The organism is Yoonia litorea (genome assembly GCF_900114675.1).
GTDB classification, from domain to species: Bacteria; Pseudomonadota; Alphaproteobacteria; order Rhodobacterales; family Rhodobacteraceae; genus Yoonia; species Yoonia litorea.
Genome location: NZ_FOZM01000005.1, coordinates 55,125 through 100,387 on the forward strand (window position 1 = coordinate 55,125; position 45,263 = coordinate 100,387).

The following is a 45,263-nucleotide window of genomic DNA, read 5'->3' on the forward strand; positions in this document are numbered from 1 at the left end:
ACACCGGCAGCGACAGCCGTCTCGCCCTCATACGTGACGACCAGGGTTCCATCGTGGTCGATGCTAATCTGAGCGCCCTCGGGCCAAATCTCACCATCCTCGGCGGCATGGAAAAAGGCGAAGCGCTCGTCGGCGCCGATTACCGCGACCGCCCTGACTTCTGGAGGCTTTCATGATCCGTACCCTGTTTCTTCTCGCAGCGCTCGGCGCTTTGGCCTCCTGCGCCCAGTACCAGGAGCCGCAGGCCAATTGCTTCACCTTCCTGGCCTCGACGGCACCCACAGCACCTGATTGCACCTTCACGCCCCTTGGCGCGCCGGAGGGCGGCATTGAAGTCTAAACTGCCCCATATCCTCGTGCTTTGCCTGCTGCCCGGCATCGCCCTTTCCCAAGGCGTGCCGACCAATGACAGCGGGCTGACCGCGCGCGATATCGTCGAGACCGGAGATCGCGAGACCGACCTTGCGATCCAGGCGGACAAGCTGTCCGTGCGCGAACTCATCGCCGAGATCGAGCGGGAGCAACTGGAAACCTTGCAACGCATCCTCGATGCCCAAACCAGCTTCGGCGGTCAGGGACTGCCGGCGATGGTCTCGGGCCTGGAAAGCGGCAGCGGCGATCCGGACCGTTCCGTGGAAGCCGTCTATGGCACGGGCGAGATCGATCCCAATCCCGGCGGCGCGCAGATGTTCGGGGATGCGGCAGAAAACATCGAGCAGCTCATCATCCGGGTGGCCCAGGAAACCAGCGGTTTCGCGGGCGTGGGCCGCGCGGGCCTCTCCCCCGTTCAATGGCGCGCGTTGTTGCAGGCGCTCATCTGGCAGGAAAGCCGCTTCACCATCGGTGCGCGCTCGCCTGTCGGGGCCTTTGGCCTCACCCAGATCATGCCCGGCACGGCCAGCGATCTCGGCATCAACCCGGAATATTATGACAGCCCCTACCTGCAGGTGCATGGCGGCGCGCGGTACCTGGCGGCCCAGCTCAACACCTTTGACGGCAATATCATCAACGCCCTCGCGGCCTACAACGCCGGACCCGGTCGCGTGTTCGAATATGGGGGCGTACCGCCCTTCCGCGAGACGCAGCACTACGTCCAGGTCATCCCCGAACGCTACAATCTCTATCTGGGCCGCATCGGCGGGATCGAAGCGCTCGGCACAATCGACCCCGCGTTACTGGCCAATGCCAACCTCTCGCTGACCGGGCACGGCGCGGCCTTCTATGGCAACAACGCGCCCGCCGCGATCCGACGGGCCGCCCTGCGAATCCAAGACATCGTGCAGCGAATTTCCGAAACCGAAGACGTGCAGGAAAGCATCGCGCTCAACACCTATGCCCGCGCCGAACTCGTGCGTCTCGTCGCGGCCCGTATTCGGCTTCAAGCGGCGCGAACCCGCGTTCTCTCCGCCGAAGAGCTGGCCCAGGCCAGCGCCCGTATTGCCGAAGGCGCGTTCATGGACTTCACGATCAGGGAGATAGACTGATGAGAGATTTACTCGTGAGGATGGCATTGGCCACGACGCTTGGGATCGGTCTGCATCTCGGCACCCTGTCCGCTGCCGTGGCGCAAGGTGTGCCGGTCGTCGATACCCAGAACATCGCACAAAACATCCAGCAGCTCCGGCAGATGATCGAGGACGAGATCCTGCAAAACGAGCAGCTGACGCAGCTCCGCGAACAGCTTGCCACACTCACGGATCAACTCGCGGAGCTGCAACGAACCTATGAAGCCCTGACCCGCCTTGCCGAACTTCCCGAGATTATCCGCACCGAGATGGAGGACGAGCTCAATGGCCTGCTCGACCAAGAGTTCGGCGACATCCTTGCGACGATTGAGGCCATCAAGACGGGGGATTTCTCTGGCCTGTCGGGCTCCGGCGCGGGCGAGATCGAAACACAGATGGACCGGGTCCTGGCCGATCTCGGCTTTGACGATGACACGCTCTCGGAAATGGCCACCAGCGGCAATCCCGGCGCCAACCGCGTGGCGACACAAGCCACAACCGGCGCTCTCGTCTCGGCCGCGGCTCAAAACAGCTATGAGGATGCCGGCCAGTCGCTGGAACGCGTCGACCGGCTGGTCGGGCTGATCGATGACATGGATGAACTGAAGGAAAGCGTCGATCTCAACACACGCGTGACGGCGGAACTGGCGATCGCGCTCGTCGCCATGTGGCAGCTCGAAGCCGTACAAACGGTGGGTGATGGCACGGGCGGCGTAATTGATGCCGCCACCATTGCCGAAGAACAGCGGTTCATGGATTTCACCTTGCCGGACCTGCGGGCTGATTAGGGCGTTTCGAAATTGACCCAGAATATCAAATATCGGTTTTCGCGTTCGAGCGCAGCGAGAGGCAGCGAAGAACCGATGCCGCTTGTTTCGAAACGCCGAGCGGGGGCATGACGGGTGGCAACTGAACAAGAGATCATCGAAGAAGAGTTGGTCTATGGGGCGCTGCGCCGCGAACGGCTCTGGCAGCGCCTTGGGCTCATCGGCCTCATCTTCGGCATCCTCGGATGCCTGAGCGCGGCGGCTGTTGCGATCCTCGATGTCGATCCGCCGCCTGTGGTCGTGCCCTATGATCCCGCCACCGGCTTTGCCCTGCCCGAGGCTTCAGTGGGCGCGACGTCGGTCACTGCCAACCAAGCCATTATTGAGGCCGAAGTCTTCCGCTACGTGACCGACCGCGAGGTCTACAACCAGCTCGACAACGATCTGCGCATCCGCAACGTCCTGCGCCGCTCGGACGGAGCTGCCGAGAGCGGGCTGCGCCAGATCTGGAACAGCGCCAATGAGAACTACCCGCCGACGGTCTATGGCCCCAATGCGCGGCTCGACGTGGAGATCCTCAGCATCAACCGGATCGGAACCAACCGCGCGACGGTCCGCCTGCGCAAGCGCCTGACATCTATCAACGGCGTCCAAACCGGGCTTTTCACCGCCACGCTTCTCTTCGAGTTCCGCCCCGAAACCCGCCGCTCCATCGATGAGGTCTGGACCAACCCTTTCGGCTTCACGGTCCTCGAATATTCCATCCGCTCCGACAGATTGGAGAATTGAATTTGTACCCAGTTCGACTTGTCATACTCCTAATTGCCCTTTTGCCCGGCCTTGCCATCGCAGAAGCCATCCCGCGTGGCGGTCCCAATGACAATCGGGTGCGGCTGGCAACATATCAAGAAGGTCAGGTCTACCGGCTCAGCGTGTCGCTCACCCATGTGACCACCGTCGAGTTTGGCGAGGGCGAAAGCATCCGCTCGATCATTGCAGGCGACACGGAGGGCTTCGAGATTGACGGCGTACCCGGCGGTCAGGCCTTCGCGATCAAGCCTGTCGCGCGCGGGGTGCATACCAATGTGACCGTCTACACGAACAGGCGCAGTTATTACTTCAACGTCGAGGAGACCCGCAGTCCGACCTTTTACGTGGTCCAGTTCCGCTACCCCGAAGACAATACGCGGCCCACACGTGCCATCGCGGCCCAAGCGCCGAACTATAATTACGGTGCCAGCGCGCGGACCGAGTTCACCCCCACCCGTGTCTGGGATGACGGGACGTTTACGTATTTCGAATTTTCGCGGAACGCGCCGGTGCCTGCTATCTTCCGCTACGCCAATGGCCGTGAGCGCACGGTCAACACGCAAGCCACCGAGGACGGCGTGATTCGGGTTTCAGGCGTGAACCGACAATGGGTGCTGCGGATCGGGGAGGAGGTGGTCTGCATCGAGGCCACCCCACCTGCGGGGGTAGGCTCATGAGCGATACTGGAAACGCAGACCTCGAGAAACGCCTCGCTGCCCTCGAGCAAGGCAAAGGCGCGAGCTCACCCCCTGCCCCACGGCGCTCACCACTGCTCGCTTTGGTCGTCGTCCTCGCGATTGGCGCGGGAGGTGCATTGCTCTATCTCCTGTCCCAACCCGAGGAAGAGGTAGCCCTGCCTACGGCCACGCCGGACGTGTTCCAGAACGAAGGCGACGGCTTCGGCGCCATCGAAACCCTCCCCCCGCCTGAGCCAGAGGTGGTTCTGGTCTCGCCCGAGCCTGTGGATCCGAATGCAGAGCTTCTGGCTCAGCTCGAAGCCCTGCAGGCCCAGATCGAGGAATTGCGCAATGCGCCCGAGCCAGTGGTGGAAGAAGATACCGCAGCCGCCGAAGCCATCGATGCGCTGACAGCGCAAATCGCCGCCCTGCAGTCCGCCTCGGAAGCCGCACAGCAGCAGTTTCGTGATGAACTCACGGCGCGCGATCGCGAGCTCGAGCAACTCCGCATGGACCTCGAACTCGCGCAGCTCGAGGCCAACCGACCGCTGCCCGCACCCATTGGGCCCACTGAGGACGAGTTGCGGGCGCGGGAAGAAGAACGGCTCCGCCGCGAGGAAGAAGCACGACGGCTCGCGGAACTTGAACGCCGCGCGGCCGAGGAGCGTGCGTTTCAGGAACGACGCATCACCTCGCCTACCATCGCCTTTGGCGGCACGTCAGGTGCTAATGAGACGGCGCTGACCGAGCGCACCTTCGGCGAGGTGACGGATTTCGTGCTGAACGGCGCGCTGCCCACTTCGGTGACGCAAGCTGAGGTCATCGCCAATCCGTCCAACACCATCATCCAGGGCACGATGATCCAAGCCGTCATGGAAACCGCCCTCGACAGCTCCCTGCCCGGCCAGACCCGCGCCGTCGTCTCAGAAGATGTCTTCAGTTTCGATGGCTCCCGCCTCTTGATCCCGCGCGGGTCCCGTCTGATCGGGCGCTATCGCTCTGGCGTCGATATCGCGCAGCGCCGGGTCACCATCGCCTGGGACCGGATCATTCTGCCCGACAACCAGACGATCCAGATCAGTTCCTTCGGGGGCGATGAACTTGGCCGCTCCGGCGTCACCGGCTTTGTCGACACGCGCTTTGATGAGCGCTTTGGCTCGGCGGCGTTGATTTCACTGATCTCCGCCGCGCCAAGCGCCGCCGCTGCAAATGTGCAGGATGAAACCGCCGCGGATGTGCTCGAAGACGTGGGCGATGATCTGGCAGATGCCACGGACAGCGTGATTGGTGACTACCTTTCGATCGGTCCCGTCATCTATGTCGACCAGGGCGCGCGCGTCACAGTGATGGTCGACCGCGATCTGGAGATCTTCTGAGCCCATGTCGCTGAGCTATCTCCAGACCTCGCTTGATCGGATCGATGCCGCCGCCCGCGACGATGTCATCGAGATCTGTATCAATCCCGATGGCAGCTGCTGGGGAGAATTCCAGGGCGATCACTTCATGCGGAGACTGGACCAAGCGTTGACCGCAACCGAAGTGAAGGACCTTGGCAACCAGATCGCCTCCTCCGCCAACACCACCATGAGCAAAGACCGCCCCATTGTCTCGGTCTCGATCACCTACAAGGGGCGGCCAATCCGGGCGCAGGTCATCACTCCGCCCGCCGTGCTCTCGGCCATGTCGATCAGCCTGCGGTTTTTCTCAAGCCTGCCGCTCGACGGGATCGCGCTTGATTTCCTCTATGGCAAAGAGCGCAAGCTGGAAGAACTCCGCCTCGAGAAAACCCGCGAACTGCGCGAGGTGGTGGCCGCGGGTGTGATCGACGATGCGCTGGCCTTTTGCGTCGACAACAAGCTTAACATGATTGTCTCGGGCGGCACCTCCACCGGCAAGACCGTGGCCGCGCGCAAGATCCTCTCGCACGTGCCGACCGAAGAACGCATCGTCACCATCGAGGAAGCCGCCGAGCTTCTGCCGACCCAGCCAAATGCCGTCACCCTCATCGCCAATCGCGACGCGGAATTCCAGACCGCCGATGTTTTGCTCACCGCAACGTTGCGCATGCGCCCGGATCGCATCATCCTCGGCGAGGTGCGCGGCAAGGAGGCCATGACCTTCCTCGAAGCGATCAATACTGGCCATGGCGGGTCCATGACCACGCTGCACGCCGAAACACCGCAACTCGCCGTGCAGCGGCTCGCGATCGCGGCACTCAAGACCGAAATCCCTATGACCTATGCCGACATGATCCAGTACATCGAAAATTCCATCGATGTGATCATCCAGGCCGGTCGCCACGACGGCCGGCGCGGCATCACCGAATTTTACCTCCCCGGCGCAGACCAGATCGGAGCTTCCCAATGAAGACCTTTGAATACGATATCTTGTCCTTTCCCATGACCCGTAAGACCAGCCTTGCCGACATGCAGGCCAGCCTGAATGCCAAAGGTGCAGAAGGCTGGGAGGTCGTCTCGATCAGCTCCTCAGAATTCGCCAACGTGGGACACACAGTCTTCCTGAAGCGTGAGACCACACCCGTCGGAGCGACAGCATGAGGCAGGCGGGCTGTACCCTCGTAGTGACTGCGCTGGTTCTGGGCCTGACATCGGCACCCGGCTTCGCTGAGCGCAATCTGGTGCCGACCCTCGATCGCAGCTTCAACGTCTGTCCGGACCGGCCCGCCGAGCCCGTCTGGATGCAAGAAATCCCCCTGCGCCAAGCCTATCAGCGCGTATTGGTCCAGGACATCTACCGCGCCCAAAACCTCGAGCGCGTCGTTGAGAGCGGCAACTGCGATTGCGAGACCCGCTTCCCATCTTGGGACGCAGCCGAGGCGGTGTTTCGCGAGGTGCACGCGAGTGACGAACGATGGGAAATGCTGGAAGCATCCGACGCCTACAATCGGCGCGCCAACGAAGTTCGCCTCGAAGCCAAAGCCATCTGCGAAGCCGCGGGCAATTGGTGAGGCAGCCCCGGTATGAGCGTCGTCACCTATTTCGTTGAAACCTCCCAGGGCTATCTCGACACCGCCGCAGAAACCCAGTTCGGATCGGTTGCGGCAACGGTGGGCACACTTCTGGTGCTGGGAACAACGCTCGTGGTGATCCTCGTCTTCCTGAACATGATCTACCAGTACAAGGCGATGGACGGACGCACGGCCTTCTGGCTCGCGGTCAAGATCGGACTGATCGGGATATTCGCGACCAACTGGGTGCAGTTCAACGCGCTTTCCGCCGCAATCCTGGCGGGGATCGACAGCATTGCGGGTGCGCTTGTCGCCTCGGTCGGTGGCGGTACCCCGGGGCCCTCTGGCACGTTCGCGGAAGAATTCGACCGGTTGATCGCCGAGTTGGGGGACTATTTGAACGCCGCTGGTTCCGAGTTGAACTGGATGGCCGGCGCCATGCTCGACATCGTCGGTGTGCTTCTGCTCTCGATCCTCGGCGGGCTGGCCGCCTTCATCCTCGTGGCTTCTCGACTGATGATCGCTCTTCTGATCGGGATTGCCCCGGTCATGATCTTCCTAACCCTCTTCGAGGTGACCAAGGACTATTTTGCACGCTGGCTGTCCGCCCTGGTCTCCTTCGCGCTTTACCCGATCGTCGTGGCCGGCGTGTTCGCGACAATCACCGGCGTTTCCGCCGCACTCATCGGCGAGCTTGGCGACCCGGAAGGCGCCTCAAACATCGGCGCGCTCATCCCCTTCTTCATGATGGTGCTCATGGCCAAGGGCTTCATCATCGCCACACCCTTCATCGTCCGTGCGATCTCGGGAAATATCATGATGCCCGCCCTCTCCGGTGGCCTTGGTGGCGGCTACAGCTTCGCCCGCGCTGCAATGGGCAGCCAACAGGCCTACAATCGCTACTTGATCGGCGGGGCGAGTGGCGCGGAGTATGCAGCCCTTAGAGCGCGGCAGTTCTTTGGTGTGCAGCCGATGCCCGTAAGGCAGGGGATGGGTCAGACAGGTCAAACAAGCGGCACAGGGTCACCGGGGGCCGGGTCCCAGATGCTTGCGCAACTGGCACGTCTTGGAAGGCTGGGGCGGCGGTGACGATCCAAAATTGCCGCTCAGCCGATGTCGGAGATGCTGCTCCTAGTTATTTCGGAACGAGCCATCGGCAGTCGCAATAGTTTTGTATTCGTCTACGCTCAAAGCGTGCTGATTTGATCCGTCTCTAGCTTCTCACGAACGCCCGAGGCGATGATATGTGCCAATTGGCAGGGCACCGCGTTGCCAAGCTGCCTCATCGTTTCCGTCCAAGAACCATGGAACACCATGTCGTCAGGAAAGGTCTGCAACCGCGCACTCTCGCGCACTGTGAAATAGCGGACAGAGCCGTCCGGCCGGCGTAGCATGTTTTCGCCGCCCGGTACCCCGTGTACGCCCGCCTTAAGCGTTTTGGCGGGCTCATCTAGGGGGCTGCCCGTGTGTCCCGTATAGGAGCGTGCACCGGGCTGGAACCGGTGGTCATGAAAGCCCGATGCCGTGCCGGCCGCGTGTTCAGGGTCAGGAAGATCGGAAATCGCGTCGCGCACGGTCAGCCAAGGCTCTTCCAAAGGCCGGTCAGGTATCTTCAAGGCCCGAAGCCTTGCCGCGCCTCCATCCGGCCGATTCTTGGTAGCGACGCGATGTAGATCCCAGTAGACGCCGTCGCGCCACTGCGACCATAGCAATGCATCGCGTGAGTGGGTCGGCTGCGGAAAGTGCCACTCTATCTCAGTGTCCGCTCGGAAGCCGACAAGGAAAATACGCTCGCGACGCTGTGGCACACCATAGTTGGCTGAATTCATAACTCGCATGACCACGCGATAGTGCAGGTCCTTCTCAGTTCCCTTGGTGTGGTAGTCCTCGAGGCGAGCCAGGTGGGTCAACCATTCCTCATCCCGCTTGGCGACAAGGTTAGGATAGGTCAGCTGAAGTCTGATGTACTCTAGGTAGTTTGCGAAGCTACTGCGTGTGAGCCCCTTCACGTTTTCAAAGATGAAAGCTCTTGGTCGAAGCTCGCGTACCGCGCGGATCGCCTGCGGGAACATATCCCTGCTGTCGAGGAAGGCGCGGTGGCGTCCACCCATCGAAAATGGCTGGCAGGGCGGACCGCCCGTCACCAAGTCGATGCGGTCGTTCACCCCCCCGAAATCATACTGCCGCACATCACCCTCATGGATCGGCCAATGCACGATTGGGTCTAGACCGCGATCCTTGTTCTCGCGGAGGGTGTCACACGCCCATCTGTCCCAGTCCATGACTGCGGCAGGTCGGAAGCCCGCCTGACTAACGCCGATCCCAAGCCCGCCAGCACCAACGAAGAGCTCGACCGATCGCATCATCCCAAAAACTCCCCGACCCTTGTCTGCAAATCCTCCCGGTTCTTTGTCTGGCATTCCCAGACTTCCAGGATTTTCCATCCAAGTTCCGCGAGCAGGGCGAGATTACTCTCGTCCCGTTTCCTATTTGTTTCCAGCTTCGGACCCCAAAAGTCCAGCTTGGATTTCGGGAGTCTCGCCAGCGAGCACGTCGGGTCTGGATGTCGGTGCCAAAAACAGCCGTGTACGAAGATTACCTTTCTTCGAGCTGGAAAGACGAGATCGGGCTTACCGGGCAGCTCACTGCGATGAAGCCTGTAGCGATAGCCCATACCATGCACTAGACGGCGCACCAGCAGCTCCGGCTTGGTGTCACGGTTGCGGACACGGCTCATGCGCTCGCTCCGTTGTTCTGGCGTTAGCGTATCCATTGTTATCTCTATGCTGCCCAAATCAGAGGGCCGCAACTCTGAACTGCCGAGATCAAATTGACTAGTCCAACCAAACCAGACGTTTGATCCCGATTTTTTCGGCCGCACACTCGACAACAGCACGCTGAGTTTCCATTCCGAATTTTGCTGAAGATTCAGTCAGCACAGCTGCAAAAGGCTCACTATTCCCGAAAGCACGCTCATGAAGGGCCATCAACGTTACCTTCCAGTCAGCTGCCTTGCTCCAAGCGATCTGGCGCCCGTCGGGGAGAAGGCAGCCGTGCGGTTTAATAAAGGTCGCGCTGACCTCTGCACCCTCGTCAATCCCGAGCACCCGGAACACGCGCGCTGGGTTGGCAGAGGACTCTCTAGTGTAGGATTTAAGGAGCGTATCCTTGATATAAACGCGAACTTTTCGCGGATCCATATACTGACCCAACCTTCCGCCAACACTCTCCGTCTCGGTCCACACCGAATAGTAACGCGACTTATCGGAAGCCGAGAGCGCCGACCAGTTGAGCCGATCAGCTTCCGCCCAAAGGTGTTCCTTGATCTCGTTTCGAACGCTCACTGGTACCCTCATTGCACACCCCCCGGCTGAGGCGCGGGTGGAAACTCAAACTGCGGAACTTCCAGTTGTGCGTCACCCTCGCGTAAGATCAAATCGGCCTGATCCTTCATCCATTCGAGCATGAAATTTCCTGCCGAAGCATCGCGAAAATTGATGAGATTGTGTCCGAGAGGCAACCGTTCGATTGGACCCGCAGCCGCCTTCTCTAATTCGATAACTTCCGCCACTCGACGCAGATCCGTCACGAAATCCATCACGATTACCTTGTCTTTGCCATGACTCAGGCGGAGCCCTCGGCCAAGCTGCTGAACAAAGATCCGACGGCTATGTGTCGCGCGCATGAAGACGATTAGATCGACATCGGGAACGTCGACACCTTCGTTGAACAAGTCGACGCTGGAGAGTACATCAATGTCCCCTCGTCGGAACATCGCCATGAGCCGATCGCGCTCGCGGGCTTCTTGCCTTGACGAAATAGACTCAGCGCGCAATCCGTAACCACGAAGCGTGCCCGCGAAACTCTCCGCGTGATCAACCGTTGGAGAGAATACGATCCCACCCCGCCGCTTCTCGCTGCGGAAAGCCTCGACGATGTGCCTGGCCGCCTCATCGTCGCGAGTTGGCATCAGAAGCTTCTTGTTCAGTTGGTTTAGAGAATAGTTGTGTGAAGAGATTTCCTGTACGAACTCCCAGTCGACGTTGTCTGCTAGCAGTCGATAATCGACCTCGCAAAGGTATTTCTGCCTCAAGCCGTCTGAGATACCGAGCCGAACAAGCGGCTTGCCCAACAGCTCATCAATGTCGAAACCGTCGCCGCGCCACGGCGTTGCCGTTGCTCCACCGACCATAGGTGGCTCAAGAGCAGCGAGCGCACGCCGAAAACTAGCGGATCCGATATGATGTGCCTCATCGACAAGCACCAAGCCAAAACTTGGTAGATCATCGACACGTCCAATGATGCTTTGCACCGTCGCGAAAGTGATTCCGTCGTAAAAAGATGGTGTCTCATCGCCCGATAGCATATGCGTTGGAACCCACTTAGGCAGCTGATGCCAAAATCCGAATTGTAGCTGTCTAATGAGCTCACGTTTATCGGCGAGAACGAGCACCCGGTTTTCGCGAATGAGGCCATCACGATAGAGATCCGCGACAACTTCCGCCATTACCACGGTCTTGCCTAAACCAGTTGCAAGCACGACTTGAGCGCGACCTGTGTCCGTGAGGCCTTCTCGAAATCTATCGGCTGCCTCTTGCTGATATGGCCTTAGATCCCTTCTCGATTTAGCGTACTCAGAGACTTCTTGAGCAAGGTGAGCAAGACGAGCTGGATCTAGTAATTCGACCTTGATCCCTATCCGGCGGAAACGTTCTATTTCGGCTAAGACTCCACCACCAACCGCCCGTGAAGTCGCCAGTAGCATACGGTTGGCACCATAGTATGTTCCGGCGTCGACAACTTCTTGGACCGCATGCTTTGTCGGCGGGGCGGTCGTAGTGTGTTTGCACTGCACAACCCATATCTCGCCGTTTTTCACGCCAATGACATCTGCGCCTTTGTCACCCGAACCGCCAACCACGCGCACATCATCGAAGCCTGCATGCATCAAAATTCTTGCAACATCGCGCTCAAACGCTTGCCAAGGACCACGTAAGAGCCGCCTGTCGTCAAGAAAATGCTTCATACAGAGATCTCAACATCTGGCTTCAATAGCTCCAGAGACATTACAGCCCTTATGACCTCACTACGTGAACTGCTGGCGAGATCTCCGCTGTCTTGCTTGGAGAGCCAAACAGCGTCGTCAATCAAGGCAAGATAACGCGACAAGACACCAGCGCGTGCTTCGGCGGTGATTTGCGAGTCTCCGTAATCAAGGTCAGCGTAAGGGGAATCCCAGAGCTTGCCGTCGAAGCAGAGGTCCGGTCGCTTCTCAACGGCAATCCGAACAATTTCGAGTGGCCCAGAAAGAAGGAAACTACCATTCACCGTGGCCTCGGAAGGTTTGATTTTTTTTGCTGCCAAAGAGCGCATAACCGCAGTCTGCTCATCCACGCCTAAGTCGTTGAAGAGAGAAGCGCGTTCCTCCTCGGGACAAACCGAAACAAGACAACGAGCCACATCAACTAAAACCGACGTGGCACTATTGGGCAATGCCTTTAGGTCAAGAGCCGTTTCTTCGCCGTATGCATCCCGGAAATCCGCGAACAATTGAGCAAAGTCGGGCTCTTGGCTAGAATTGCGAGTCTGGTCCGCAGTCATATAAGCGAGATGCGCAAGGAGCGCGTCCCTTGGCGTCATTGTGATTGACTCAAAGGCTTTGTGTGCAGGGTTAAAAAGAAAATGATGGGTCTTGGTCGTCACGTCACCCATAATCATGGCCCACGGAGCATCTGCCGCTAAATCGGGGTCCTTGGAGTCGACCTCATATGCTACGACATTCCATCTCATACCAGTACCGCCATGTTGATACCGGCGACTTAGGAGCGGCGCTTCGCGACGCTCCGGTGCCGCGGGTTTCTCTGGCTCGGGAGGCGTTGCCGGATCCGGATCAGGCGTATCGCCGCCGGATGTTGCGCCGCCGAGGAGGCCTGGCGGAAGTTGTCCATCGCCACCAGTTGACGGTTCCTTGCCCCCAGTTGCTCGACCGCCGGCGCCGTAGAGTAACTCACGGTCAGCGGCCTCAACTAGCTCCCACCATTTGCTGTCGTCCTGATAGTCAGGATTGCCATCGTGGAAGGCATTGACCATTTCGACGGCGCGAGCGTTGTCCTTGACGATTAAAATTCGACCGTAGGCGCCTGCGGTCTTGGAATGAGGACTCGTCCGTCGGAAAGCTTTGAAAAGTCGAAAGAGAGGTGACTCATTTGGGCCATAGCCAAGATCTTTAGCTTTTTCAGGGCGGAGCGGCCCCTCTCCTCGGATGACTCTATACATTTCATCCCATGTCGGGTCAGCGCGATCAAAACGATCCTTAGCATAGCTGACCCGGCAATGATCAATGTGAACCTCACCAACTATGCGACCACGGTTTCGCTGATCATCAATCGGGTACTCCCGTTCTTCATTTTCCCCATCGCTCCAGGAAAAAAGGTCCTTGTTCCCAATCTCAATTTTTCGCCCATTGCGAACAAAGTCGATACCAAACTCGGACTGGTCGAGATACCTCTGAATTCCCAGCCACCCCGTAACCTTGCGTTTACGTTCGACTACAGACTCCGCAGTCTCGCAATTCGGACATGTACCGCCCACCTCGGCATCTACGAGCCAACTCATGCAATTGATGCAGTACAATCGGGCTGCGAGTTCATGATTGATGCTGATAACCGCTGGAATATTCGTTCCGCCTGGCCCGGGAACAGTACGATCTTCATTCCACAGGCAGTGACGTCGCGCCTCGACGCGCTTGTGGTTCACATAAAGCTCGAAACTTATTGGAATTCCGTTCGGCCGAAGCATCGAAGAGTACGCTTGCGAGAGCCGTTTGCGAATTGCCGTTTGATTCGCGTTTTTTGCGAGCCATTTTCTTTGCTCCGGCTTGAGTTGCTTGATCGTAATCTCGGTACCATGTTGATCGGGATCGGCCTTTGCGCGTGACAAACGCGGCGTCCGAAAGTGACGCTGAAGACGCAACTTGTCGAAATCGATCAGGAGGCCGTGCCACTCTCGCTCGCCCTTACGCGTAGTCCAAACTTCGGTGACCGAACCAAGACGGGCCGTGGCAATGTTGAACCCCATGCCAAACAACCCAAGGCTATCGATTGGATTATTGCCTGACCAACCGGCGCGTACGGCGCGCTCCAGCATATCTGGTGTCATGCCGGGACCATTATCGATGATCCGAAGTGTCGCTCCCGATGAGTCCGCCTGCGGCAAGTGGACATCGACCTTCGCACCAGCGACCGAGTTTCCAGCCCGCCCTTCTTTCAAAAAGCCGTCAACTGCGTTGTCGACTAGTTCCGCAACGCAGCGCCACTGATCGATGTTGATCTCGCCAAGCATCGGCAATACGCGCGGATCGGGCTCGAGATTGAATTCGCTCGCTGACCGCGGATCGTTCGCATCGATGCTCGCCATTACACTGATTCCCCATTAATCTCAGGATATTCTGTCAATATCTCCGTACGATATGGAGGCCTCAGGTTGAACACAAGCGAAGGAAGAAGACTTGACTGCAGGCACTCCAGCTCCCTCGACTTCGGAACTCGAAGACTACCTCGAGCGCATGCGCCCGACAGTAGACGAAACAATTGACAGGCTAGGTGCAACCCGCTTCCGGGAAGATCCCATCGCAGGTAGGAAGTACTCCCGTGCGACCTCGATCATCAGCTCAGCTTACAAGAGACATGGCACCATCCTTCAAAGGGCCCTGCTTGAGCGGCTTAAGGACTGCGCCAGATTGCGCGTTTGGACAGAGGACGACTTCAAGCTTTCACATGACACACTCCGGGAGGTCCGCATCGCCGAACGGCTAGACTCCTTGTTAGAGGTGCACCTTCCGTATGGAGATCGCGAACGCTCCGTGCGCGTTGACATCTTGGTATTCGACGATGCAAGTCGCTCCCTTAACGCCTACAATGTCAAACGCGGCAACGGTTCATACGACGGCGGAAAGCGGCGCCTTATTCACGAAGAGCTCGTTCGTACCCAAATGCTTCTCACCGATTACGGCCGCGGGATCGGGCTCTCGTCGGAGACAAGCAATGCTCACGTCATCTTTTACTACGGCCTTCTTTCATTACCACCGCCACTTGCTATCTCTGGTGACTATCTCGACGAGCATTTCCAATTCTCTGTCCACGAGGCAATCGAACTCGTGAACGCTTATTTCGTTACACGGTTATCAGCGCTCATTGAGCAGGAAGAGTAGCTCCACCAATCATTTAAGTGGCACAGCTCGAGGAGGCCGAAACATGACCGCTTTCCGCCGTTCCCTTTAGAACATCTCGCCCGAAGAAACGTCAAACCGCTTCAGTGGCCATCGTTCAAGGTCGTCTGTAGCTCGTCCAAACCATCCACAGCGGAGCGCATCCGCGCCTCATCGCCTACGCCCGCCGCCTCGGCATCCGCGACCTGGTCCCCAAAATCCATCTCAATCTGGCGCTGTGCCTCGGCGACGACGGCCTGAACGACGGGCGCGGTCTTCTTTGAGGCGACATGGGTTTGCTCTGACGATTGGCCATCGGCAGCCTGGCGTGCGGCCACCACATCGGCTTCAGATCCACGGGGCCCGTCCGGCGGCGGCGTCATCGGCATGGCGCGCATACTCAACGGCAGGTTTCCTTGCGACCCCCCTCCCCCCGGCTCCGGAAACGGCAACTCCCCTGTCTGAGCCGCGTGGATCGCCTTGAAGAGCCGATCGTCAAAATACTGGATCCGTTTTGCGCGGACCGGCATTTGCGCATCGATCACCATGACGATCTCATCGAGCGGCAGGCGGCGCGCCTCGTCTTCAGGGAGCAAGGAGCTTTCTTCGGTCCGTGTGGATTGGCTACGGCCCTCGAAGGGGTTCTTGCCGATGGACTGCGAGCGCGTAACCACGGTCTTCGTGGTCTTGCCAACCGCCTTGCTCAGCTCCTCGACGGTTTTTTCGTCAGAGGGCGTGAGGTAGAGCTTCACGCCCGCATTCCCCTGCAAGGCGCGGCGGGTGTTCTCGCCATAGATTTCATCGAGGGCGGGGATCGTTTGCGTGACCACGGCCAAATGACCGCGATAGGTGCGCAGGGTCTCGATACTCTCGACCACGATGGGCATCTTGCCCAAACGGTTGAACTCGTCGAGCATGATCATCACGGGCCAGGGTTCATCCGGCCCGGGGTCCTTTTCCTGCATGGCCGACAGAAGATCGGAGAAGAAGAGGCGGATCAGCGGCGCGAGCGGCTTCACCATCAGCGGCTGGACCACGAGATAGACCGAGAAGGGTTTCTTGCGGATCGTCCGGAAATCAAAATCCGAGACAGCCGTCGCCTCATCGATTGCGGGGTTCTGCCATTGATCGAGCCCCGAGGTCATCAGAAGCGAGACGTAGGAGGTCAGCGTGTCATTATTGGTCGAGGCCAGCCGCGTGAAGATCAGCTTGGCCGCCCTATTGTTCACTTCGTGACCTCGCGCGAAGTATTCCTTCTGCTTATTCCCGCCTGACGCGGCGATGCGATAGATCTCGCCCAACGTCGGGCGCCCCCTTTGGAATGCGAGAAGGCCTGCCGCAACGAAAAGGTCGATCCCGCCTTTTAGAAGCCCCTGCACCCGGTCATTGTCATTTTGCAGGAAGAGCGTCGCAAGGAGCTGCAATTCCATCTGCTGGCGCGCGGGGTCGTCCAGTTCGGAGATACGCAAGAGCGGGTTGTAGCGATGGGTACGCCTGCCTTCCCAATCGGTGGGGGCGAAGCGATAGACTTTGTCGCCCTGGGCTGCGCGGTGCCGAGCCGTGGCCTCGAAACACTCGCCCTTTACATCGAGCGTCACAGCGGAGCCTTGCCAGGTCAGCAGGTTCGGGATGACGAAGCCCGTGGTCTTGCCCCGACCGGTGGGCGCCACGATCAGCGCGTGCGGAAAAACCTTCGAGCAGATGTATTTCGCGCGGGATTTTGGAGCGCCGAGTTTGCCGAGGATGAACCCGGTCCCAGGCGCCCCGAAAAACCCGTTGGCTTTCATCTCCCCCGCGCTCTGCCAATGGGTCTTGCCAAAGCGTGTCAGGGCGGACCCTGACAGGGCGAGGCTCAGCATCAGGCCGGCGGCGGCAAAGCTGCCGATGATCAGGTGAATAAGTTGCGCGTCCTCCGGGCGGCGATCGAGGATCGCCATGTAGTTCTGCGCGATATAGGCAAAGTCGATCTCGGCCCCGAAGCCGAGATCCTGGTAGGTCAGCACCGCCGAGGCGATGGTGTAGCCTATGGCGGCGGTAACCAGCGTTACCAGAAAAACGCCGGTGGCGATCCGGGCTTTGCCCATGGCGGCGCTCAATGGACCTGACCCCGCTCAGTTTCGCCATCCATGTCAGCGGTGCGGTGTTTTTCATATTCAGTGTCGGCAAGTTCATCGACCACCTGGCGCAAGGCGTCCGTGTTGGCCGTCGCGGCATCCGATTGCAGATAGACCTTGGCGACATAGAGCCGGTCGAGGCGGTCCTCGAGAACCTTGTCCAGCGCATCGGCATCGCCGGATGTGAGCCGCTCAAGTTGACGGTCATCAAGCACCCGCGCGATCTCGTCGCGAAATGCGTCCCGCTCCGCCTCGGTGTCGAAGGGCGCGGACAACTCCCCCGCCCGCTCATGTTCCAGAGCACGCGTAATCTCGTCTGCAAGGCGGTCGGCACGGTCAGACTGCGGCGCAGTTTCACCGCGGGTGGCTAGACGTTCGTCACGCGTGCCAACCCCAAGCCCCTCGCGCAACTCGTTGTCGCGGCGAACCTGATTGATGGCCTCCGTGTCACGTATCTCGACGACGGCCGCATAGGTCGCGCCAAGCCCGTGGGCGAGGTGGGACGGCATGTCCGGATAGCGCGCGCGCAAGTCATCCGCGACAGCATCTGCAACAGGCGTGCGGACACCGCGTGCCTCCATGATCCGGTCGACCTCGCGGGTGATCTCACTGGCGCGGGCCGCATCGGTTATGGTCTCCCTATAGGGCTCGGACCGGTCGATCACATCGCCGGGGCGTGCGAGCAGGTCCGGGTGTGCCTCGAGATACGCGCGCTGCTCCGCCTCGATCCGGCGCTCTGCCCGCGAGACAACCTCCCAGTCCCGGTCCTCGATCTGCTGCGCTGTCAGGCCCTCGGCCCGCATCTCCTGACGGATTGTCCCTTCCATCGCCTGGACCGCGTCCCGGTGATAATGGAACCGCTCGCTGACCGCTTCCGCTTCCATGACACCATCCCGGCGCAGCACGTTCTCCCGCTCCAAGAGCGTGCCAAGTTCGACATGCACATCGTTGAGAATGTCGCGCGCCTGTTCCAGATCGGCGCGGCGTTCGAGGTTCAGATCGCGTGCCTCTGCCACCTTGGAGAGATCATCAGCGATCCATTGATGCTCGAGTGCTGCATTGGAGGCCCCGGTCTCGATCCGGGCGACCACTTCCGATGCGCTGATCCCGGTGCCGCGCAGCGCCGCGTCGATCCGCGACCGCAAGCGCGGCTCGGAAAGACGCTCCAACTGGCTCTCTTGGATGTTCGCCTCGGAATATACTCCACCTTCCGACGGTGCCGCAGACAGCGTGCTCGAACGCAATCCGAGCGGCTGCATGTGCTGGACCTGCGCCTGGATCTCGATGAGGCGCTTTTCCAGCACGGGACGTTCCGCGTCGGACTTCTCGGCAATCATGCCCTGCACCCGTGCGAGCTTCTCCGCATAGAGGCTTCTGAGATCCTCAAAGCTCTGATCCTCGGCCATGTACACATCTCCTGTTCGGTCCACCTGCCCGCCGCGTGCCAGCACCTCGCCCGCGCGGAAGAGCGCCGCCGCGATATCTTCGCGGGCTTCTCGCGAAGCCTCCGCGGCAAGCGCGTGGTAGACAGTTCTGGTGTTGGCGATCTCCGCTAGCGTCCGCGTCAGGTCGGCCCCCACGCGCTCGCGCTCGCAGGGCGCGCGCCCCTCTTCTTTCGCCGCGTAGACCTCGCTGGTCCGGGCCGGGTAATGCACAACCCCGCGATCCACCCGGCACGTGGCTTCCAGGCGCACGCCATACTTCTCGGCCTCCTCGACCATGGCGAGGCGGAAGTCGTCATAGTTGAAGCGGTGGTTGCGCCCCAGAAAGAAGAACTCGCCTTCCTGCGAGCGGCGGTTCAGCACCAGATGCGCATGGGGATGATCGCGGTCCTCATGCACCGCGATGATGTAGTCGAAATGCCCCGCGTCGGTCTGGAAGAACCGCTCGGCCACATCCGTTGCGATATCGCGCACATCCTCACCGCGCGTGCCGATGGGGAAAGACATGAGCATGTGGGTGGTCTGCCCGAGCTTGGGCTTGAAGCCCGCATCCCACCGCTTGGCAAAGCGCTCGGTGAGGTCCTTGATGTCACCCGCCTCGAGCTTAGCCTTGCCGTCCAGAAACCCGCTCGAATCCACGATATGGGTGGACTTGGTGGTGAGATAATCGAGCTGATTCATCAGCTGCGATTTGGTGTGCGTGCCACCGCCCCTGATCGCCTTGAAGACCGCCGGCCGATGCCCGGCTGCAGCGCGCACAAGCTGGCTCTGCTTGGCCACATGCAGCCCTTGCATCGAGCCCCGGATCCGGCTCCATCCGTCCCGGAAGACCTCGCCTGTAACGGCATCAACAGCATCATTCAGCCGCATGGGCAAACTCCCTCAGAGCGGCCGTGGCCTCGAGCTGCATCGCGTCGCGACGGCGGCGCAGGAGCAGATCGATCTCGTCGGCGGAGTCCAGGATGAACCGCGCCAGCCCGCGCATCTGCGCGAGGCGCAATTCGGAGAACTCGGCACCCGTGCCCCCCACGGCCCCCTGCCCCATCCGGTTGGCCCGCGTCATCTGCTTCGCGATCTGCGCGACCCCATTGCCGACCTCATGCAGCGAGGCCCTGTAGCGCGCCATCTCAGTTGCCATCTGCGCGTCCGGAACGAACACCCCGCCTGCCGCTTGAATGAGCCGCCGCAGCCCCTCTGCCCGGCTCTCGATCCCCGCCTTCGCCAACACCGCGTCGAGCGCCTCAAGCTCCGCAGCCGTGACCTTCACACTGACCGCGGAGACCGGGATCGCGGCATCTGTCTGGCGCTCGGCATCGGCTTTGAGCGTGTACTGAATTGCCCGCACCGAAACGCCGTACCGCTCCGCCAGGGTCGATGTGGTCACACCTTCCGCAGCCTCGCGAACGATCTCCATGCGGTCCGCATCGGTGAGACGTTTTGAGCGCGACATGCGAAGAAAGACCCCCTATTTCCTGCCACCTTCCACCAAGGCTGCCCCTACCTTACGATAATATACCACGCTGTCAATTATATACTTACGTCGCGCTCAGGCTCAGGCAGCCTTGGTGTCCGCTTCCCCCCGCGGCCCGCAGGGACGCGGCTCTGCCGCCCTCACCACCGGGCGACCCACCTGTCCAATGGGTCCCCTTCCCCAGCACCGCCCGAGGGTCTGGCCGAACACGCATGTGTTCGGACGGAACCGCGGGCGGGCGCAAACCCCACCGACAGGGCGGACAGGCAGGGTCAAGGAAGGCCAGATTTGGCCTGCCAAATCTCTGCCGCAAAAACCGGGAGGCCCTGGCCTGCCTGTTTTTGTGGATGGCCCCCTTGAAGCTGACTGGCCGGTCTGTCGCGGCCTGATCATACCGGGGGGCGTGCGCCCCTTGACCGCGCAGCGCCCGGCACCAAGAGGAGGTCGCTGTAGGCGATCACCCGCGCCGGTGACGGCATACCTGGAACAGGGATCGGGCCGCCCCAAGATCGTCCCGGGGCGGCCCGTCCTCGTCAGAGGATTTAGTCCTGGGGATCTTTCGCGCTCGGTGGGAACATCACCAGCTCCGAGACCGCGACCGGGAAGTCGAGCTTGAGGCTGAAGAACTCCGAGCCGTCCCCGTTGCGGATGTTGCGGAACATCGCGCCAACGCGCTGAAAATGGGTGCGCTCCTGGCCATCGGTGTCGGTGAACTTGACGGGGACGGTGGCGACGTAGTGGTTGGTCATTTGGGTTACTCCTTGTTGCGATGGGGATCACCCGGCACGGGGGCAAGAGGCCCGGTCGCAAGCGCAAATGCGGAGGGTCCGCGGCCCCGCAGTGGAAGCCGTATTTGTGCTTGCCAAAGCGAAGCGCAGGGCACGATTGGGCCGACCCCGTGCGATCCACATCTATGAGCAAAAAGGAGTGATCCGGATGACCCTTGCCATCACACAGCCGCCACCATCCGCGTCCGCGTCCCGCCGAGCCTGGCCGGGGTGCTGACGGAGCCCGCCCGCGTGGATGCGATGTTCCGAAACACGCCCCGAGGGAAGTGCAGGTCTTCAGCCTCATGTGCGACGTCTCGATCTCTCGCGTCTTGTGCTGTTAAGGATGTGCGTGAGGTGCGCACCATCCCGAGCCCATACCGATGCGGATGGACCGCACTCTGACGGACCGGGTAGAGGGATAACGGTACTGGACGCCGTAAGCTGCTGATCAAGTGTGACCGATAGCACGCGCCGTGAGACATGACGAAAGGGCCGCGCCAAGCGCGACCCGGTTATGGCCATCACGCGCCCAAGCTGTCGAGCATCCCCCTGGTATCAGGCATTCGCTTCAGCGAGTTGCCGATGTGTTCCCGCCAGCGCGGCCCAACCTCCATTGCGGTGGCATAGGCCCGAGCCAGATCATCGGGCCGGTCCTCGGCCATCGCTTCGATAAGGAAAGCCGCCTGCTCGCGGTCCTTCGCGGATTTCAGGCTCCCTGCCCCATCGCGGCGCCGGTCGGCAATGATCAGTTTGTGGATCGCATAGCGTTCCGGGCGGGGCACCTGCACCAGAACGCCGGATCTATAGATCGCCGCCGCGTGGATCGGCTCAGCGATCAGGAAGTTGAGATAGTTCAATCCTTGGGCGCTCACGCCCAAGGCTGGCAGATCACGGATGGTCTCATCTCCGAACGCCGGTGTGAGAAACTCGACCAACTGGCCGCTGCCACCCTGGGCCCATCGCCATGTCCGACCTTGGTCAAGAGCTGGCAGAGGATCGAATTTGAGCGCTGAGAACGTCTCGGCCAGACCCGGGTCGACCTGATCCTGCAACGCAACGCTGAGCTTCTCGAACTGCGCGATGTCGATGTCGCCAGTATTGGCCATACCGCCAATTGGCAGACGGATACCAAGCTCGCCTTCATAGAGGCGAAATGCATTGGTTCCAACGATGGTGCCACCCAAACGGAAGGTTCCGGCTGCGGCCATGGCCGACAGGATGGAACCGGTCGCCCGGTCGATGGGCGTCATGCCTTCCGCACGCAAGAGCCGAACAAGCCGCGACCGTTCCGCCTGCCGATCCTTGGCCGTTGCGCGCAGCTCTTCGATCCGGTCGATGCGCGCGCGCGTCTCGTCGCTGTCTTCGCCGATATAGATGAACCGCATCTCCGTCCCGACACGGCGCGCGGCATACCAATAGGCCTTATCCCCACGCTCCTTGAGCGTGGGCTTGCCTTCGACACCGGACAAGGCGTCATCCTTCAGAAGACGCACCAGGTCGGTATAGGCGCTCATCGCGATGCTGCTGAGTGGAGTCATGCCAATCATTTCCAAGTTTTGCTTGGCACACATATACCTATCAAAACAGGAAAATGCTAGGCAAAGCAATTTGGGCCCCGCCACGCGCATGAGAAACAACGAAAGGGCCGCCCGAAGGCGACCCTCTCAACTCACGTCTCCGCAGTTTTCTTTGCCGGGTCCGCAACCCGCATGACCGTCAAGCCTTTCGCTTCGGCCTTCTGCCCGAGGTTCAGCGCGACCCCGTTGCCGCCGAAGAGAACAACCCCCGTCGCCGCGAACTTGTCGTCCAGCATCTCGTCGTTGCACTTGAACGGTGCCGCCCGCCCATGCGCGGACCAGCGCGGATCGAAGCGCGCTTGCGCGACACCTCGCGCGCGCGCCCACCGGGCTGCGATCATCTCGGCCCCGTGCTTGCCACCCTTGTGGCAGAGGAAGATCTCCTGGTTGCGGTTCTGCTTGATCCGCTCGCGAACCTTGTCGAGCGTGTTGAAGATCACATCGACATCGGTCCAGTCGGTGGCGCCCGAGACGATCAGGGGCACCCCCTCGACTTTCGATTTCTCGGCAGTCTCGCGGTCGTGCTGCTCCAGGAGCTGCCGCGCCTCGAAGACCGCCCCGGTCTCCTGCGCCCGGACGCTTGCGCGCGATCCGGCTGCCGGGATGAAGGCGTGGCCCGTCTCGATCTCGTAGCATTCCGCTGCGGCCTCGCTCATCACCTCGATTGCGCCGACGATCTCGCGCAGCTGCAGAAAGCGGGCCTGCGCCTCTTCGAGCGCGGTCTCGGCGATCTCCGATCCGTCGTGGGATTTTGCCAGCGCGCCGATCTTGTCGGCGGTGCGATCGACCTCCTTGCCGAGTGCCACCTTGCGGCGCTGCAGGATCGTCGCGAGCCCATGGGCCAGCGGTTCGATTTCCGCTTCGAGGCCGGTCCCGCGCAGCTGCCCGAGCAAAGCCTCGAAGCTCTCGCGGATGATGTGGTCGGTCAGGATGTGATCCTCGGGGATCGGCAGCTGCGCGTCCTTCTCGGTCAGTCCGAAAAGCTCGATGGTCTCGTAGGTGTTTGCGGTGTCGTAAGCCATGTCTGGTCTCCAGTGTTCGGTTGCAAGGCCACCACGTGAGTGTGGGGGCATGGCCGAATGCCTGGTTTCCGAATCTGCCCGGGTCAGGGACGGCGCAGCCGCCGGCTTGCCGGGCGCAAAAGTTTTCCGCGTGCAGCAACTGACACATGCGCGCCCTCACGCACGGGACCGCCCCAAGCCACAGGCCCCGTCCTCGCCGAAAAGTTTTGCGATCCTTGACGCGGGCTGATTTGGGGGCCATCCGGAGGATATGCTTCCACGCTCATGTGTGTGTGTATTGACGGTAGGTTTGCCCGACCCGAGCAGGCAAACGGCCCGACCGGACGCGGGAGACGGATGAAGCGGAGGGATCGTTTTGCCCCGCAAAACAGACCAGAGCGCAATCCGGCGGAGCGGCCAGGGAGGAACGTGCTCGCGAGGCGGGCAAACCGGGATGCCGGGTACGACGCCGCGGTGAGGCCGCATGGCCGAATGCGCGACGGACCGAAGGGCCGTTCTCCCCTGCGACACGCGAAGCCGAGCTGGGGAGGCCGCAAGGCTCAGACCAAGATTGATGTAGGGGCGACGCCGCTGCAAATTCCACAGATTGCTTTTCCACGCATTCGATCTGAGGGTGGGAAGCCGACGAGAGGCAGGACAGAATTCATGTTCCTATTTCAATATCTTGGGAAACCGGCACGGTGCCGAAAATGATCGAGTTGATATCTGTGTGCAAGGTCACGTCTTCTCTTGCGGTCTTGACTGACACCACCAACGCATATCGTGTCTTTTGCTGACGTGTGGCAGTATCCGCGCGGTTCTTCCACCAACCACCGACCGGCTTTATGCAGAGAATATTTCGCGCCAAGAGCCACGCGGCTGGCCCTTTCCATTCGTTACAGTGCAGCGATCCGGACGGCGTGCCATCAGGAAAGCGCCAATTGTCGGTGTCCGATTGCGTGGGGGGCTTGCGTCGTGGGTCTGCTCGCTCTTCGACATTCACCCTCTTTTTGAATTCATCAGTGCTTTCCATCCGGCGTTTCAAGTCGAACCGCAAGCCGAACGACTGATACCGATATGGATCGAGCGACGCCAACGCTCCCGGGTTTGGATCAACAAAGTATGACAAGGTGATCTTCAGTCTGACCTCCTCATCCCCTAGCGCTTCAAATGCCTGTCGCGGCCAGGGCAAGTCGTAGTAGTGGCAGTCTTTGAAACCCGAGACGCCATAGGGTTGGATTTCGGACTGCGCCACCAGAGCGAGATGGTTCTCAGCTGAAGCAATTGCCCGCTCATACGTGGGTACGCCGTATCCGAAGTGCCGCAACAGCTTTGCAGCGTCGGTTTTCCCTAAGGGGTCTAGCGCAAATCGCATCTTTTCTGTCCACTCGGCACCGTGGACCATTAAGGCACGGATAGTCTCCGGCCAGTATTCAGGCTTGGCCGCCATCAAGCGGCACGCCAGTCGCGCAGCTTCGGCTGTTGCCGCGCTTGTAGCACGAAACGGTACCAACGGACGCCGGTCAACTTCGGGACCAGAGGTTGCGACCGAAAGAGAGGTTGTATCGACAACGGTGGTTCGGGAAGCATCCACAGCGCGGTTTCCAGCTTCCATGACAATGTCGGGTTTTATCGGCCTATTGCGCCCTGTCGTCCATAGCGTCGAAGTCCTCGTGAAAGGGCTAAGGTCGCCCGCTTCGGCAAGCGGCGAATGGTCGGCCAATTCAGGTTCGGCAATGTGGATTTTGTCAGTGTAGCCACCGACGGTTACGACATTCCAAGCTTGTGCCGGGTCCTCAATCGGATAAGTGTCCGAGGGTTGCACCTCGTCAAACATGATCGGGTTGGGTGCATTACCTGCGGAAACAACAATAAGGCGTCTGGGTGCCCTTTTGTCGTCCATTGTGACGCCCGCCGCTTCTTGATCAAGCGCCGCGCTCCATGTTGAAGGCTGTGTCCCTGAGATGTCTTCATTGGTAACCGCCATGCAGAAAACGCGGCCGCGTTCTGGTCGCCCGATTTCCGCAAGGCTGACGGCAGACTTCGTGATCGGACCGTAGAAGCGCTCTTCGGGCTTTCCCATTCCCGGAGGCGGAAGGATTTTTACACTCTCTAGTCTATGGGCCAGTTTAACCTGGTTTTTATCAGCTAGCTTCGGCACGAGGTCGCCATGCAGAGCGATCCCAGCCATTTGAGTCCCATGGCCAGGACGCGGACCAGTATCGTCTACCCCCCATTCCGGACGAATACTGTATAGGTCAGCGGGTGAAAGAGCTGGTTCAATCAAACTATGCGCACGATTGACGCCACTGTCCAAAAGGCAAATCGCTGGAACCTCTGCACCGGGCCATTCGATCCGGCCCGCAAGATCGTCGGTCCATTCAAACTGTTCATCAGGATTTAGGTCATCAATGAAGAAATGCGGAGTATCCGTGGCTCGTCGAAGTTCTGTGATTGAAAACCGCGCAAATAGCATCAACTCGATGGTAGCGCGCGCGGCAAGAACGGGAACAACCACGTGTTCTGGAAACACCAAACGCTGTTCCTTCGGAGCGCATCGTGCATCGAGCTTTTCAGCCAAAGCATCGAGAGCATTCTCTGCCGACTTGATGCACCACACCTCCCACCAGATCGTATCGTTGGGGTCTTGCGGCAGCGCTTCCAGATCATCTGTCCAGAAGGTTTCGAGACGGGCCTTTCGGATGGCCTCAATCGGTTCAACGAATGACTTGTATGGCGGGTTTTGACCTTTTTCAGTCAGTTCGCCCGACTGGTAGTCGGCCAGAATGCTTTCAAGTACCGGCTTTGCGTCTTCAGGAACAAACAGGCCAACGATCCGAGTATCGGCAGCTCCCAGCTTTGCAGAAGCCGGTTTCAGATCGCTTTTCTTCCTCTCCAGACTATCCGGGCTGGCGTTCGGTCTAAGCTCGACTTCCAAATAGACACCAGCAGCGGGAGATACCCGTTCATCGCGCGGACGATCTTGCTCAAAGTCGTTTGCTGCCTGCGAGAACTGCCCTCGGAGCATTGCGCCATGCTTCTGGCGGTCCCGAGGAGGAGGGCTTCCGGGAAAACGCTCATTGGTGGACTTGAAGTCCGCGCGCTCCCGTCTGCTTTCGATGTTGATATGCGGTAAGGAGTACTTGGATGCCATCTACTACTTGTTCACTGCCGAAGGTCGAAACGCCTCTCGCATTTCTCGCCTGTCATTCAGCCTGCGCAGCAGATCGTCCGATGTCACGTTCTTCCGCTCAGCCAAGATTGCGCTTTTCACCGCGTCTTCTGTTGCGCGGGCAATCTCAGACTGGCTCAACCCTTGGGCCGATGCAAGAATGCTCTTCCACTTCAGGTTGGGGAATTTCATTGGCCGCAGATTGAACTTGATGATCGTGCGGATTTCTTCGTCAGTGGGCGGACAGAATTCCATAACCAGATCGAACCGGCGCAACAGAGCCGGGTCGAGCAGGTCTGGATAATTCGTTGCGCCAATGATCACGCTGTCCGTGGAATTCGGCTCTTCCATGAATTGCAGGAAAGAGTTCAACACGCGGCGCATCTCGGCAACGTCATTCGTCGCGCCTCGATTTCCTCCGACAGCATCGAATTCGTCAAAGAGATATACCCCCCGGTGACGGGCGGTTTCGTCAAAAACGAGCCTCAACTTGGCGGCAGTCTCACCCATGAAGCGCGTGATCAGGCTTTCTAGGCGGATTACGAACAACGGCAACCGCAACTCACCAGCCAAGGCTTCCGCCGACATCGTCTTGCCCGAACCCGGTGGTCCGACGAAGAGAACACGCCGGTTGGGCGTCTTGCCATGTTCGCGGAGCCAGTCACGCTTGTGCTGTTGCAAGACAACGTCATCCAGCCGCGCACGCAACGAGGCGTTCATGACGACGCTTTCAAGATCGAAGCGCGGCGGGCGCATCTCGATCAAGTCGGCAAGATCACCACGCGGGGACGCGAAAGGCACGGCGACGGTTTGGCCCGACGCCGCCTTCTCCCGCGCCTTGTCTACAGCGGCCCTCAGGTCTTCTGCGAGTGTACGACGCCCTTGCCGGGCCTCTGCGGCGGCAACCTGCAACGCAATTGAATAGAAATGCTCGTCGTCACCGTCCGCCTTGCTCTGGAGCATAGCCAGTATCTGCTTTGCGTTGGACATGCTCCAGACCCTTGGTGCTTGCGACGATTTCCTTTTTCCCAACGGGTTAGTCTGTCGGACCGTCTCGATTTTGTGCGAAGATCGCAAATCCTCGCTGATTTGTCGACGGGAATTCGGCACCCCAAGCAAAAACGCGACAGTGTGAGCGTAACGCCTCTGGCGAAAAAAGTCAGCTAAGACGTTCCGCAACGCAGCATGACGGTCAATGATGAAGGTCCGGTTGGGGCCGACCACGTCTGGCGTACGGCTTCAGTCCAGATCGACGCCGCCGAGGCGCGGCGCATGTACATGCGTTCGGATTAGGAACGCAGCGCCCGCGCCCGCGATGGCGCCGAAGAGATGCGCCTCCCACGAGACGCTGGGTTGGCCTGGAAAAACGCCCCAGAGAAGGGAGCCATAGAGGACACCGACCACCAGTGCCGCGCCCAGCGTGATCGGGGAGCGATCCACGAGGCCGCGCGCGACGAGGAAGCCATACCAGCCGAAGACGAGCCCTGACGCGCCGATATGGATGGCCGAGCTTCCGAACAGCCAGACAAGACCGCCGCCGAGGCCGATCACCACGGCGTTCACCGCCAGCAAGGCCCGCGTGGTCGTAGCCACCAGCAGCCCACCCATCACCAGGAGCGGCGGCGTATTGGCCATCAGGTGCGCGAAGCTTCCATGCAGGAGGGGCATGGCGATGACACCATCCAATCCGCTGACATGCCGGGGGATCAGGCCGAAGGCCGGGTTCAAACCGTAACCGAAGATCCAATTGACGACCTGGACCGCCCAGAGCAGCGCTACAAAGGCGACAAGCGCCGCGGTGCGCCCAAAGAAGACGCGCATGTGATCCCGGTTCATCATGTTGGCGACAGTAGACGTCACCACAGCGCCTTCAATGGTTTTCGCGCGCAGCACAGGGTGCCACCTCCGGGAAAGGGGGGCGCGGCGGCCAACCTCGGTAGGGCTCAAGCCAAGAGAATGGCTCCGATCTTAAACGGTGTTCCCAGGCCGCCGCGGCATGATTTCACGCTCGGGGCGCTTCAGGGCTTCGGCATATTTGCGGGCATTGTCGTCAATCGTGCCGTGCCAAAGTTTGGAGACGAACGCGCGGGCGTCTTGGACTGTCATGTCTTTCAGCGAAGAGGACAGCGCCATGAATAGCTCATCCTCGCTGATCGCAGCGGCACGGTGCATGGCGTCCGCGTAAAATGATGGATCGTTCAGAACCTGCTCGCTCAGGGGCATCCGCGCGAGGTTCTCTTCCGGGATCGCCATGAAGATCGTGTCCTGGAGGTCGGTCAGATACGCACGCCGCGATGTGGACACCGGCTTTCCCGCCGCCTTGGCCTCCAGATATGCCTGCCTTGTCCTGTCGAGCTTTGCCATTGCATGGGTCATGATGACATCACGCTGTCGTTCAGGCAGCGCAAATCCAGTGCAACGCTCGATATGAGCAAGAAGCTCTTCAACCTCTGCGTCTACATCAAAGCTCTCGAACCACGGAGCTTTTCCCAGTCTCGCTACCATGTGCCCACCCTCGACCATTCAATAATATATTATCGTATATCATATTCAGCAGATCGCAAGCAGATGTGTGCGTCGTGCAGCCAGACATGGAAAAAGGGGAACCGTGGTCCCACGGCTCCCCTTTGGGCTCAGATCGTCTCCCCCTCGCTCGCCGATTAGGCGACCAAGGAGAGCCCCACGCTCGCGTCCTGCGCCTGATCGCCGCTGTCGATGAACGGGATGATCGAGAAGGTCTGGCCGCCGCGCTGCTCTTCGTTCTGGACGGCGTTGACGCGCAGGTCGCCATCGGGCGTGTTGATCATAAGCGACAGGTAGTCATTGCCCGTGCGGCTGCTTTTGGCCATCCAGGCCGAGCCAACGCGGATCGGCGCGCCCCGGGGCGAGCTGACCTCGATCCGATAGTCGGGGTGGGTCTCCTCGGTCTTGTAGCCGTTCTCAATCAGCATGAACTCCAGATCGAACATCATGTTGGCGATGTAGCCGGTGAAGGCGTTGTCAGCGTTCATCGCGGTGAGCTCGCCCGAGATCGAGCCGGATTTCATCAGGCCGTTCGAGACCAGCGGGATGATCTCGAATTCGCCGCTCTGGGCCGCGCGCGCCTCTTTCGTCTGCACCGCGTTGACCCGGAACGGGCCCAGGCCCACGTCGATCTGCATCGAGATGTAGGGGTTGCCGCTGGTATTGCCTGTTTCGTTCCAGGCCGTGCCGATGCGCACCTTGCGGCCCGACTTATTGATTGCCGTCACGTCAAAATCCGGGCTGCGTTCGGACATCTTGGCCCGTGCCTCGAGCTGGATGGCGATGTCAAAGCGCGTCGAATGGATCATGCCGGTGTATTCGGCGGCTGCGGTCTCGACGTTGCGGGTGAGAGTTCCTGCGAACATGGGATAGGTCCTTTTCGATTGGCCGGTGACTGACGTCCTTGCCAGCGCATCCGGGATTGCTTTCACGACCCCTCCTGGGATCACAAACCAGAAAGCTTGCTTTCCTTTCAGCCCCGCCCGCGGGTCAGAGCTGCCCTCCGAGTGGGAGCGCCCCCGCGCCTCCTTGTGCTACGCCCCTGCCCTACCCCTATGGTCTTGATTGGCTGCCCAGATTTTCTGCGGCGTCCTTCGATTGCGCGATGAAGAACTCCGCCTCTTCCCCGTTCAACCTTTGCCCGCCCCGGTCGGTCAGACCGATGCAGCTACCGTTCGGCACATAGGTGATGAGGTACTGACCGAGCCGGTCCTTGTGGACAACGTAGCCGGTATTGGCCCAGTGCACGGTTTGACCGGCATCAACGGCGGCCTTGATGTCTTCGTGTGTCATGCGAACCTCCTTACGAAGAATGGTGGGGAAACGACGCAAGAAGCCCGGTCATCCAACCGGGCTTCCGTGCGGCATTCGTTCGGCCAACGGCCGAGACCTGTCAGGCACCTTGCGTGGCTTGCATCGCGCGCGCCGCGATCCAATCCTTCAGGCCAAGAACCGTTCGGCCGGCGGCGACCTCGGACGCCCAAGCGGCCCTTGGGTCGCCGCGGGGCTCGGAGCCGACATGCCGGTCGATATGGCCATTGGCCATCCATGGCTCGGGCTGGATCCGTCGCAGCCAGTCCGCCATGCTGGGGATGCGGCCCTGGCAGTCTTCACGGATATGCTGCTCGCCGATCCAGCGCACGGGAATGTCCCGACTTGCGCTATTGGTCAGGGTCAGACCGAAGGCACGTTCGGCTTCAAACAGGCCTTGGGCATGGTGACGCAAGGCCCGGTGCGTAAAGAGCGCGAGGTGCTCTTTCGAGGCATCGAACCAGTTATGTATGGACTGATAGTCGGACGGCACCCCGCCGAATTTCCGGGCAGAGCTTTCGGCATGATGAAGCGGATGGGCCATCTCAAAGCCCCTCGTCATAGCTGTGCGAGCATTCGACATAGCGGTCGGCGTGATCGAGGGTGATGCTGTCTGCTGCAATGTCCCAGGTCAGCGTGCCGTAGCCGCCCTCGTTGTTCTCGAACCCCGGATGATGATGATAGGCGAGCGACCAGGCGAAATCGCCCACGGCGGTGACAAGCGCTTCCGACAGTTGGACCTCCGCAGGCTGCACATTCACGTCCTCGACATTGCCAGAGTCGCCATAGCCTTCGTATTCGGCGGTGACCTCGTTGATGCCAAGCGCGCGCAATTGCGCGATCAGTTCCGCTCGGGTTGCTTTCAGGGTGGTTTCGCGCTCGGCGCGCCACTGAGCCGCCATTGCGGCATAGTCCATTTGGGGGTTGGTCATGGGTCTGTCCTCTTGTCAGAAGTTGGGGGGGCCAGGCGTCGCATTGGTCAGCGCGCGCCCGGAAAGCCCAGACCGGTCAAATCCCGATCTGCGACGCCCCACCCAAAGCCTGCTTTGGCTTTTCAGGCGGCTTGTTCTGCCGTCATGGCTGCTCGCTGCCCCACGATCCGGGCCAGAATGCTTTCCGTGTCGATCCCGTCCCCATGCGGTAGGAACACCCGTAGCTGGAAAGCGATAATCTCGGTGAAGCAGCCGAGGGCCTTGAGGCCGTCGATCATGCCCTTGTCCGCGCCGCTAAGCTCGAGGCGCATCTCGCCTGCGACACGGCGACGGGTCAGGGTGAGACCCCGGCCCAGATCGACCGGCGCGGTGGTGCCGAGGGCGGCAGTCAGCATCTCTTGCGGCGTTTGCGGGTTGGAGACGAGGAAGCGGGCGCGCAAGGCCGCTGCCCCTTCCTCGCTCAGCGTGCGCCCGATCATGGCGGTCGCCCCGTCGGGCGTGACCCGGTAGATGCGTTCATTCGTGGTCGGAATGTCCTTCCAGATCGGCAACAAGAGCCCGGTCAGCAGGTAGAGCTTGGTCGTGGTGGTTTTCGGCAGGGACGCAGCCTCAGCATCCCAAAGCCCTGCAAACTCGGGCTTGCCGATCTCTTCCCAGGCCGAGGCCTCAAATCGCGTCTCCTCGAGGTAGCTCGACCCGTTGGATCGCACGGCCTTGCGCATCAGCGTGACAATGTCCTCGTCATACATCTGCATGGGGCGCGCCGAAATGAGCGCAGCGCGTCCAGACGCGCGATTGACCATCGGCCGCTTGTCGGGGTTGCGCGACAGGGCGTCATCCGCCGACAGCACATGGACCGGGTCCGTCACCTCGAGCCCGATGATCCGCGTCACGGCACCGGATTTTGGGCAGGTCCAGAGATCCTCCGTGGAAACCTGTTCGATCCTTTCGCCGCGCAGAGTTTCCACGCCCAGATCCAGCGTCCCCGCTGCGCGCGCCCGTTCGGTATGGTCAGCGATCCGGCGCATGAACTCGGCAAAGAGCGCGTTCTGCATGTGGATGGGAAGGGCAAGCACTCGATTCAGAAACCGCTGGATCGGGGGAAGCTCCTCGAGCAGCACCCCGTCCTTGTCGACCAGCCGCAGGGCAGTCCAGTCAGTGAAGCATTCATAGCTCATCGCCGCGGCGCGCCCGGCGGCAAGATCGGCGAAATATCCCCGCAAAGCCGCCCGAGCGATCGGGCTTTCGAGATTGTCCTCCTCGCGGAACATACCCTGCGAGCCGGTCTCGCGCTGACCCTTGGTCAGGGCGCCCAGCTGGTCGAGACGTTTGGCAATCGTCGAGGTGAAGCGCTTCTCGCCATGCACATCGGAGGTGCAGACCCGGAAGAAGGGTGCGCTGACCTGGGCCGAGCGATGCGTGCGGCCGAGCCCCTGGATGGCCGCATCCGCGCGCCAGCCGGGCTCCAGAAGATAGTGCCGCCGCCGTTTCTGGTTCTTCGCCGTTTGCGCCGCATGGTAGGATCGGCCCGTGCCGCCTGCATCGGAGAAGATCAGGATATTCTTCTCACCATCCATGAAGGCCTGGGTTTCGGAGGAATTACTGCTGAGGCTGCGCTTCTCGATGAAGAGATGGCCGTCCGCGGCCTTGAGGGGCCGGATGGACCGACCCGTGACTTCAGCGACGGCCTCATCGCCAAAAGCCCAGAGGATCTGATCGAGCGCCGAGGGGATCGGCGCCAGCGTCATCAACTCCATCATGGCCGCCTCGCGCAGGGCGAGCGCCTCGCGCGAGACAACGAGCGCGCCGGTCTCGTCCCTGAGCGTCTCGGCTACCATATTGCCGTCGATCTCCACGAGTTTTTGCGCGTGGATTGGGAAGGCCTGTTCGAGGTAGCCCAGAACATAGTCGCGCGGCGTCAAGGCACCCTCGACGAGTTCATCCTCGGAGTCCATTGTCTCAAGCCGGCGTTTCAGCAGGCTCTCGCCTGTCGAGACAACCTGGATGACGCAAGCATTGCCTGCCGCCAGATCGTCCTCGATGGCGCGGATGATGCTTGGCGCCTTCATGCCCATCAGGAGATGGTTGAAGAAGCGCTGTTTCGTGCTCTCGAAGCGGGACTTGGCCGAGGCGCGTGCGGCCGACGCATTGGTCTCGCCCGAGGCGTCGTTGACGCCGGTCGCCGTCAGCGCGGCTTCGAGATTGTGGTGGATGGTGCGAAACGCACCCGCATAGGCGTCGTAGATCTCGATCTGGGCCGGGGTGAGCGCGTGTTCGAGCACGTCATACTCCACGCCGTCGAAGCTGAGGGCGCGGGCCGTGTAGAGCCCGAGCGTCTTGAGATCGCGCGCGACCACCTCCATGGCAGCGACACCGCCGGCTTCCATCGCAGAAACGAAACTCTCGCGGCTTGGGAAGGGGTATTCGGGGCCCTGCCCCCAGAGCCCCAGCCGCGCGGCATAGGCCAGGTTGTGCACGCTCGTGGCACCCGTGGCCGAGATGTAGAAGACGCGAGCGCGGGGTGCTGCCAGTTGCAGCCGCAGGCCAGCAAGTCCCTGCTGGGAGGGTTTGACCCCCCTGCCCTGCTCGGACCCGGCCGCGTTCTGCATGGCATGGGCCTCATCAAAGGCCAGTACGCCTTCAAAGTCTTCGCCCATCCAGTCGAGGATCTGGCTGAGCCGCGTCGTGCCGCATTTGCCCGCGGACCGCAGCGTGGCGTAGGTGACGAAGAGAATACCGTCACCCATAGGGACGGGCTGGTCCGGTTTCCATTTGGAGAGCGGCTGGATGTCGGCTGGCGAGCCGCCGAGATCGGTCCAGTCGCGGATGGCGTCCTCGATGAGCGTGGCGGATTTGGAGACCCAGATCGCCTTCCTGCGCCCGGAAAGCCAGTTGACAAGGATGAGCCCTGCGCATTCGCGTCCCTTGCCGCAACCGGTGCCGTCGCCGAGAAAGTAACCAAGGCGATAGGCCCGTGCATCCGGGTCATCATCGACGCGCGTCAGCTTGGTCTGGTCGTCATCGATGGTAAACCGACCGGGCAGGTCGCGCCCATGGGCGTCATGCGCCATGATGATGGTTTCCAGCTGCGCCTCGGAGAGATGTCCCTCCTCGATCAACCGTGCGGGCAGGCGCAAGTCATCACTGCCCGTGTTTGAGGGCATGGGCGGGGCAACCGAGGCCATGGCGATGCTCTCGACGAGCGGCGTGGGATGTTCTTGCGCACCCGCGATCTCGATCCGCTGCGGACGGTAGCGCGCATAGATGTCCGAGATGGGCGTGTTGTCGCGCGGGATATCGAGGCTCTTGAAAGTGAGCGGGACAACGGCATTGGCCCGAGATTTGGAGGCGGCGACAGGCGCAGCAGCGGTCTTGCGCGGGGCAGATGATGGAACGATCGGTCGCGCATGAGGGATCGCTTCAGCCCGTTGGACGGGGCGCATCTCGGGCCGGGTCGCGGCAACTGCGTCGACAAAAGGAAGGGCTTCATCCAAGTCCCGGACACTGGCGCGGATCATCTCGCCGTCCTCCTGCACCTTGTCGAAGACTATCAGCTGAGTTTCGACAGAGGTTCCGAGCTTGCGGTAGACCTGCCCCGGCATCGTCAGCGCCAAGCGCGGCGTCAGGAGACCGCAGGCGCGGGACCAATGCGCGGTATCGCGTTGGGGCGTGAATCCTGGTGGCATGATCGCCACCAGCCGCCCACCGGGCGCGAGACGCTTTGCTGCCGCGATGAGGTGCTTGGCGGCGATGTGCTTGTCTCGGGAGCGATCGACCGAGGAGGCGAAGGGCGGGTTCATCACCACGACGTCGGGTAGAACCGGCGTCTGCAGCAGATCGTCGATATGCTCACCGTCATGGCCCGTCACCTCGTCACCGAAAGCCGCGCGCAGGAGGCGCTGACGAAAGGGGTCGATCTCGTTGAGCAAAAGCGTGGCACCGGCCCGGGCGGCGAAAGCAGCCAGGGCACCAGTGCCAGCCGAGGGCTCCAGCACGGTTTCGCCCTCGCGGATCGCCGCGGCCCGCAAGACCAGCGCCGCAAATGGCAGCGGCGTGGAAAACTGCTGCAGCCGGATCTGCTGCTCGGAGCGGCGGGTTTCCGTCAAGAGCCGTGAGGCAAGCAGCCTTGCAGCGGCGATGTCACCTGCCGCGCCGTCCCCACGCAGCAGCACCTGAACAGCCGCGGCCTGCATCAGGTCATATGCCATGCGCCAGTCCCAGGCACCGCCGGCATCGCTGCCATGAAACGTCTCACGCATGATGCGCGCGAGCGCTGAGCTGCGCAGGGATTGGTTGTCGACCTCCGTGCCGATCTGCTCGAGGGCAGAGACTAGGTCAGCGGTTGAGATTGAGAGAGCCGGGTTTGCCGGTTTGGGCTTGGTCATGCGGATTTTCCTTTGGATCAGGGTTTGAGTTCCAAAGGACAAAAAGCCCGCTTTTGCTTTTCAGGATGACGGGCCCGAAAGCTATTAACAAGGGCGGGCCGTCAACGCGGTCCGCCTTCCTCAGCAACAAAGAGAAAGCCACGCAGCAAAACCGCCGAACTTGTTGATCAATAGAGCCGACATTGAGGCAGCGCGCGGCGATCGACCGCTAGGAGCCCAGAGTGAGCGATGCTGCGCGCTCCACCAATGTCAGTTTTGGTGGTGATCGGCGAAATTGTGTATTTTTGGAAGCACCGCCAAAAGCTCTACAAAGTGTTCGCGGTGCGCGGTATCACGGGAACCCCGCACGCATGTATGCGATGATTTTCCAGATTTCTTCTTCAGTCAGCGCTTCCCTGAAGGCTGGCATTTCTGTTCCGAAGCGCTGACCGCCCTCAGAAATTGCCCAGAGCAGATACTCGTCTCCCGACATCGGCATCTGAACAAACCATCTAAGGAGAGCCGGAGAAGGCACGAGAGACCGACCGGCCTCACCATCCCCGAGACCCTCGGCTCCATGACAACTTGCGCAGTTCGTTGTGTATAGCGTCTGGCCTTCCGCGATAACTTCAGGCGTCGCGCGAATAGTGCTCCGAGCGCCCCGATAAGCTGCGGGCACGCCCTCGTTCATGTAAGTCCAATGTCGTTGCATGCGCTGTTGCTGGCCCGGACCCATGTTGCCGTGTCCCCAGCCAGGCATGCGTTCAGACCACATGTGGTTCGGTCCCATTGGCCCGTGACCCCACCAATCGCCTCGCTGCTGCTGTGCGAAGGCTACAGTAGCAGAGATCATACACACCGCAACCATACCAAAATAGCGTGATTTATGCTGCTTCATAGTCTTCTCCTTATGGTTTCCGATCAATGAAATTGCCGTCAGGCTGCTTCGTAACTCGTGAACACTTCGGTGTTACCGTCGCGCCGGATCAGAAATACATCGTAGGCTTCACGCTGATCTTCTGGCCCCATTCCGGGTGATCCATAGGGCATGCCGGGAACGGCGAGACCGACTGCGTCTGGGCGTTCGTCCAGAAGGCGACGAATGTCTGCTGCGGGCACATGGCCCTCGATCATATAGCCTTCGATCTCGCCTGTGTGGCACGATATCATCTCTTGGGGGATGCCATTGTCCAACTTGTGTCGGACCAGCAGTGTTCCAAAGCTGCGCTCCTCGGTCACACGGAAGCCTTCAGCCCGAAGAATATCAGCCCAAACCCGGCAACAGCTGCAATTCGGGTCCTTAAGAACGTGGATCGACGGAGCTCCCTGCGCAATCGCGGCGAAGGGTGCAATGCTGGTAAGACCTACAGCGGCTATAATAATTTGACGGCGCGTTACATCCATATCAGTCGTCCTTTAGCTCTGTCCTAGTCTATTTCATCGCTTAGTGGCTGCTTATCTCCCGCGATAGTTGTCGCAGGCCTCAACGCCCCCTGCGACCACATCGAGAAGTGCGTCCACATCGCTCAACAGCGTTGCGATACGTGCGCTACTGATACGGTAGCGGATGAAGCGCCCATCTCGGTCGCTGTTGACTAGCCCGCACTCCAACAAGCATCGCAAGTGGTTGGATACGTTTGGTTGTGATAGTCCCGTACGCTCGACGAGTTCGTGAACAACCAGCGGCTCCCCGCACAGCGCGCCGAGAATAGACAAGCGGCTTGGGTCGGCAAAGCCGCGAAATAGTTTTGCGCGTTGTTCAATGGTACCGACCTTGCGGTCCACAACGATCTGCATCATATCATTGCTCACTGATATATTATCCTTTGATCCACTTTAGCAGGAGAACTGCGGTCATGGCCAACTCAGAAAGCGCGATAGCAGATATCCCATCCTTCCGTTACCGCGTTTCCGGCATGGATTGCGCCAAGGATGCCGCCCAGATCGAGCGGGCGGCGCAATCTGCGGGTATCGCGCCTGACGCCGTGAAAGTGTCTACTGCAACGCACATAATGACTTTGACAGCTCCCGAAGCGCGCTTGCCGGAAATTGAAAAAGCCGTCGAGACAACAGGGTATGGGTTTGACCGCATCGAGAGCGACGAAGATATTCAGCAAGGTACGGCCCATCAGGACCCTGGCTATCGCCGCGCACTCTGGATCGTTGTGATCCTGAATGTTGGTTATGGTGTTCTTGAAATGATCGGCGGGTTCATTGCCGGGTCACAGGCCGTGAAGGCCGACGCGCTGGATTTCATCGGCGACGGCGCAATCACCTTCCTCGGCCTGTTGGCCATCGGCTGGAGCCTCGCTTGGCGAGCGCGGTCGGCCCTGATCCAGGGCATCTTCCTCGGCCTGCTTGGTCTTGGAGTCTTTGGCACGACCATCGTAAGGGCATTCGAGCCGACAACCCCAGACGCCACTTTGATGGGGATTCTGGGCCTGATTGCTCTTGTGATAAATGTCATCTCCGTGCTGCCGTTGCTGCGGTACCGCAAGGGCGACGCGAACATGCGCGCTGTCTGGCTGTTCTCGCGCAACGACGCCATCGGCAACGCCGCAGTCGTTATCGCCGCCGGGCTGGTGGTTTGGCTAGGCAGCGCTTGGCCCGATCTCATCGTAGCCTTCGGGATCGCCGGACTGTTCCTGCACTCGTCATGGGCGATCATCCGCGACGCGCGGGCCGATCTGAAGGCGGTGGCATGAACAGCCGCGTTCTCGGTGGGCTTTGCGCCATCGCCGCGTTTGGTGTTGATCAGGGCACCAAGGCTCTTGCCCTGAACTCCCCGGCGCTTGAGAACGGGGTCGAGGTTCTGCCCTTTCTCAACCTCGTGCGGGTTTTGAACGATGGGGTCAGCTTCGGTATGCTCGGCGGGGTCGTACCCTGGTGGGGTCTGGTCGCACTTGCTGCCGTGGTCGTGGCATGGCTGCTGATCTGGCTGTGGAAGGCTCCGGACAGGCTGACAGGTGCGGCGCTCGGTCTGATCATCGGAGGCGCGCTTGGCAATATCCTTGACCGTCTGCGCTATCAGGCCGTCCCTGACTTTCTCGACTTCCATTACGGGTCATACCACTGGCCGTCCTTCAACTTGGCTGACGTGGCGATCTTTTGTGGGGCAGCATTGCTGTTCTGGGACAGCTTTCGCACCTCGAAAGTCAGGCCGGAAAATCGGGAACAAGACAATCGCAAGGGAGATGTCACGGGGGGATAACAGCTAACAGGCAAAGAACTTTGGGAGGGAATTCGGCTTGAGATTTTTGGATTGGATTGACCGTGGCATTCGCGGCATCGGCGTCGTGACTGCGTGGCTGACAGTTGTTTCGATTGCTGCTTATGGCGCGCTTCAGATGCTGGATCGCAAGCTACAACTTGGCGTGTCGAGCTATTTGCCGGACCTGTCCACGTCACTGCTGTTCATCCTAATTTTCTTGACCTTTGGGTATACCTATCTGCGCGACGGTCACGTGCGCGTTGATGTTCTTCGCAGACATTGGTCCGCCCGCCGCATTGCTTGGATCGAACTGATTGGCGGCCTTTTTGTCCTTCTGCCGCTCGCCGCCATCCTGACCTACTACGGATGGGACGGCCTGATGCGCACCACAAAATACGCCGAGACCCAAGTGTGGGCACAACGCATAGCGGGGGTCATAGGCCCCATCTTGCTGGCTTTTGCGGGGATGATCGTCGCCCTTCGCAACATCGGCTTTCTGGCAGGGAGACGTGCGCAAGGCGCACCGGACCAAGCAAGCGGCCTGCACAATGGTGAATGAGGTCCTCACGGTTGCCATGCTTGTCGTGATGGCGATTGGGGTTTTCAGTGGCTTTCCGGTGGCGCTGGTGCTCGCGGGGACAGGCTTCTTGGGGTTTGTCGCTGCGGTTTGGGTGGGGATCACTGATTTTCAGCATCTGGGGCTGATCTACCTGCGGGCCCGTGGTGTACTGACCAATGAATCAGTCCAATTCACCAGCGTTCCAATGCTGATTTTTCTTGGCCTGATCCTGAATGCCAGCGGCGTTGCCGAAACCATGTTTCGCTTGCTGGGGCGTCTTCTGACAGGCGTTCCCGGTCGCTACGCCATTGCGACTTTGCTGATCGGCCTCGTTCTTGCGCCCGCCGCCGGGGTGATCGGTGCTTCCGTCATAACTGTGGCGTTGGTGGCCTATGCCCCGATGATGGCGTCGGGCTACGCACCGCGAACCGCAGGAGGCGCTGTCGCAGCTTCTGGAGCATTGGGTGTCGTGTTCCCGCCAGCCGTGATGCTGTTCTTCATCTCGAACGTGTTCTATCTGCGCATCGGATTGATGTATGTGGCCCTCATCGTACCTGTGCTTCTGATGGTCATGGCCTTCGCGGTCTACTTTGCGGTCACCTTGAGAAAAACGGTCGAAATCCCGCTGGACGCACCCAAGACCAATCTTGTGTCAGACCTCTTGTTTGTACTCGCGTCTGTCGCGGTTATCGCATCCATTCCGCTCAGCATCATTCTGGGCTTTGCGACACTAACAGAGGCGGCTGGAGTAGGGGTGTTTGGCGCGCTTTTGGTTGCTCTGGCGCGAAAGCGTCTGTCTTTCTCGTCGTTAAACTCTGTCACGGTGCAGACAAGCACGATGACGTCGATGGTCTTCTTCATCGTACTTGGCGCATCGGTGTTTTCGCTCAGTTTCCACCTCGTTGGTGGACCAAATGTGATCTTCGACTGGATATCCGCATTCGATCTCACCCGGTGGGAACTGTTGGCCATGCTCCTTGGCGTGATCATCATACTTGGGTTTGTTTTTGACTGGATCGAGGTGCTGCTGGTCTTTGTACCCGTACTGATGCCGATTATTTCAGAGCTCGACTTCGCAGATCACGTCGGCTCTGCCTACTTTGCACAAATCTGGATCGCTGGCCTGATAGCCTTGGCGTTGCAGACGTCTTTTCTGACGCCCCCTTTCGGTTATGCCCTGTTCTTTGCCAAGATGGCCGCACCGAAGGGTATCAATCTGTCTGATATCTATCGCGGAGCGGTACCCCTTGTTGCCATTGAGATTGCATTGATCGCGGCGCTGATCTCGTTTCCTCAGCTTATCACTTGGCTGCCCGAAATGGCCCTTGGGGATGCCGATGCGCCGCAATTGATACAGCGGTGAGTGATGTAGCCTGCAGCGGGGGAAAGCATTCCCTTGTGGGTTCTCTAGGTTTAACCGTTTTTTCGGATTGAGCTGAAGCGGCCACTGGCGCAGCCGCAGCGAAATGGTGCTTAGTCCGCATCTTACCAGTTCGTACACGACGCAGCGAACGGCAGGTGTACGGATATGGTGGGACTTCTGAGAATTTCATCGTACCAGCCATCTTGCACACCAATATCGCCCATTTCACTCGGCTCAAAGGTGACGGGAGATTGTAACGAAGACCCCCCCTTATAGACAGCCTAAATGTAGGTGACCTACCCCCCTCTGGCATTCGACCGCACTTACCGATCGGGCACCGCTTCAAGGGAAGTTTCGAACCGCTTGCCCGCCGCTGCAGCTTCTTTCAAGAGCGCGTCGAAATTGTCAGGTGGATTTCCATCCTCCAGCATCCCTTTGAACGTCGCATAGGCATCCGTCTTGCTGCCGTAGGCGCGCAGGGTCTTATCGTCGTTCACCCAGGCCACCACAATGACCTTCGCATCGCTGTTGAAGCGGTAGAACAAGCGATACTGCTGGAAGAATTTCGCCCGGAACCAGTGCTTGCGGTGATCGCCGAGCGTGCCGCCTTGCCGGAAGGCGGCGGCACCCGGATCTGCCGGTATGGCCTCGGTGACCAGCTTGAAGATGGCGGCCAGCCGTTTCGTCGGGTTTTTCTTGCGCCAGCTCTTAGGATCGCGTGCCTTACGCGCCTCGACCTCTTCAATCAGCCCTTCGAGCTGATCCAGAAAGAGCGGATGCGCATAAATCGACCATCCGTTTACGACAAGGGGCGCTTGGGCGGGCACGCTATCGCCGCTCATTCATCCTCGAGCGATAGCGGCGCATCGAGATCGACGTCAACGTCTCCGACCAGTGCTGCAAGACGGTCATGCAAAGCCCCATCGAACGCCCGAATGCGGTCCGGATGCGCCTTGATATCGGCCTCGACAAAATCGAGAAAGGCTCCGAGCACGGGATCTTCCTCGTCGCTGCGCACGGGCTCGATATAGACCCTGCCACTCGGCTCGGTACAGTAACGAATCTGGTCGCCCTTGCCCAGCTTGAGCTGTTTGCGCACACCCGCCGGCACGGTCGTCTGATACCGATCCGTGAGTTTCGAGACATCTTGTGCGAGCGCTGTCATGGCAGTCTCCTGAAAGAAAAGGGTCTTTGCTGTCTGTGGCAGGTAATGCATTTGCATTGCCTTGTCAAGACAAGCCGCAGCATCTGCTGTCGCCGGGCAGGTCGATGAACCGTCCGGCGCAGGACCTAATTTCGCCCCGCCAGGAACTCCGCCAGCACCGGGCTAGCCGCACCTTTCGCGGAGCTGAGCAGCTCCGAGCCCGCAAGCGAGGCCTTCGACAGGCGTACGAGCCCACCAGTTTCCTCGATGCGGTAGCAGCGGCGCTTTTGCCGCCCGCGCCTGTAGTGGGTCGCGGTGACAATCTGGCAGGTACTGCCATCGGTGAGCGTCACAGGTGCTGCGAGCTTGATCTTGTCGCCTTCCTCGTAGTCCGGGATCGCAGCCCAGTCCTGGCAGCGCTGGCGCCAGGCATGAGCATAGCTGTCTGGGTCTTTCAGCTCGGACAGCAGGGCCAATAGGCTCAGTGGCGCGCGGGATTCGACCGGTCTCGCGCTTTCCTCCATGTCCTTGTAGCCCCAGCAGCCGTCATCGTATCGGGTGAGGAAGACAGCCCCAAAAGTGATCGACCCATCCGCATCGGTCACATAGGTCGTGTCCTCGACCTGGGTGCCGTCGAGATTGGTGACCCTTGCCGCCGCATACCAGGTGGAGCCCACCTTGCAGGCTTTGACCAGTTCCGTCTTGCGCCTTTCGCCATGAGAGGTGCACAGCCGAGCAATCTCCGCTTTCTCATCCGCGTAGGTCTGGACGCGGCCGTCGGTATAGAAGAGCCAACCCATCACGCCACCCTCCGGTCATCGATTTCCATGAGCGCATCGAGCGGCACGCGGTAGGGCTGCATCGCGTCGAAATCCTCGCAATTGCCGCAGTTCTGCACGATTGCGAAGGTGTCGCAGGCATCCTTGAGGATGACCCGGAAGGTGCCGCCAAGACCCGAGGGCACGTCGTATGTCCCGCCGATGAGATAGTCCAAGGCCCGGCGCACGAAGACGCGGATGCTGTGGCCATCGGTGGCAAGCCGGATCGCGCCCTGCCCCCGGTCGATGAGCACCTGCACATCGTCGAGAATGTCCGTGTAGAACTGACCGGTCAGATCGCGAAACGCCATGCGGCGCTGCGCCATCCAGTCGGTGTCCCGAAACGGGTTCATGCCATCGGCGAAAGCAAAGGACGGATCGGCTTGCTCGGTCGTGACGATGCGGGTGGTCGTGCCATCGATGCCGTTCGAGCGCAGATGCACGCCATTGCCGACGATGAGGATCAGGGCGGGCCTGACCACTGGTCCGTTCCAGTTGGGCAAGAAGGTCTTGCAGGCGTGCGCATGGGCGATCTGCGCCGCAACAGCGGAGGCAGAGAACTTGAGAATAGCCATGGGGATGTCTTTCCGTTGAGTGTGGGAGGGTCGACCCGCGCGGGCGGAATTGCCCGCGCGGGTCGCGTGAGGGCTCAGGCCGCTTGCGCGACTTCGCTGTCAGGCTCGAGGGTTTGCGCAGCGGGCTCCGCCTCATCACAGGCGACACCGGCGGTCTGCATCATCGGCGGACACCAGGCCGCCACGGCGGCGCGCTGCGCGTCTGTGAGTGTGGCGAAAGGCTCAGCAAAGAGCTTGTCGCAGAAGGCGACGATCTCTTTCTTGCTCGACGAGGCCAGCGTGACCGCCTCCTGGGCGAGGCCCAGATCCTCGCCGAGAATCTTCAGGAGCCAGGCCTTCTTGAAGCGATTGAACAGCGCCGCGTTCGGCGTCCAATGGGCGCGGATGTCGGGCATGATCTCGATCTCGAAGTCATGCATCAGGCTGTCGCGCTGGCGGTCGCGCGCGAAACAGGACTGCGTGGTGCTGGCCGTGGCATAGGCGACGAGCTTGGCCTTCTCGCCCGGCTTCAGCGCGCGAAACGCCGCGAACTGATCGGCGGGAGACCGGGCCTCGTCCAACCAGGACAGATCGAGCGCATCATGGGCCGCCGCCACTTGCTCGAGCGAGGTGCCGTCGATCTCGTCCAGCTTGGCGTGGTTGCGGTATTCCTTGCGGGCATCGGTCTTGATCGCCTGCGTGACACTCATGCCGCTGGTCAGAACATCACTGACCAGCTTGAAGAGCGTCAGATCGAGCGTGGCCTCGGGATGCAGCGCCATCGCGGCGCCAAGGGCCATGGCCCGCTCGGTCTTGAGATCCTCAGCCAGCGACGCCGGGTAGGTGATTTCGCCGGCGTCCGGGGCCTCCTCCCCCGTTGGGCTGCTTGAAGAGCCACGCGCGTCCTCCTCTTTGACAGTGTCCTCCGGGCGCACAAGGCCCACATGGAGCGTCACCTGCCCGTTCGACCAGGACGCCATCACACCGGCGCGGGCAAGGTCCTCGACGCTGTAGGCTTCCTGCAGGTCGCGGGCTTCGTCTTCGAAGGTGTCCACGCGCTCGTAAAGGGCATTGTAGGCATCGTCTTCGAGCCCCACATCCTCCATCTCGAGCTGCAGTTTCTCAAGTTCGGAGGTGATCTCGTCGATGCGCTTTTGGGCGGCCTCATCCGGCTCGATCGGGCCGGGATAGACGCGGCCGTAGTCGGCCATGGTCGCATAATCATAGCGTACCATCGCATCTGCCCAGGCAAAGCCCAGTTTTGCGCGGGCTTGTTCAGCGGCGGCAGTGAGCTTCTCAAGCAGGATGGTCTCGACCAGCGCCGCATCCTCCAGCACGGAATGCTCTTCCAGAAGATCAGCCGCGATGGCCCCGCCGCGGGCCTCATAGTCCTCGCGCACGAAGGCCCCGATATCGTCGCTGACCTGCACCCCGCGGGATTTGAGCGCCTGACGGACAGTATAGGCCTGCAGGTAGCTGTCGTCCTTGGTGAGTGCCTCATAGACCTCCTTCTGCACCTCCTGGCTCGGGTGCTCAGCGAAAGCCTTCATTGTGTCGAGCGTGATCGTCTTGGCTCGCGCGGCCGCGCGGATGTCGGGGTGGATCAGGCCATAGCGCAACCGGCCTTTCACGGCGGCCACCGTCGTGCCGAATGTCTTGGCGATGGTTTCGGGCGTCTGGCCATCGACCTCCATCATCCGCGCGAAGGCCTCGAACTCGTCGATGGCATTCATCGGCGCTTGCGTGATGTTCTCGGCGAGCGACAGAGCCGTGGTGACGTCGCACTCCTCGGGCACGAGGCGGCAGTCGACCTTGGTTTTCGCGGTGAACCCCTTCTCGCTCTTGTCCGCGGCCAGTTCCTTCAGGGCGGCATGGCGGCGACCGCCTGCGAGTACGGCATATTTGCTGTCGATCTTCTGAACCAGGAGCGGCTGGACGAGACCCAGCACTGCGATGCTGGCTTTCAGATGTGCGATGTTCTCGGGGTCGTAGGTTTCCGGGGAG

44 protein-coding genes and 1 pseudogene (1 of these 45 only partly in view) are annotated in these 45,263 nt (G+C 60.5%); 17 read left to right on the forward strand and 28 right to left on the reverse strand.

Annotated features, from left to right (window positions below; all coding sequences use genetic code 11):
• The 11 genes from BM316_RS16230 to BM316_RS16275 form a co-directional block, all read left to right on the forward strand.
• A protein-coding gene (locus BM316_RS16230; protein WP_090210735.1) for a VirB4 family type IV secretion/conjugal transfer ATPase crosses the window boundary here: on the forward strand, positions 1–176 show its final stretch. Its footprint begins 2,200 nt before the window's first position; 176 of the gene's 2,376 nt are visible here — the last part of the coding sequence; the start codon falls outside the window, past its left edge; it ends in the stop codon at positions 174–176.
• Positions 173–340 carry a hypothetical protein gene (locus BM316_RS16770; protein ID WP_165606621.1) on the forward strand — a complete coding sequence of 56 codons (168 nt, stop codon included), beginning with the start codon at positions 173–175 and terminating at the stop codon, positions 338–340. Before BM316_RS16230 ends, BM316_RS16770 begins: the two co-directional genes overlap by 4 nt.
• Positions 330–1,484, forward strand: coding sequence for a lytic transglycosylase domain-containing protein (locus tag BM316_RS16235; protein ID WP_207493733.1), 1,155 nt, complete (start codon positions 330–332; stop codon positions 1,482–1,484). The genes BM316_RS16770 and BM316_RS16235 overlap by 11 nt, the downstream gene beginning before the upstream one ends.
• Positions 1,484–2,293, forward strand: a complete 810-nt coding sequence (locus BM316_RS16240; RefSeq protein ID WP_090210737.1) for a type IV secretion system protein — start codon at positions 1,484–1,486, stop codon at positions 2,291–2,293. The genes BM316_RS16235 and BM316_RS16240 overlap by 1 nt, the downstream gene beginning before the upstream one ends.
• A gap of 114 nt (positions 2,294–2,407) precedes the next feature.
• Complete coding sequence (locus BM316_RS16245) at positions 2,408–3,061, forward strand: VirB8 family type IV secretion system protein (RefSeq protein ID WP_090210739.1); 654 nt, start codon at positions 2,408–2,410, stop codon at positions 3,059–3,061.
• Between the two features lie 2 nt (positions 3,062–3,063).
• Entirely contained in the window at positions 3,064–3,759 is a 696-nt protein-coding gene (locus BM316_RS16250) for a TrbG/VirB9 family P-type conjugative transfer protein (protein ID WP_090210741.1), read from the forward strand.
• The gene (locus tag BM316_RS16255; protein WP_090210743.1) at positions 3,756–5,135 is read left to right on the forward strand and encodes a TrbI/VirB10 family protein; all 1,380 of its coding nucleotides are present in this window, start codon (positions 3,756–3,758) and stop codon (positions 5,133–5,135) included. Before BM316_RS16250 ends, BM316_RS16255 begins: the two co-directional genes overlap by 4 nt.
• A gap of 4 nt (positions 5,136–5,139) precedes the next feature.
• Complete coding sequence (locus BM316_RS16260) at positions 5,140–6,126, forward strand: ATPase, T2SS/T4P/T4SS family (RefSeq protein ID WP_090210745.1); 987 nt, start codon at positions 5,140–5,142, stop codon at positions 6,124–6,126.
• Positions 6,123–6,317 (forward strand): DUF4177 domain-containing protein, encoded by a 195-nt coding sequence (locus BM316_RS16265; RefSeq protein WP_090210746.1) that lies wholly within the window; start codon positions 6,123–6,125, stop codon positions 6,315–6,317. Before BM316_RS16260 ends, BM316_RS16265 begins: the two co-directional genes overlap by 4 nt.
• Positions 6,314–6,727 carry a hypothetical protein gene (locus tag BM316_RS16270; protein ID WP_090210748.1) on the forward strand — a complete coding sequence of 138 codons (414 nt, stop codon included), beginning with the start codon at positions 6,314–6,316 and terminating at the stop codon, positions 6,725–6,727. The genes BM316_RS16265 and BM316_RS16270 overlap by 4 nt, the downstream gene beginning before the upstream one ends.
• A 12-nt stretch (positions 6,728–6,739) precedes the next feature.
• Entirely contained in the window at positions 6,740–7,816 is a 1,077-nt protein-coding gene (locus tag BM316_RS16275; protein WP_090210749.1) for a TrbL/VirB6 family protein, read from the forward strand.
• 98 nt (positions 7,817–7,914) lie between these two features.
• On the opposite strand, the gene BM316_RS16280 is transcribed toward BM316_RS16275, so the two are convergent.
• The 5 genes from BM316_RS16280 to BM316_RS16300 all read right to left on the reverse strand — a co-directional run bounded on the left by BM316_RS16280 (position 7,915) and on the right by BM316_RS16300 (position 14,143).
• Positions 7,915–9,093: a DNA cytosine methyltransferase gene (locus BM316_RS16280; RefSeq protein WP_207493735.1), complete on the reverse strand. Its 1,179-nt coding sequence runs from the start codon at positions 9,091–9,093 to the stop codon at positions 7,915–7,917.
• Entirely contained in the window at positions 9,090–9,500 is a 411-nt protein-coding gene (locus BM316_RS16285) for a very short patch repair endonuclease (protein ID WP_090210751.1), read from the reverse strand. Before BM316_RS16285 ends, BM316_RS16280 begins: the two co-directional genes overlap by 4 nt.
• 61 nt (positions 9,501–9,561) lie before the next feature.
• On the reverse strand, positions 9,562–10,071 hold the full coding sequence (locus tag BM316_RS16290; RefSeq protein ID WP_131802602.1) for a hypothetical protein: 510 nt from the start codon (positions 10,069–10,071) through the stop codon (positions 9,562–9,564).
• Between the two features lie 8 nt (positions 10,072–10,079).
• Complete coding sequence (locus BM316_RS16295) at positions 10,080–11,753, reverse strand: DEAD/DEAH box helicase family protein (protein WP_090210755.1); 1,674 nt, start codon at positions 11,751–11,753, stop codon at positions 10,080–10,082.
• Positions 11,750–14,143: an ATP-binding protein gene (locus BM316_RS16300; RefSeq protein WP_090210757.1), complete on the reverse strand. Its 2,394-nt coding sequence runs from the start codon at positions 14,141–14,143 to the stop codon at positions 11,750–11,752. Before BM316_RS16300 ends, BM316_RS16295 begins: the two co-directional genes overlap by 4 nt.
• 91 nt (positions 14,144–14,234) lie before the next feature.
• On the opposite strand from BM316_RS16300, the gene BM316_RS16305 reads away from it, so the two are divergent.
• On the forward strand, positions 14,235–14,936 hold the full coding sequence (locus BM316_RS16305) for a hypothetical protein (protein WP_131802603.1): 702 nt from the start codon (positions 14,235–14,237) through the stop codon (positions 14,934–14,936).
• A 101-nt stretch (positions 14,937–15,037) separates the two neighbouring features.
• Here BM316_RS16305 and BM316_RS16310 read toward each other — a convergent pair whose 3' ends face one another.
• The 15 genes and pseudogenes from BM316_RS16310 to BM316_RS16390 all read right to left on the reverse strand — a co-directional run bounded on the left by BM316_RS16310 (position 15,038) and on the right by BM316_RS16390 (position 35,631).
• Positions 15,038–17,017 carry a type IV secretory system conjugative DNA transfer family protein gene (locus tag BM316_RS16310; RefSeq protein WP_090210761.1) on the reverse strand — a complete coding sequence of 660 codons (1,980 nt, stop codon included), beginning with the start codon at positions 17,015–17,017 and terminating at the stop codon, positions 15,038–15,040.
• 8 nt (positions 17,018–17,025) lie between these two features.
• Positions 17,026–19,359 carry a relaxase/mobilization nuclease domain-containing protein gene (locus BM316_RS16315; RefSeq protein WP_090210763.1) on the reverse strand — a complete coding sequence of 778 codons (2,334 nt, stop codon included), beginning with the start codon at positions 19,357–19,359 and terminating at the stop codon, positions 17,026–17,028.
• Positions 19,346–19,939 carry a helix-turn-helix domain-containing protein gene (locus BM316_RS16320; protein WP_090210765.1) on the reverse strand — a complete coding sequence of 198 codons (594 nt, stop codon included), beginning with the start codon at positions 19,937–19,939 and terminating at the stop codon, positions 19,346–19,348. Before BM316_RS16320 ends, BM316_RS16315 begins: the two co-directional genes overlap by 14 nt.
• Before the next feature lie 563 nt (positions 19,940–20,502).
• On the reverse strand, positions 20,503–20,709 hold the full coding sequence (locus BM316_RS16325) for a hypothetical protein (RefSeq protein ID WP_090210767.1): 207 nt from the start codon (positions 20,707–20,709) through the stop codon (positions 20,503–20,505).
• Positions 20,710–21,251: 542 nt separating this feature from the next.
• The gene (locus BM316_RS16335) at positions 21,252–22,268 is read right to left on the reverse strand and encodes a nucleotidyltransferase family protein (RefSeq protein ID WP_242649950.1); all 1,017 of its coding nucleotides are present in this window, start codon (positions 22,266–22,268) and stop codon (positions 21,252–21,254) included.
• Positions 22,269–22,399: 131 nt separating this feature from the next.
• Positions 22,400–23,329, reverse strand: a complete 930-nt coding sequence (locus BM316_RS16340; RefSeq protein ID WP_009815534.1) for a DUF2493 domain-containing protein — start codon at positions 23,327–23,329, stop codon at positions 22,400–22,402.
• A gap of 643 nt (positions 23,330–23,972) precedes the next feature.
• Positions 23,973–26,336 (reverse strand): S8 family peptidase, encoded by a 2,364-nt coding sequence (locus BM316_RS16350; protein ID WP_165606622.1) that lies wholly within the window; start codon positions 26,334–26,336, stop codon positions 23,973–23,975.
• 129 nt (positions 26,337–26,465) lie between these two features.
• A complete protein-coding gene (locus tag BM316_RS16355; protein ID WP_009815532.1) occupies positions 26,466–27,470 on the reverse strand; it encodes an AAA family ATPase in 1,005 nt (334 codons plus the stop codon).
• Positions 27,471–27,719: 249 nt separating this feature from the next.
• Positions 27,720–28,319 (reverse strand): rhomboid family intramembrane serine protease, encoded by a 600-nt coding sequence (locus tag BM316_RS16360; protein WP_090210822.1) that lies wholly within the window; start codon positions 28,317–28,319, stop codon positions 27,720–27,722.
• Between the two features lie 129 nt (positions 28,320–28,448).
• Positions 28,449–28,985, reverse strand: coding sequence for a hypothetical protein (locus BM316_RS16365; RefSeq protein WP_242649945.1), 537 nt, complete (start codon positions 28,983–28,985; stop codon positions 28,449–28,451).
• 155 nt (positions 28,986–29,140) lie between these two features.
• Positions 29,141–29,869, reverse strand: coding sequence for a DUF736 family protein (locus BM316_RS16370; RefSeq protein ID WP_090210824.1), 729 nt, complete (start codon positions 29,867–29,869; stop codon positions 29,141–29,143).
• A 181-nt stretch (positions 29,870–30,050) separates the two neighbouring features.
• Positions 30,051–30,296, reverse strand: a pseudogene (locus BM316_RS16375) (hypothetical protein).
• A gap of 100 nt (positions 30,297–30,396) precedes the next feature.
• Positions 30,397–30,858 carry a DUF6915 family protein gene (locus tag BM316_RS16380; RefSeq protein WP_090210774.1) on the reverse strand — a complete coding sequence of 154 codons (462 nt, stop codon included), beginning with the start codon at positions 30,856–30,858 and terminating at the stop codon, positions 30,397–30,399.
• A gap of 1 nt (position 30,859) precedes the next feature.
• Positions 30,860–31,246, reverse strand: coding sequence for a DUF6878 family protein (locus BM316_RS16385; protein WP_090210776.1), 387 nt, complete (start codon positions 31,244–31,246; stop codon positions 30,860–30,862).
• 122 nt (positions 31,247–31,368) lie between these two features.
• Positions 31,369–35,631, reverse strand: a complete 4,263-nt coding sequence (locus tag BM316_RS16390) for a strawberry notch-like NTP hydrolase domain-containing protein (protein WP_090210778.1) — start codon at positions 35,629–35,631, stop codon at positions 31,369–31,371.
• Positions 35,632–35,852: 221 nt separating this feature from the next.
• On the opposite strand from BM316_RS16390, the gene BM316_RS16790 reads away from it, so the two are divergent.
• Positions 35,853–36,059 carry a hypothetical protein gene (locus tag BM316_RS16790; protein WP_162797850.1) on the forward strand — a complete coding sequence of 69 codons (207 nt, stop codon included), beginning with the start codon at positions 35,853–35,855 and terminating at the stop codon, positions 36,057–36,059.
• Here BM316_RS16790 and BM316_RS16910 read toward each other — a convergent pair.
• From BM316_RS16910 to BM316_RS16405, 3 genes are read right to left on the reverse strand one after another with little or no spacing between them, the layout of a single operon-like run.
• Positions 35,963–36,508 carry a c-type cytochrome gene (locus BM316_RS16910; protein ID WP_055687653.1) on the reverse strand — a complete coding sequence of 182 codons (546 nt, stop codon included), beginning with the start codon at positions 36,506–36,508 and terminating at the stop codon, positions 35,963–35,965. The two genes, BM316_RS16790 and BM316_RS16910, sit on opposite strands and share 97 nt — an antisense overlap.
• Positions 36,509–36,546: 38 nt before the next feature.
• Positions 36,547–37,014, reverse strand: coding sequence for a DUF411 domain-containing protein (locus tag BM316_RS16400; protein WP_083480492.1), 468 nt, complete (start codon positions 37,012–37,014; stop codon positions 36,547–36,549).
• A gap of 51 nt (positions 37,015–37,065) precedes the next feature.
• A complete protein-coding gene (locus BM316_RS16405; protein ID WP_090210780.1) occupies positions 37,066–37,410 on the reverse strand; it encodes an ArsR/SmtB family transcription factor in 345 nt (114 codons plus the stop codon).
• Between the two features lie 56 nt (positions 37,411–37,466).
• Between BM316_RS16405 and BM316_RS16410 the strand changes: the two genes are divergently transcribed.
• The 4 genes from BM316_RS16410 to BM316_RS16425 are packed head-to-tail and all read left to right on the forward strand — an operon-like array spanning position 37,467 to position 40,743.
• Complete coding sequence (locus BM316_RS16410; protein WP_090210782.1) at positions 37,467–38,315, forward strand: cation efflux transmembrane domain-containing protein; 849 nt, start codon at positions 37,467–37,469, stop codon at positions 38,313–38,315.
• Positions 38,312–38,821 (forward strand): signal peptidase II, encoded by a 510-nt coding sequence (lspA, locus tag BM316_RS16415; protein ID WP_058314162.1) that lies wholly within the window; start codon positions 38,312–38,314, stop codon positions 38,819–38,821. Before BM316_RS16410 ends, lspA begins: the two co-directional genes overlap by 4 nt.
• 37 nt (positions 38,822–38,858) lie before the next feature.
• On the forward strand, positions 38,859–39,380 hold the full coding sequence (locus BM316_RS16420) for a TRAP transporter small permease subunit (protein WP_242649946.1): 522 nt from the start codon (positions 38,859–38,861) through the stop codon (positions 39,378–39,380).
• Positions 39,331–40,743 carry a TRAP transporter large permease gene (locus BM316_RS16425; RefSeq protein WP_242649947.1) on the forward strand — a complete coding sequence of 471 codons (1,413 nt, stop codon included), beginning with the start codon at positions 39,331–39,333 and terminating at the stop codon, positions 40,741–40,743. The genes BM316_RS16420 and BM316_RS16425 overlap by 50 nt, the downstream gene beginning before the upstream one ends.
• 323 nt (positions 40,744–41,066) lie before the next feature.
• On the opposite strand, the gene BM316_RS16430 is transcribed toward BM316_RS16425, so the two are convergent.
• From BM316_RS16430 to BM316_RS16450, 5 genes are all read right to left on the reverse strand, one after another.
• Positions 41,067–41,585 carry a type II toxin-antitoxin system YhaV family toxin gene (locus BM316_RS16430; protein ID WP_090210787.1) on the reverse strand — a complete coding sequence of 173 codons (519 nt, stop codon included), beginning with the start codon at positions 41,583–41,585 and terminating at the stop codon, positions 41,067–41,069.
• Complete coding sequence (locus tag BM316_RS16435) at positions 41,582–41,908, reverse strand: type II toxin-antitoxin system PrlF family antitoxin (protein ID WP_005668772.1); 327 nt, start codon at positions 41,906–41,908, stop codon at positions 41,582–41,584. Before BM316_RS16435 ends, BM316_RS16430 begins: the two co-directional genes overlap by 4 nt.
• Positions 41,909–42,033: 125 nt before the next feature.
• Positions 42,034–42,687 (reverse strand): DUF6927 domain-containing protein, encoded by a 654-nt coding sequence (locus tag BM316_RS16440; RefSeq protein ID WP_090210790.1) that lies wholly within the window; start codon positions 42,685–42,687, stop codon positions 42,034–42,036.
• Positions 42,687–43,280 carry a regulator gene (locus BM316_RS16445; RefSeq protein WP_090210792.1) on the reverse strand — a complete coding sequence of 198 codons (594 nt, stop codon included), beginning with the start codon at positions 43,278–43,280 and terminating at the stop codon, positions 42,687–42,689. The genes BM316_RS16440 and BM316_RS16445 overlap by 1 nt, the downstream gene beginning before the upstream one ends.
• Before the next feature lie 74 nt (positions 43,281–43,354).
• Positions 43,355–45,263: ParB/RepB/Spo0J family partition protein (locus BM316_RS16450; protein ID WP_090210794.1), on the reverse strand; the 1,909-nt coding region annotated here is incomplete at its 5' end.

Bases quoted from the DNA above. Each gene is read 5' to 3' on its own strand.
- BM316_RS16770 (WP_165606621.1), top strand. From the start codon at position 173: ATGATCCGTACCCTGTTTCTTCTCGCAGCGCTCGGCGCTTTGGCCTCC.
- BM316_RS16240 (WP_090210737.1), top strand. From the start codon at position 1,484: ATGAGAGATTTACTCGTGAGGATGGCATTGGCCACGACGCTTGGGATC.
- BM316_RS16255 (WP_090210743.1), top strand. From the start codon at position 3,756: ATGAGCGATACTGGAAACGCAGACCTCGAGAAACGCCTCGCTGCCCTC.
- BM316_RS16260 (WP_090210745.1), top strand. From the start codon at position 5,140: ATGTCGCTGAGCTATCTCCAGACCTCGCTTGATCGGATCGATGCCGCC.
- BM316_RS16265 (WP_090210746.1), top strand. From the start codon at position 6,123: ATGAAGACCTTTGAATACGATATCTTGTCCTTTCCCATGACCCGTAAG.
- BM316_RS16270 (WP_090210748.1), top strand. From the start codon at position 6,314: ATGAGGCAGGCGGGCTGTACCCTCGTAGTGACTGCGCTGGTTCTGGGC.
- BM316_RS16275 (WP_090210749.1), top strand. From the start codon at position 6,740: ATGAGCGTCGTCACCTATTTCGTTGAAACCTCCCAGGGCTATCTCGAC.
- BM316_RS16280 (WP_207493735.1), bottom strand. From the start codon at position 9,093: ATGATGCGATCGGTCGAGCTCTTCGTTGGTGCTGGCGGGCTTGGGATC.
- BM316_RS16285 (WP_090210751.1), bottom strand. From the start codon at position 9,500: ATGGATACGCTAACGCCAGAACAACGGAGCGAGCGCATGAGCCGTGTC.
- BM316_RS16295 (WP_090210755.1), bottom strand. From the start codon at position 11,753: ATGAAGCATTTTCTTGACGACAGGCGGCTCTTACGTGGTCCTTGGCAA.
- BM316_RS16300 (WP_090210757.1), bottom strand. From the start codon at position 14,143: ATGGCGAGCATCGATGCGAACGATCCGCGGTCAGCGAGCGAATTCAAT.
- BM316_RS16310 (WP_090210761.1), bottom strand. From the start codon at position 17,017: ATGGGCAAAGCCCGGATCGCCACCGGCGTTTTTCTGGTAACGCTGGTT.
- BM316_RS16315 (WP_090210763.1), bottom strand. From the start codon at position 19,359: ATGCGGCTGAATGATGCTGTTGATGCCGTTACAGGCGAGGTCTTCCGG.
- BM316_RS16320 (WP_090210765.1), bottom strand. From the start codon at position 19,939: ATGTCGCGCTCAAAACGTCTCACCGATGCGGACCGCATGGAGATCGTT.
- BM316_RS16325 (WP_090210767.1), bottom strand. From the start codon at position 20,709: ATGACCAACCACTACGTCGCCACCGTCCCCGTCAAGTTCACCGACACC.
- BM316_RS16335 (WP_242649950.1), bottom strand. From the start codon at position 22,268: ATGACTCCACTCAGCAGCATCGCGATGAGCGCCTATACCGACCTGGTG.
- BM316_RS16340 (WP_009815534.1), bottom strand. From the start codon at position 23,329: ATGGCTTACGACACCGCAAACACCTACGAGACCATCGAGCTTTTCGGA.
- BM316_RS16350 (WP_165606622.1), bottom strand. From the start codon at position 26,336: ATGCTCCGAGGGCAGTTCTCGCAGGCAGCAAACGACTTTGAGCAAGAT.
- BM316_RS16355 (WP_009815532.1), bottom strand. From the start codon at position 27,470: ATGTCCAACGCAAAGCAGATACTGGCTATGCTCCAGAGCAAGGCGGAC.
- BM316_RS16360 (WP_090210822.1), bottom strand. From the start codon at position 28,319: ATGATGAACCGGGATCACATGCGCGTCTTCTTTGGGCGCACCGCGGCG.
- BM316_RS16365 (WP_242649945.1), bottom strand. From the start codon at position 28,985: ATGGTAGCGAGACTGGGAAAAGCTCCGTGGTTCGAGAGCTTTGATGTA.
- BM316_RS16370 (WP_090210824.1), bottom strand. From the start codon at position 29,869: ATGTTCGCAGGAACTCTCACCCGCAACGTCGAGACCGCAGCCGCCGAA.
- BM316_RS16380 (WP_090210774.1), bottom strand. From the start codon at position 30,858: ATGGCCCATCCGCTTCATCATGCCGAAAGCTCTGCCCGGAAATTCGGC.
- BM316_RS16385 (WP_090210776.1), bottom strand. From the start codon at position 31,246: ATGACCAACCCCCAAATGGACTATGCCGCAATGGCGGCTCAGTGGCGC.
- BM316_RS16390 (WP_090210778.1), bottom strand. From the start codon at position 35,631: ATGACCAAGCCCAAACCGGCAAACCCGGCTCTCTCAATCTCAACCGCT.
- BM316_RS16910 (WP_055687653.1), bottom strand. From the start codon at position 36,508: ATGAAGCAGCATAAATCACGCTATTTTGGTATGGTTGCGGTGTGTATG.
- BM316_RS16400 (WP_083480492.1), bottom strand. From the start codon at position 37,014: ATGGATGTAACGCGCCGTCAAATTATTATAGCCGCTGTAGGTCTTACC.
- BM316_RS16405 (WP_090210780.1), bottom strand. From the start codon at position 37,410: ATGATGCAGATCGTTGTGGACCGCAAGGTCGGTACCATTGAACAACGC.
- BM316_RS16410 (WP_090210782.1), top strand. From the start codon at position 37,467: ATGGCCAACTCAGAAAGCGCGATAGCAGATATCCCATCCTTCCGTTAC.
- lspA (WP_058314162.1), top strand. From the start codon at position 38,312: ATGAACAGCCGCGTTCTCGGTGGGCTTTGCGCCATCGCCGCGTTTGGT.
- BM316_RS16430 (WP_090210787.1), bottom strand. From the start codon at position 41,585: ATGAGCGGCGATAGCGTGCCCGCCCAAGCGCCCCTTGTCGTAAACGGA.
- BM316_RS16435 (WP_005668772.1), bottom strand. From the start codon at position 41,908: ATGACAGCGCTCGCACAAGATGTCTCGAAACTCACGGATCGGTATCAG.
- BM316_RS16440 (WP_090210790.1), bottom strand. From the start codon at position 42,687: ATGGGTTGGCTCTTCTATACCGACGGCCGCGTCCAGACCTACGCGGAT.
- BM316_RS16445 (WP_090210792.1), bottom strand. From the start codon at position 43,280: ATGGCTATTCTCAAGTTCTCTGCCTCCGCTGTTGCGGCGCAGATCGCC.